The 56,753-nt window shown below is 68.4% G+C and carries 52 protein-coding genes and 3 pseudogenes (2 of these 55 cut by a window edge); 37 read left to right on the plus strand and 18 right to left on the minus strand.

All coding sequences use genetic code 11. The features are described 5' to 3' along the window. Together AC069I_RS39615 and AC069I_RS39620 are read right to left on the minus strand one after the other, a co-directional pair. Positions 1–305, minus strand: the 5' end (the start) of a protein-coding gene (locus tag AC069I_RS39615; protein WP_125676801.1) for a GntR family transcriptional regulator. The gene continues 367 nt to the left of window position 1, outside the view; only the first 305 of its 672 coding nucleotides appear in the window; it begins with the start codon at positions 303–305; the stop codon falls past the left edge of the window. Next, complete coding sequence (locus AC069I_RS39620) at positions 287–1,768, minus strand: fumarylacetoacetate hydrolase family protein (RefSeq protein WP_478233566.1); 1,482 nt, start codon at positions 1,766–1,768, stop codon at positions 287–289. Before AC069I_RS39620 ends, AC069I_RS39615 begins: the two co-directional genes overlap by 19 nt. 147 nt (positions 1,769–1,915) lie before the next feature. On the opposite strand from AC069I_RS39620, the gene AC069I_RS39625 reads away from it, so the two are divergent. Continuing rightward, complete coding sequence (locus tag AC069I_RS39625; RefSeq protein ID WP_478226080.1) at positions 1,916–3,289, plus strand: MFS transporter; 1,374 nt, start codon at positions 1,916–1,918, stop codon at positions 3,287–3,289. A 345-nt stretch (positions 3,290–3,634) separates the two neighbouring features. On the opposite strand, the gene AC069I_RS39630 is transcribed toward AC069I_RS39625, so the two are convergent. Continuing rightward, a complete protein-coding gene (locus AC069I_RS39630) occupies positions 3,635–4,324 on the minus strand; it encodes an IclR family transcriptional regulator (protein ID WP_478267666.1) in 690 nt (229 codons plus the stop codon). Between the two features lie 59 nt (positions 4,325–4,383). Between AC069I_RS39630 and AC069I_RS39635 the strand changes: the two genes are divergently transcribed. From AC069I_RS39635 to katG, 4 genes are all read left to right on the plus strand, one after another. Continuing rightward, complete coding sequence (locus AC069I_RS39635) at positions 4,384–4,917, plus strand: flavin reductase family protein (protein ID WP_478226082.1); 534 nt, start codon at positions 4,384–4,386, stop codon at positions 4,915–4,917. 31 nt (positions 4,918–4,948) lie between these two features. After that, positions 4,949–6,406, plus strand: a complete 1,458-nt coding sequence (gene hpaB, locus AC069I_RS39640) for a 4-hydroxyphenylacetate 3-monooxygenase, oxygenase component (protein ID WP_478267667.1) — start codon at positions 4,949–4,951, stop codon at positions 6,404–6,406. 70 nt (positions 6,407–6,476) lie between these two features. Continuing rightward, on the plus strand, positions 6,477–6,908 hold the full coding sequence (locus AC069I_RS39645) for a Fur family transcriptional regulator (RefSeq protein ID WP_340681636.1): 432 nt from the start codon (positions 6,477–6,479) through the stop codon (positions 6,906–6,908). Between the two features lie 32 nt (positions 6,909–6,940). Continuing rightward, on the plus strand, positions 6,941–9,175 hold the full coding sequence (katG, locus tag AC069I_RS39650; RefSeq protein ID WP_478226084.1) for a catalase/peroxidase HPI: 2,235 nt from the start codon (positions 6,941–6,943) through the stop codon (positions 9,173–9,175). Positions 9,176–9,229: 54 nt separating this feature from the next. Here katG and AC069I_RS39655 read toward each other — a convergent pair whose 3' ends face one another. The 4 genes from AC069I_RS39655 to AC069I_RS39670 all read right to left on the minus strand — a co-directional run bounded on the left by AC069I_RS39655 (position 9,230) and on the right by AC069I_RS39670 (position 12,115). Continuing rightward, positions 9,230–9,613: a DUF4383 domain-containing protein gene (locus tag AC069I_RS39655; RefSeq protein ID WP_478267668.1), complete on the minus strand. Its 384-nt coding sequence runs from the start codon at positions 9,611–9,613 to the stop codon at positions 9,230–9,232. A 50-nt stretch (positions 9,614–9,663) separates the two neighbouring features. Further along, positions 9,664–10,119, minus strand: a complete 456-nt coding sequence (locus AC069I_RS39660) for an ester cyclase (RefSeq protein ID WP_073843530.1) — start codon at positions 10,117–10,119, stop codon at positions 9,664–9,666. Next, the gene (locus AC069I_RS39665) at positions 10,116–11,012 is read right to left on the minus strand and encodes a hypothetical protein (protein WP_478267669.1); all 897 of its coding nucleotides are present in this window, start codon (positions 11,010–11,012) and stop codon (positions 10,116–10,118) included. The genes AC069I_RS39660 and AC069I_RS39665 overlap by 4 nt, the downstream gene beginning before the upstream one ends. A 92-nt stretch (positions 11,013–11,104) precedes the next feature. Continuing rightward, positions 11,105–12,115 (minus strand): SdiA-regulated/phytase-like domain-containing protein, encoded by a 1,011-nt coding sequence (locus AC069I_RS39670; protein ID WP_478233570.1) that lies wholly within the window; start codon positions 12,113–12,115, stop codon positions 11,105–11,107. 192 nt (positions 12,116–12,307) lie between these two features. On the opposite strand from AC069I_RS39670, the gene AC069I_RS39675 reads away from it, so the two are divergent. Genes AC069I_RS39675 through AC069I_RS39690 form a run of 4 tightly spaced genes read left to right on the plus strand, consistent with a single transcriptional unit; the run spans position 12,308 to position 15,738 of the window. After that, positions 12,308–13,708, plus strand: coding sequence for a fatty acid desaturase (locus AC069I_RS39675; protein WP_478226090.1), 1,401 nt, complete (start codon positions 12,308–12,310; stop codon positions 13,706–13,708). Continuing rightward, positions 13,705–13,899: a ferredoxin gene (locus AC069I_RS39680; protein WP_007029462.1), complete on the plus strand. Its 195-nt coding sequence runs from the start codon at positions 13,705–13,707 to the stop codon at positions 13,897–13,899. Before AC069I_RS39675 ends, AC069I_RS39680 begins: the two co-directional genes overlap by 4 nt. A gap of 2 nt (positions 13,900–13,901) precedes the next feature. Continuing rightward, positions 13,902–15,110 carry an NAD(P)/FAD-dependent oxidoreductase gene (locus AC069I_RS39685; RefSeq protein WP_478267670.1) on the plus strand — a complete coding sequence of 403 codons (1,209 nt, stop codon included), beginning with the start codon at positions 13,902–13,904 and terminating at the stop codon, positions 15,108–15,110. 1 nt (position 15,111) lies between these two features. After that, complete coding sequence (locus AC069I_RS39690; RefSeq protein ID WP_478267671.1) at positions 15,112–15,738, plus strand: TetR/AcrR family transcriptional regulator; 627 nt, start codon at positions 15,112–15,114, stop codon at positions 15,736–15,738. On the opposite strand, the gene AC069I_RS39695 is transcribed toward AC069I_RS39690, so the two are convergent. After that, positions 15,712–16,293 (minus strand): AAA family ATPase, encoded by a 582-nt coding sequence (locus tag AC069I_RS39695; RefSeq protein ID WP_478226093.1) that lies wholly within the window; start codon positions 16,291–16,293, stop codon positions 15,712–15,714. The two genes, AC069I_RS39690 and AC069I_RS39695, sit on opposite strands and share 27 nt — an antisense overlap. Positions 16,294–16,394: 101 nt before the next feature. Here AC069I_RS39695 and AC069I_RS39700 point away from each other — a divergent pair, with 101 nt between their 5' ends. Next, a complete protein-coding gene (locus AC069I_RS39700) occupies positions 16,395–16,697 on the plus strand; it encodes a DUF1905 domain-containing protein (RefSeq protein WP_478226095.1) in 303 nt (100 codons plus the stop codon). Between the two features lie 3 nt (positions 16,698–16,700). Here AC069I_RS39700 and AC069I_RS39705 read toward each other — a convergent pair whose 3' ends face one another. Beyond that, positions 16,701–17,681, minus strand: coding sequence for an ArsR/SmtB family transcription factor (locus AC069I_RS39705; RefSeq protein WP_478267672.1), 981 nt, complete (start codon positions 17,679–17,681; stop codon positions 16,701–16,703). A gap of 66 nt (positions 17,682–17,747) precedes the next feature. On the opposite strand from AC069I_RS39705, the gene AC069I_RS39710 reads away from it, so the two are divergent. After that, positions 17,748–18,932: an MFS transporter gene (locus tag AC069I_RS39710; RefSeq protein WP_478267673.1), complete on the plus strand. Its 1,185-nt coding sequence runs from the start codon at positions 17,748–17,750 to the stop codon at positions 18,930–18,932. Here the strand turns inward: AC069I_RS39710 and AC069I_RS39715 are convergent. After that, complete coding sequence (locus AC069I_RS39715; protein ID WP_478226098.1) at positions 18,919–19,140, minus strand: hypothetical protein; 222 nt, start codon at positions 19,138–19,140, stop codon at positions 18,919–18,921. The genes AC069I_RS39710 and AC069I_RS39715 overlap by 14 nt on opposite strands. A gap of 84 nt (positions 19,141–19,224) precedes the next feature. Here AC069I_RS39715 and AC069I_RS39720 point away from each other — a divergent pair. Beyond that, positions 19,225–19,981: pseudogene (locus AC069I_RS39720) on the plus strand (MFS transporter); the annotation flags it as partial. On the opposite strand, the gene AC069I_RS39725 reads toward AC069I_RS39720, so the two are convergent. Continuing rightward, positions 19,869–21,899 (minus strand): MMPL family transporter, encoded by a 2,031-nt coding sequence (locus AC069I_RS39725; protein WP_478267674.1) that lies wholly within the window; start codon positions 21,897–21,899, stop codon positions 19,869–19,871. The pseudogene AC069I_RS39720 and the gene AC069I_RS39725 sit on opposite strands and share 113 nt — an antisense overlap. A 106-nt stretch (positions 21,900–22,005) precedes the next feature. Here AC069I_RS39725 and AC069I_RS39730 point away from each other — a divergent pair, with 106 nt between their 5' ends. Both AC069I_RS39730 and AC069I_RS39735 read left to right on the plus strand, forming a co-directional pair. Beyond that, the gene (locus tag AC069I_RS39730) at positions 22,006–22,479 is read left to right on the plus strand and encodes a MarR family winged helix-turn-helix transcriptional regulator (RefSeq protein WP_478267675.1); all 474 of its coding nucleotides are present in this window, start codon (positions 22,006–22,008) and stop codon (positions 22,477–22,479) included. A 12-nt stretch (positions 22,480–22,491) separates the two neighbouring features. Continuing rightward, positions 22,492–23,964 (plus strand): SDR family oxidoreductase, encoded by a 1,473-nt coding sequence (locus tag AC069I_RS39735; protein WP_478267676.1) that lies wholly within the window; start codon positions 22,492–22,494, stop codon positions 23,962–23,964. 8 nt (positions 23,965–23,972) lie between these two features. Here the strand turns inward: AC069I_RS39735 and AC069I_RS39740 are convergent, their stop codons facing one another. Further along, on the minus strand, positions 23,973–24,992 hold the full coding sequence (locus AC069I_RS39740) for a LacI family DNA-binding transcriptional regulator (RefSeq protein ID WP_478226166.1): 1,020 nt from the start codon (positions 24,990–24,992) through the stop codon (positions 23,973–23,975). Positions 24,993–25,082: 90 nt separating this feature from the next. On the opposite strand from AC069I_RS39740, the gene AC069I_RS39745 reads away from it, so the two are divergent. From AC069I_RS39745 to AC069I_RS39765, 5 genes are read left to right on the plus strand one after another with little or no spacing between them, the layout of a single operon-like run. After that, on the plus strand, positions 25,083–26,012 hold the full coding sequence (locus AC069I_RS39745; protein WP_478226103.1) for a carbohydrate ABC transporter permease: 930 nt from the start codon (positions 25,083–25,085) through the stop codon (positions 26,010–26,012). Then, on the plus strand, positions 26,012–26,875 hold the full coding sequence (locus tag AC069I_RS39750; RefSeq protein ID WP_478226104.1) for a carbohydrate ABC transporter permease: 864 nt from the start codon (positions 26,012–26,014) through the stop codon (positions 26,873–26,875). The genes AC069I_RS39745 and AC069I_RS39750 overlap by 1 nt, the downstream gene beginning before the upstream one ends. Positions 26,876–26,898: 23 nt before the next feature. Continuing rightward, positions 26,899–28,227 carry an ABC transporter substrate-binding protein gene (locus tag AC069I_RS39755; protein ID WP_478267677.1) on the plus strand — a complete coding sequence of 443 codons (1,329 nt, stop codon included), beginning with the start codon at positions 26,899–26,901 and terminating at the stop codon, positions 28,225–28,227. 3 nt (positions 28,228–28,230) lie between these two features. Then, a complete protein-coding gene (locus tag AC069I_RS39760) occupies positions 28,231–29,775 on the plus strand; it encodes an alpha-N-arabinofuranosidase (protein WP_478267678.1) in 1,545 nt (514 codons plus the stop codon). Then, positions 29,768–31,531 (plus strand): glycoside hydrolase family 35 protein, encoded by a 1,764-nt coding sequence (locus tag AC069I_RS39765; RefSeq protein ID WP_478267679.1) that lies wholly within the window; start codon positions 29,768–29,770, stop codon positions 31,529–31,531. The genes AC069I_RS39760 and AC069I_RS39765 overlap by 8 nt, the downstream gene beginning before the upstream one ends. A gap of 172 nt (positions 31,532–31,703) precedes the next feature. Here the strand turns inward: AC069I_RS39765 and AC069I_RS39770 are convergent, their stop codons facing one another. Beyond that, on the minus strand, positions 31,704–33,419 hold the full coding sequence (locus tag AC069I_RS39770) for a glycoside hydrolase family 6 protein (RefSeq protein ID WP_478267680.1): 1,716 nt from the start codon (positions 33,417–33,419) through the stop codon (positions 31,704–31,706). A gap of 196 nt (positions 33,420–33,615) precedes the next feature. Between AC069I_RS39770 and AC069I_RS39775 the strand changes: the two genes are divergently transcribed. From AC069I_RS39775 to AC069I_RS39785, 3 genes and pseudogenes are all read left to right on the plus strand, one after another. Continuing rightward, complete coding sequence (locus tag AC069I_RS39775; RefSeq protein ID WP_478226109.1) at positions 33,616–34,293, plus strand: response regulator transcription factor; 678 nt, start codon at positions 33,616–33,618, stop codon at positions 34,291–34,293. Further along, positions 34,286–35,680, plus strand: coding sequence for an ATP-binding protein (locus tag AC069I_RS39780; RefSeq protein ID WP_478226110.1), 1,395 nt, complete (start codon positions 34,286–34,288; stop codon positions 35,678–35,680). The genes AC069I_RS39775 and AC069I_RS39780 overlap by 8 nt, the downstream gene beginning before the upstream one ends. Before the next feature lie 57 nt (positions 35,681–35,737). Then, positions 35,738–36,703: pseudogene (locus AC069I_RS39785) on the plus strand (acyltransferase family protein); the annotation flags it as partial. Between the two features lie 165 nt (positions 36,704–36,868). On the opposite strand, the gene AC069I_RS39790 reads toward AC069I_RS39785, so the two are convergent. Then, positions 36,869–38,317, minus strand: coding sequence for a DHA2 family efflux MFS transporter permease subunit (locus AC069I_RS39790; protein ID WP_478226111.1), 1,449 nt, complete (start codon positions 38,315–38,317; stop codon positions 36,869–36,871). A gap of 220 nt (positions 38,318–38,537) precedes the next feature. Between AC069I_RS39790 and AC069I_RS39795 the strand changes: the two genes are divergently transcribed. Further along, positions 38,538–39,389, plus strand: a complete 852-nt coding sequence (locus tag AC069I_RS39795) for a maleylpyruvate isomerase N-terminal domain-containing protein (RefSeq protein ID WP_478267681.1) — start codon at positions 38,538–38,540, stop codon at positions 39,387–39,389. A 171-nt stretch (positions 39,390–39,560) separates the two neighbouring features. Here the strand turns inward: AC069I_RS39795 and AC069I_RS39800 are convergent, their stop codons facing one another. Further along, entirely contained in the window at positions 39,561–39,950 is a 390-nt protein-coding gene (locus AC069I_RS39800) for a winged helix-turn-helix transcriptional regulator (RefSeq protein WP_478226113.1), read from the minus strand. A 98-nt stretch (positions 39,951–40,048) separates the two neighbouring features. Here AC069I_RS39800 and AC069I_RS39805 point away from each other — a divergent pair, with 98 nt between their 5' ends. Beyond that, positions 40,049–40,456: a RidA family protein gene (locus AC069I_RS39805; protein WP_478226114.1), complete on the plus strand. Its 408-nt coding sequence runs from the start codon at positions 40,049–40,051 to the stop codon at positions 40,454–40,456. Between the two features lie 4 nt (positions 40,457–40,460). Here the strand turns inward: AC069I_RS39805 and AC069I_RS39810 are convergent, their stop codons facing one another. Together AC069I_RS39810 and AC069I_RS39815 are read right to left on the minus strand one after the other, a co-directional pair. Further along, a complete protein-coding gene (locus tag AC069I_RS39810; RefSeq protein WP_478267682.1) occupies positions 40,461–41,033 on the minus strand; it encodes a cupin domain-containing protein in 573 nt (190 codons plus the stop codon). 243 nt (positions 41,034–41,276) lie between these two features. Next, complete coding sequence (locus AC069I_RS39815) at positions 41,277–41,708, minus strand: VOC family protein (protein ID WP_478226116.1); 432 nt, start codon at positions 41,706–41,708, stop codon at positions 41,277–41,279. Between the two features lie 103 nt (positions 41,709–41,811). On the opposite strand from AC069I_RS39815, the gene AC069I_RS39820 reads away from it, so the two are divergent. From AC069I_RS39820 to AC069I_RS39875, 12 genes are all read left to right on the plus strand, one after another. Then, the gene (locus AC069I_RS39820) at positions 41,812–42,468 is read left to right on the plus strand and encodes a GntR family transcriptional regulator (RefSeq protein ID WP_478267683.1); all 657 of its coding nucleotides are present in this window, start codon (positions 41,812–41,814) and stop codon (positions 42,466–42,468) included. Between the two features lie 152 nt (positions 42,469–42,620). Next, on the plus strand, positions 42,621–43,934 hold the full coding sequence (locus AC069I_RS39825) for an ABC transporter substrate-binding protein (RefSeq protein WP_478233588.1): 1,314 nt from the start codon (positions 42,621–42,623) through the stop codon (positions 43,932–43,934). Further along, a complete protein-coding gene (locus AC069I_RS39830; protein WP_478267684.1) occupies positions 43,934–44,890 on the plus strand; it encodes a carbohydrate ABC transporter permease in 957 nt (318 codons plus the stop codon). The genes AC069I_RS39825 and AC069I_RS39830 overlap by 1 nt, the downstream gene beginning before the upstream one ends. Beyond that, positions 44,883–45,722, plus strand: a complete 840-nt coding sequence (locus AC069I_RS39835; RefSeq protein WP_478267685.1) for a carbohydrate ABC transporter permease — start codon at positions 44,883–44,885, stop codon at positions 45,720–45,722. The genes AC069I_RS39830 and AC069I_RS39835 overlap by 8 nt, the downstream gene beginning before the upstream one ends. A gap of 32 nt (positions 45,723–45,754) precedes the next feature. Further along, a complete protein-coding gene (locus AC069I_RS39840; RefSeq protein ID WP_478226122.1) occupies positions 45,755–47,095 on the plus strand; it encodes a GH1 family beta-glucosidase in 1,341 nt (446 codons plus the stop codon). Positions 47,096–47,386: 291 nt separating this feature from the next. Further along, the gene (locus tag AC069I_RS39845) at positions 47,387–48,862 is read left to right on the plus strand and encodes an amidohydrolase family protein (RefSeq protein WP_478226123.1); all 1,476 of its coding nucleotides are present in this window, start codon (positions 47,387–47,389) and stop codon (positions 48,860–48,862) included. Continuing rightward, positions 48,859–50,001: a M20 family metallopeptidase gene (locus AC069I_RS39850; RefSeq protein WP_478267686.1), complete on the plus strand. Its 1,143-nt coding sequence runs from the start codon at positions 48,859–48,861 to the stop codon at positions 49,999–50,001. Before AC069I_RS39845 ends, AC069I_RS39850 begins: the two co-directional genes overlap by 4 nt. Before the next feature lie 31 nt (positions 50,002–50,032). Further along, complete coding sequence (locus tag AC069I_RS39855; RefSeq protein ID WP_478226125.1) at positions 50,033–50,917, plus strand: GNAT family N-acetyltransferase; 885 nt, start codon at positions 50,033–50,035, stop codon at positions 50,915–50,917. Further along, positions 50,914–52,020, plus strand: coding sequence for an o-succinylbenzoate synthase (menC, locus tag AC069I_RS39860; RefSeq protein ID WP_478267687.1), 1,107 nt, complete (start codon positions 50,914–50,916; stop codon positions 52,018–52,020). Before AC069I_RS39855 ends, menC begins: the two co-directional genes overlap by 4 nt. Positions 52,021–52,096: 76 nt before the next feature. Continuing rightward, entirely contained in the window at positions 52,097–53,767 is a 1,671-nt protein-coding gene (locus AC069I_RS39865) for a PucR family transcriptional regulator (protein WP_478267688.1), read from the plus strand. 141 nt (positions 53,768–53,908) lie between these two features. Next, complete coding sequence (locus AC069I_RS39870) at positions 53,909–55,177, plus strand: MFS transporter (RefSeq protein ID WP_478267689.1); 1,269 nt, start codon at positions 53,909–53,911, stop codon at positions 55,175–55,177. Positions 55,178–55,237: 60 nt separating this feature from the next. Next, entirely contained in the window at positions 55,238–56,152 is a 915-nt protein-coding gene (locus AC069I_RS39875) for a serine hydrolase (protein WP_478267690.1), read from the plus strand. Here the strand turns inward: AC069I_RS39875 and AC069I_RS39880 are convergent. Beyond that, positions 56,121–56,315 (minus strand): hypothetical protein, encoded by a 195-nt coding sequence (locus AC069I_RS39880; RefSeq protein ID WP_478226130.1) that lies wholly within the window; start codon positions 56,313–56,315, stop codon positions 56,121–56,123. The genes AC069I_RS39875 and AC069I_RS39880 overlap by 32 nt on opposite strands. 104 nt (positions 56,316–56,419) lie before the next feature. Between AC069I_RS39880 and AC069I_RS39885 the strand changes: the two are divergent. Continuing rightward, positions 56,420–56,753: pseudogene (locus tag AC069I_RS39885) on the plus strand (VOC family protein); it runs 63 nt beyond the window's last position.

A 56,753-nucleotide genomic window follows, 5' to 3' on the forward strand; every position in this document is an offset into this window, starting at 1 on the left:
TGAGGCGCGGACAGCGCGGTGGCGACGCCTTCGACGACGCCGAGGGTCTGCATGGCGTGGACGTACTCGTTCTGGTCCACCATCGCCACCCGCGCGCCGACGTTGCGCTCGAAGGTCACCAGCCGTTCGGCCTCCAGCCGCCGGATCGCCTCGCGCACCGGGACGACGCTCATGTCGAGCGCGCCGGCGATCTCGGCGAGCACCAGCCGGTAGCCGGGTCCGTACTCGTGCCGGGCGATCCGCTCACGCAGCCACTCGTAGGCGAGTTCGGATTTGCTGGTCGTCTTCACTGCTTCTTCTGCCATGCCTCATACCTTTCCCGCCACAACGGGTTCAGCGGGAAGAGCCCCTCGATCGGGCGGCCCTGTCCGACCTGCTCGGCGATCCAGGAGTCTTCGTCCTCCTGGGCGAGCGCCGCGTCGGCGATCTCTTCGGCCAGTGACGGCGGGATGACGACCACGCCGTCGTCGTCGCCGACGATGATGTCGCCGGGGAGTACGGTGGCACCGCCGCAGGCGACCGCGACGTCGGTGTCCCATGGCACGTGCTTGCGGCCGAGGACCGCTGGATGCGGGCCCTGCGAGAACACGGGAAGCCCTGTCGCGGCGACGGCCTCGAAGTCGCGGACTCCGCCGTCGGTGACCACCCCGGCCGCGCCGAGGTAACGCGCCCGCAGTGCCAGGATGTCCCCGAGGGTCCCGGAACCCTTGTCACCGCGGGCTTCGATGACGATCACCTCGCCGGCGCCGACCGAGTCGAAAAGGCGCTTCTGCGCGTTGTAGCCGCCGCCGTGGGACTTGAACAGATCCTCGCGGTTGGGCACGAAGCGCAACGTCCTCGCCGTGCCGACGATCTTCGAACCGGGCAGATTGGGACGCACGCCGTCGATCGCGACGTTGTTCAACCCGCGTTTGCGCAGCTGAGCGGACAAGCCCGCCACAGGTGCGCGCAGCAGCTTGGCGCGAAGTCCTTCGCTGAGCGCGGGAGTGTCCTCTTCGACCTGTTCGACGGGCGTGCCCCAAGCCTCGGCACGTTGCTTGTCGTCGGCCTCGGGCAGGCTGCCGATGTCCGAAAAGGACCGGATGCCCTGGGTCACGGTGGTGTGGAGCCGTCCGCTGCTGACGGACGTGCCGGGAACGTCCACTTCGACGACGACGACGTCGCCGGGGGAGACCACCGTCGACCCGGCCGGGGTCCCGGTGAGGATGACGTCGCCCGGTTCGAGGGTGAAGTGCTGGGAGAGGTCGGATATGAACTGCCGTAAGGGGAACAGCAGTCCGGCAGTGGTGTCCTCCTGCACCAGGTCGCCGTTCACCCACGTGCGGACGCGCAGCGACGAGGGATCGACGTCGCGCGCTTCGATGAGGCCCGGGCCGAGCGGGGTGTAGCCGTCGCCGCCCTTGGAGCGGACGTTGGACCCCTTGTCCGCGGCGCGCAGGTCGTAGAGGCCGAAGTCGTTCGCGGCGGTGACCGCGGCGACGTGCTCCCACGCCTGGTCCGCTTTGACCCACCGGGCCGCGGTGCCGATGACCAGCGCGATCTCGCCTTCGAAGGCCAGCAGTTCGGTCCCGGCCGGACGTTCGACCGTGCCACCGGACGTGCCGATCGAGCTCGACGGCTTGAAGAAGTACGACGGGTTCGCCGGACGCCGTCCGCGCTGCTCCGCGCGTGACGCGTAGCTGAGATGGACGGCGATGATCTTGCCCGGCCGGGTGCCCAGCGGACCGGACGTGCGGCCGGAAGGCGCTGATGCCTCGTAAGTGCCCATGTTCCCCTGAATCCTCGACCTTGCTTCGTATCTAATAACGTATATGATTCCGTGCCACAGTGGCAAGGCGGTCACCGAGTGGCCTTCGCCTCGCCCGGGATCCCTGCGGGCCGCCACTCGCGTCAGGCCTATGTCAAAGGAGTCAAGGTGTCGAATCCAGCGCAGGATGAACGCACGCCCGGCCGGACCGCCCCACCGTCTTCCGATCGGCGCCGGGTCGCGTTCGCGACCGTCGTCGGCACCACGGTCGAGTGGTACGACTTCTTCGTTTACGCGTCCGCAGCCGGTCTCGTCTTCGGCAAACTGTTCTTCTCCGGCCTCGGTGCCAACAGCACGCTCGTCTCCTTCGCCACGGTGGGCGTGAGCTTCCTGTTCCGCCCGCTCGGGGCGTTCCTCGCCGGGCACTTCGGTGACAAGTACGGCCGTCGTGTGGTCCTGGTGCTCACCCTGATCCTGATGGGCGCCGCGACCACGTTGATCGGCGTGCTCCCCACGTTCGACCAGATCGGTGTCCTCGCGCCGGTACTGCTGATCCTGCTGCGGATCCTGCAGGGCGTTTCGGCGGGCGGTGAATGGGGCGGCGCCGTGCTGATGGCCGTCGAGCACGCGCCGTCGAAGCGCAGGGGACTCTTCGGCGCCTCGCCGCAGATCGGCGTACCGCTCGGGCTGCTGCTGGCCTCCGGTGTCCTGGCGCTGACCAGCCTGCTCGTCCCCGGTCAGGCGTTCCTCGACTGGGGCTGGCGCATCCCGTTCCTGCTCAGTGTCGGGCTCATCCTGGTCGGCCACTACGTGCGGCGCCGCGTCGAGGAGAGCCCGGTCTTCCGCGAGATCGCCGAACGGCGTGAGCAGACCCGGACCCCGATCATCCAGCTGTTCCGCAAGCACGCCATGCTCGTCCTGGTGGCCGCGCTGGTATTCGCGGGCAACAACGCAGTCGGCTATATGACCACCGGCGGCTACATCCAGAACTACGCGACCAACCCGAAGGGGCCGATCGGCCTCGACCGCGGCCCGGTGCTGTGGGCGGTGACCGCGTCGGCGGCGACGTGGCTGCTCTCGACGTGGGCGGCGGGCGCGGTGTCCGACCGGTTCGGCAGGCGGCGCACCTACGTGGTCGGCTGGATCGCGCAACTCGCCGGCGTCGCGCTGCTCTTCCCCTTGGTGGACACCGGGAACATCGTGTTGCTGGCGCTGGGCTTGATCATTCTCAGCGTCGGGCTCGGGTTCACCTACGGCCAGCAGGCGGCGTTCTACGCGGAGCTGTTCCCCGCGTCGATCCGCTTCTCCGGCGTTTCGATCTCGTACGCGCTCGGTGCGATCCTCGGCGGCGCGTTCGCGCCGACGATCGCCACCGCGCTTGTCGACGCGACCGGCACGTCGGTGTCCGTGGCCGTCTATCTGGCCGGGATGACCGTCGTCGGTCTCATCGCCACCTTGCTGCTGCGTGACCGGTCGGGAATCCCGCTCGGACCGGACCACGAAGCCGAGCAGGCGGTGAGCCCGCTCCGGTTCGGCAAGTGACGAACGTGGCGTGATCGAGGCCCTGCGGCGCAGGCCGTCTTCGTCCCAGCGGCCCACGAGGTACATCGAGTCTGCTCCGTGTGCTGACAAGTGGGGTGAAGGCTCTCGGTCGTGGGTCGGGTTGGTCGTGAAATCGCCCATCTGGGCATCACTCGGACATTGAGTCAGCGAAAAGTGTCCTTGGTGGACAACCAGGGGCGCGGTCGGCTCCTGTCGGCCACGGCAACCGAGCGCATGACCTGCGGCAACCCTCACCGCTTACGATCAAGACCCCCATCCGTGGCATTGCGTTCTAAGCTTCTTTGCCACTCACGACAGAAGTGGACCCCCGGCCGTCCGTGACGCTCACCCGCCGAGAGCGTCACGGACGGCCTTCGCCGCCGCCTTGAGCCGCTCCGCGAGCTCGGCGGGAGTGCGCGTGCTGGACAAGTAGACGACCGCGAGCGCCGCGGGGGCGTGGCCGCGCAAGGGGAGCGGCACGGCCACCGAGCTGAGATTCTCGATCACTTCACCATGGCTGTCCGCGTAGCCGCGGGCAGCCACTTCCTGTACTTCCACGGGCCGGTCTTCCGGTGAAAGCTGGGAAAGGATCGCGCGGCCGGGAGCGCCCGCGGTGAACGGATGCCTGGACCCCGGGCGCTGCGCGACGGACGCGATGGCGTGCCGGGGTTCCACGCTGACCAGCGTCACGCATTCCTCGCGGTCCATCACCGCCACGAAGCAGGTCATGCCGAGTTCGTTCGCGACCGCGGTCAGTTCTGGCAGCGCCGCGGCCTGCAGATCGTGTTTGATCCCGGCCGCGAGCGCCGCCAGCCGCGCGCCGAGTTCGTACTTCCCGGCGGGTTCCCGTGTGAGGAGTCCGTGCTCTTCGAGGGTGCGGATGAGCCGGTACGCGATCGAGCGGTGCACCCCGAGCCGTTCGGCGATCCGGTCGACACTGAGCGGTTCTTGGGCGTCGGCAAGGACTTCGAGCACGCGGATGCCGCGGCTGAGCGTCTGGGACGTGCTCGCGGTCTTGCGGGACTCCGAAATCATCGTATACGATCCATTTCGATAGTTGAACTGGCTGTTCGATTATAGAACAGGAATCGACGATGATGTCACGCGAAACCAGTTTCTCGCCGGGTTCGAGCCTGTATCGGCCACCCGCGCAGTTCTTCCGAGGCTGTCTCGGCCGCTTCGCGACGGGAGTGGCCGTTGTGACCTTCGACGCCGCTGCGAAACGGCACGGCCTGACGGTGAACTCCTTCACTGCGGTCTCGATGGATCCACCGCTCGTCCTCGTTTCGATCCAGCGCAGCGTGAAGAGCCACGACCTGCTCGCCGGTCGCCCGTTCGCGGTCAACGTCCTCGGCGCGGAACAGGAGGCGCTGGCGATGAACTTCGCCGGCCGTCCGACCCCCGAAGGCGCGCCGACGTGGGTCGAAGGCGGGCACGCGCCGCGGCTCGGCGGCGTCCTCAGCTGGTTCGACTGCACGCCGTGGGCCGCCTACGACGGCGGCGATCACACCCTGTTCCTCGGCGAGGTGCGGGAGTTCGACTACCGCTCCGGTGACGCGCTCGGCTTCGTCAACGGGCAGTTCTCGACCATCCACGAATCCGCGCAAGGCCACGAATCCCTGTTCTGACAACGACGTCCACCCCGAAAAGGAGCACGACATGGGAGCCCGTACCGGACAGCAGTACCTCGACAAGCTCAACGCGATGACGCCGGAGTTGTACGTCGACGGAGAGAAGGTGACCTCGAAGGTCGCCGAGCACCCCGCTTTCCGCAACAACGCGCTGACCTACGCGAAGCTGTTCGACCTCCAGCACGACCCGGCGCACCGTGACGTCCTGACCTACGAATCGCCGACCACGGGGGAGCGGGTCGGAACCTCGTTCCTGGTGCCGCGCAGCGAGGAAGACCTCAAGCGCCGCCGCGCCGCCTTCTCCGTCTGGGCGAAGTATTCCAACGGCTTCCTCGGCCGCACCGGCGACTACATGAACTCGTCGCTCACCGCGCTCTCGACCGCGAAGAAGTTCTTCTCCCAGGCTGATCCCGTTTACGGCGAGCGCATCGCGAAGTACTACGAGATGGCGCGCGAGAACGACCTCCTCGCGACGCATACCCTGATCCCTCCGCAGGTCAACCGTTCGGTGTCAGGCAGCTGGCAGGGCGGTGGCAACCTGTCGGCGAAGGTGGTCGAGGAACGGGAAGACGGCATCGTCGTCCGCGGCGCGCGGATGCTCGCCACCATCGCGCCGATCGCCGACGAACTCCTGGTCTTCCCGTCGACAGTCCTGCGCGGTACTCCCGAGGACGCCCCGTACTCCTACGCTTTCGCCGTCCCGAACGACGCGCCCGGTCTCAAGTACTTCTGCCGGGCCGGAGTCGACCACGGCCGCTCGCACTTCGACGAACCGCTCGCCTCCCGGTTCGAGGAAATGGACGCGGTCGTGGTGTTCGACGACGTCTTCGTCTCGAGCGAGCGGGTCTTCCTGCTGGGGCACCCGGAGCTGTGCAACGCCTGGTACTCCGAGACCGGCGCCGGCGCGCTGATGACCCACCAGGTCGTCACGCGCACGCTGGCCAAGACGGAGTTCTACCTCGGCCTCGCCAGTGAGATCGCCGCCGCGATCGGCATCGGCGGTTTCCAGCACATCCAGCAGGACCTGTCGGAGCTGATCTCCTACGTCGAGATCGAGAAGGCCGTGCTGCGCGCTGCCGAGGTCGACGGAAAACTGAGCGAGGACGGCGTCTTCCTGCCCAAGTGGGAAGTCCTCAACGCCGCCCGGAACTGGTATCCCACGAAGGTCTCGCCGCGGCTGACCGAAATCATCCGCAAGTTCTCCGCCTCCGGGCTCATGGCCCTGCCGGGCGAAGCGGACTTCGAGGCCGAAGGGCGTCCTGACATCGACACGTACCTCCAGTCGGCCACGCTGCCGGCCAAGGACCGCGCGCGGCTGTTCAAGCTAGCGTTCGACGCGTCGGTCTCGAGCTTCGCCGGGCGGGAGTCGCTGTACGAGTACTTCTTCTTCGGCGACCCGGTGCGGATGGCGGGTGCCCAGGTGAACGCGTACCCGAGGGAGGCGCTGCAGGAACGGGTCCGGGAACTGCTGGCGCGGGAGGAGTGAGGGAACCGGGCCGGACACGCCCGGGATGCAAGAACTTGATTCATTCCAGAAAATGGGCCAGACTGCGGCCGTGCCCACGACCCCGGACTTCGAGCGGATGCTGCGCGGGGCCTCCCTGCGCGTGACGCGTCCCAGGGTGGCCGTGCTGACAGCGGTACGCGACCACCCGCACGCCGACACCGACTCGATCATCGGTGCCGTGCGTACGGAACTCGGAGAGGTCTCTCACCAGGCCATTTACGACGTGTTGCGGGCACTGACCGCCGCGGGTCTCGTTCGGCGGATCCAGCCGTCGGGGTCCGTGGCACGCTACGAGTCCCGGGTCGGGGACAACCACCACCACGTCGTGTGCCGAACCTGTGGTGCCATCGCCGACGTCGACTGCGCCGTCGGTCCCGCACCCTGTTTGACCGCGTCGAACGACCAAGGCTTCGTGATCGAAGAGGCCGAGGTCATCTACTGGGGCCTGTGTCCCGACTGTGCCGTTGAACCCCGTTCCTGAGCCCTGCAGTTCTGATTCCCGGAAGGATTCCCGTGTCTGACAGCCCGGACGCCGTCATCGGCGAAATGAACGAAGAGAGCGCGGGCGGCTGCCCCGTCTCGTCGGGCCGCCGCAACCACCCCACCGAAGGCGCGGGCAACCGTGACTGGTGGCCGAACCAGCTCAACCTGAAGATCCTCCGGAAGCACTCGGCGGCTTCCGACCCGATGGACGCCGGGTTCGATTACGCCGCCGAGTTCAAGACCCTCGACCTCGCCGAACTCGCCAAGGATGTCGACGCCGTCCTCACGACGTCGCAGGACTGGTGGCCCGCGGACTTCGGCCACTACGGCGGCTTCATGATCCGCATGGCGTGGCACAGCGCGGGCACCTACCGCATCGAGGACGGCCGCGGCGGCGCGGGCGCCGGCATGCAGCGTTTCGCCCCGCTCAACAGCTGGCCGGACAACGGCAACCTGGACAAGGCCCGCCGCCTGCTCTGGCCGGTCAAGAAGAAGTACGGCCGCAAGATCTCGTGGGCCGACCTGATGATCTTCACCGGCAACCGTGCCCTGGAGACCATGGGCTTCAAGACCTTCGGCTTCGCCGGTGGCCGCGCGGACGTCTGGGAGCCGGACGAGGACGTGTACTGGGGTCCCGAGCGCACGTGGCTCGGCGACGAGCGCTACACCGGCGACCGTGAGCTGGAGAACCCGCTGGCCGCCGTGCAGATGGGTCTCATCTACGTGAACCCGGAAGGCCCGAACGGCAACCCGGACCCGCTGGCCGCGGCCCGCGACATCCGCGAGACCTTCGGCCGGATGGCGATGAACGACGAGGAGACCGTCGCGCTGATCGCCGGCGGCCACAGTTTCGGCAAGACGCACGGCGCGGCCGACCCGGACAAGTACGTCGGCCCCGAGCCCGAAGGCGCTTCGATCGAGGAGCAGGGCCTGGGCTGGAAGAACACCTTCGGCAGCGGCAAGGGCCGCGACGCGATCACCAGTGGCCTCGAGGTCACCTGGACGCCGACCCCGACCCAGTGGAGCAACTGGTTCTTCCACAACCTCTTCGAGTACGAGTGGGAGCTGACCAAGAGCCCGGCGGGTGCCCACCAGTGGGTCCCGAAGGACGGCAAGGCGAAGAACACCGTGCCGGACCCCGAGGACGGCAAGCTCAACCGCGCGCCCGGCATGCTCACCACCGACCTGGCGCTGCGTTTCGACCCGGTCTACGAGCAGATCTCGCGCCGGTTCTACGAGAACCCGGACCAGTTCGCGGACGCCTTCGCCCGTGCCTGGTTCAAGCTGACCCACCGTGACATGGGCCCGATCCAGCGTTACCTCGGCCCGCTGGTGCCGCAGGAGACGCTGATCTGGCAGGACCCGGTGCCCGCCGTCGACCACGAGCTGATCGACGACGCGGACATCGCCTCCCTCAAGGAGAAGCTGCTCGCTTCGGGCCTGTCGGTCTCGCAGCTGGTCTCCACCGCTTGGGCGTCGGCCTCGACGTTCCGGGGCAGCGACAAGCGCGGTGGCGCGAACGGTGCCCGCATCCGCCTCGAGCCGCAGCGAGACTGGGAGGTCAACGACCCGCAGACGCTGTCCCAGGTGTTGCGGACCCTCGAGGGTGTCCAGGAGGCGTTCAACAGCGCCCAGACCGGCGGCAAGAAGGTCTCGCTCGCCGACCTGATCGTGCTGGGCGGCGTCGCCGCCGTCGAGCGGGCCGCGAAGGACGGCGGCCACGAGATCACCGTGCCGTTCACCCCGGGCCGCACCGACGCGACGGAGGAGCAGACCGACGCCGAGTCGTTCGCCCCGCTGGAGCCGACCGTCGACGGGTTCCGCAACTACCGCGGCAAGGGCCACCGTCTCCCGACGGAGTACCTGCTCCTCGACCGCGCGAACCTGCTGAACCTGAGCGCGCCCGAGATGACCGTCCTCGTCGGCGGTCTGCGTGTCCTCGGCGCCAACGCCCAGCAGTCCAAGCACGGCGTGTTCACCGAGAAGCCGGGGTCGCTGACCAACGACTTCTTCGTGAACCTGCTCGACATGGGGGTCCAGTGGACCGCCACGTCGGAGGACGCGGAGACCTTCGAAGGCCGCGACTCCGCGACCGGCGAGGTCAAGTGGACCGGTACCCGTGCCGACCTCGTGTTCGGGTCCAACTCCGAGCTGCGCGCGGTGGCGGAGGTCTACGCCAGCGACGACGCGAAGGAGAAGTTCGTCCGTGACTTCGTGTCCGCGTGGGACAAGGTCATGAACCTCGACCGGTACGACCTGGTCTGAAGCCAGCCGACCGAGCGTCCGGGCCCGTCGCTTCCGCGGCGGGCCCGGACGTTTTCACTGGCGCTGCAGATCCGGTTCCGGGTAGTCGCCGGCCTTGCGTTCGAGCGCGGTGGTGAGGACACCCAGCGCGATCATGCCGAGGCCGAGATGCAGCCAGTTGTCGGCGACGTTGAACGGCAGGAAGTTCCCCGGGCTGCTCTGCGGGATCGCCAGGCCGATGATCCACAGCAGCAGATAGATCCCGCCGCCGACCATCAGGAAGACCCGGGAAGCGGCGCGGTTGCGAGCGGCGAGCACGCCCACCACGCCGAACAGCAGATGCACCAGGTTGTGCAGGATCGACACGGCGAAGACGCCGAACAAGCGGGCGCCGGAATGATGCCCGGCGAATTCGCGCTCCATGAGGCGGGCGTCGCGCACCGCCTCTGCTTCGTCCATGCTGGCCGGGTACCCCGGGTGCTTCGGGATAATCCTCGGCCGGCGTCGGCTCAGACGTCGCCGGACGCCAGGAGGGTCAGGAGTTCGGCGTGCCCGGCCTGGGTGATCAGGCTGGCGGCGTCGAAGTAGATGCGCTCGTTGGTGATCCTGTCCTCGTCGAAGAAGAACACCGCGATGATGGGCACCCGGAACGCCTTGCCGGTCGGCGGACGGCCGTAGAACTCGCCGAGGTTGGTGCCGAGCAGGTCGAATTCGACGATGACCGACTCGTCGGCGAAGTGGTACCGGACGTTGTCGTGCCGCTGGTCCGGGAAGGCCGTGCGGGTCATGCGGTAGTACGCCATGACCTCTTCGTCGCCGTCGAAGATCTGCCCGGTCGCCATGATCTCGTAGTGTGGATGGCCGTTGAAGGTGCCCAGCGTGCGGTCGAACTCGTGGGCCACCTCGGTGTCCATGTGCTCTTCGATGATCTTGTGGCGGCGCTCGCGCAGGTCTTCGCTGATCACTGATCCTCCGGGTCGTTCCTGGGCGCGATCCGGAGCCTACCGCCCGCGGCCTCGTCGTCGGTCCCGTAGAGCAGGCTGCCGCACGAGCGTGAAAGACAGGTCATGGCCTCGATCTTGTGGCCGGGGAAGTCGCCGATCCTCACCGGAACGGGGGAGAGGGCGATCGAACCGTCGGAGCGAAGCACCCCCGCCGCGTACACGGCCGAGTCGAACGGGCCTTCGTCACCGGGGTCCGAGGCGGCCGAGACCAGGACGCGGTCGTCCGCGGTGATCTCGACGTCCGAGGTGTGCCGGACGTCCGTGGCCGGGTACGGGACCCGGAACGGGATCGACTTCGGCTTCTTGAAGGACAGCTTCGAGACCGAGAACTCCGCGGTGTAGAGCGTGGCCGGGCGGGCGTCCTGGCCGCGGTCCGCCCAGACCGCGAACAATCGATCATTCACCTTTTTCAGCGCGAAACCCTCGTAATTGTCTTCCGGGTCACCTTTCGGCACCTGGAAAGTACCGAGCACTTTCAGGTTCCGGTCCTTCAGCTTGAAGTGAAAGCCCTTGCCGCCGCTGGCCAGCGCGATGAATTCGCCGGTCTTTCCCGGCACCGCTTCGGCCGCTTCCAGATCGACCGGGAGTTCGCCGGGCCAGTCGATCGAGTCCACCTTGGACACCTTGCCGTGATCGAGCCGGACCCGGACCGCCCGGTTCTCGCCGGGCTTCTTGTTGTCCCGTAGGACAAGCGCGTCGATCCGGTCGTCGTCCCGGTCGAGGACGGCGATGCCGCTGGCGCCAGAGGTCATCCCGGCGCCGATGGATTCCCAGCCGTCACCGGCGAGCGCCGCGGACGGCAGAAGCAGGGGAACGGCCAGTGCGGGAAGAATCGCGAGAGAGGCGAATTTCATGCCGACAAACTAGTTCACGAGCGGGATGCAAGAAAGGCCGGAATCGGTGCATTCCATTCCGGCGCGGATTCGCGCCGGAATGGAATACCGGTTCAGCCGCAGGAGAGGGTGCCGGCGCGGAGCGCGTGGCCGCCGTCGTTCCCGTCGTCGGCCCAGACCACCTGCTTGGTCCCGGAGGCGCACGTGGCCGAGATCGCGAAGCCTTCGTTGTTGTAGTCCGGCATCCCGCTCGGCCGGTCGTGCGTGGCCGTGACGGCGAACGCGCCCCGCGCGTCGACCGCGAGCGTCGCCGAGTCACCGCCGCAGGTGTCGTCGCAGACCGCCCACAGCTTGCCGGTGGAAGCCTCGTACTCGAGTTCCATGATCGAGTCGAGCCCGCTCGCGAAACTCGCGACCCTGGTGTATTTCCCGCCCGCTTGGTCGAGCGCGTAGGCGTAGATCATCCCGTTGCTCTCGAGGCCGACGAGGTAGAGACCGGTCCCGTGGCCGGGGTAGCTGCTCGGGTTGTAGGCCGCCTTCGTGCGTTGGTCCACGAACCCCTTGGCGGTGAGGGCGCTGTCCGGGATCCACGAGACGGCTTCGAGGCCGTCGTTGGCCGATACCTTCGGCAGGTCCGCTGTCAGATCCCATTCGGCCTTGGCGGTGAGGGTCTTGGCCGTGCCGGAGACGTCGTACCGGAGCACCTTGAGCGCACTCGTCTTGCTGTTGTCGCCGTCGCGTTCGGTGGCCGCGACCACGCCGTCCGGGGTGGCCACGACGGCTTCGGCGTCGGGGTCGCCCTCGCCGCTGCGATAGCGCAGCTGCTTGCCCGACGACCAGCCGTTGGCCGTGTCCGGCTGCCACTTCGAGCCATTGCGCACGAGGCGGTACAGCGTGCCGGGGCCGTTCTTGACCGCCCAGAGGACGTCCGGGCCGCCGAACGACAGGCCGCTCATGTTGCCGCCGAGGACATTCGAACCGTCGGCGTTCGTGACGGCCGAGCCGCCCGGCCACGGGCTGTTCGCCGTCGTGGTCGCGGTGGCGGTGGTGGCCGGCAGGACCAGCAGGGCCGCGGCGACGGTGGCCACGGCGGCGGGTCGGATCCGGCGAGGTGATCGGGGCATTCGCGCTCCTTCGGGGCGGACGAAGTGGGTCGCGGCGTGTCGTCACAAGTTAAGTAAGTTTCCTTACGAATACAAGATATCGCCAGGTTCTCACCGAATGAAGCAACGCTGGGTTTACAAAAGGTGGCCTCTTGTCAAACTGGGTGTACATCACTTACAGTTTTGTAAACCCAGCCAATGGAGGAGGGTGCGATGAGCGAGATGACGGGCACGATCCCGGCGGGCTCGACCGAACGCTGGACCGACGGCAAGCGATATCTGTGGTTGATCGGCCTGGTGGTGCCTTCGCTCGCGTTCCTGGCCATCGGGCTGCACGCGGCCACCGGCTGGGGAGTGTGGTTCTGGATCGGGCCGATCGTGATCTTGGCGATCGTGCCGCTGATCGACCTGGTGGCCGGGCTGGACCGCAGCAATCCACCCGACGACGTGATCGAACGGCTGGAGCGGGATCGCTACTACCGGTGGATCACCTTCGCGTTCCTGCCCATCCAGTACGCGGGTTTCGTGGTCGCGTTCTGGCTGATCGCCCGCGGTGACCTGTCCGTCTTGGACAAGGTCGGCCTGGCGATCTCGATCGGCTGCATCGGTGGGATCGGCATCAACACCGCGCACGAACTCGGGCACAAGAAGGAGAGCCACGAGCGCTGGCTGTCGAAGATCGCGCTGGCGCAGAGCTTCTACGGCCACTTCTACATCGAGCACAACCGCGGCCACCACGTCCGGGTGGCCACTCCCGAGGACCCGGCCAGCAGCCGGGTGGGGGAGAGCTTCTACCGGTTCTGGCCGCGCACCGTGTTCGGCTCGCTGAAATCCGCGTGGGGTCTGGAGCGCAAGCGCTACGCCCGGCGTGACCGGCATCCGTTCCGGATCGGCAACGACGTGCTCAACGCCTGGCTGATGTCGGCGGTGCTGTGGGCGGCGATGACCGTGTGGCTGGGGCCGGGGATCCTGCCGTACCTGGTGATCCAGGCGGTGATCGGGTTCTCGTTGCTGGAGGTCGTGAACTACATGGAGCACTACGGCATGCGGCGGCAGATGGTCGGCCCGCCGAACCGCCGCCGGTACGAACGCGTGGACCCCAGCCACAGCTGGAACTCCAACAACATCGCCACCAACGTGCTGCTCTACCACCTGCAGAGGCACAGCGATCACCACGCCAACCCGACCCGCCGCTACCAGACGCTGCGTGATTTCGCGGAATCGCCGGTGCTCCCGACGGGCTACGCCGGGATGATCGTGCTGGCGCTGATCCCGCCGGTGTGGCGGCGCGTGATGGATCCGCGGGTGCTCGCGCATTTCGACGGCGACATCTCCCGCGCCAACATCCAGCCGTCGAAGCGGGCCAAGGTGCTGGCGCGCTACGGAACGCGTGTCACCGCGCCGTCGCGGCACGTCGCCGACACGCACGGCGACGCGACCGAGGGCGGGATGTGCCCCGGCTGCGGTTATGTGTACGACGAGAAACTCGGCGACCCGCGGGAGGGCTTCCCCGCCGGGACCCCGTGGTCGGCGATCCCGGATTCGTGGTGCTGCCCGGACTGCGGGGTGCGGGAGAAGGTCGATTTCGTGGCACCGGGAAGGGTCGGAGCATGATGAAGATCGAGGCGGATCGCGCGAAATGCGACGGGCTGGGCATGTGCGAGGCGATGGCGCCCGACTTCTTCGAGGTGGGTGACGACGGCACGGTCGTGGTGCTCGACGAGCGACCCGGTGAAGAACACCGCCAGGACCTGTCGGCCGCTGTCGACGCCTGCCCGGTCCTCGCGCTGAAGCTGCGGGACTGATCATGACACTGGTTGTCGTGGGAGCGTCGCTGGCCGGGTTGCGCGCGGTGGAGGCGGCTCGCCGGGACGGATATCGAGGGCGGATCGTGCTGATCGGCGCGGAGGACCACCCGCCGTACGATCGGCTCCCGCTGTCGAAGTCGTTCCTCGACGCGGAAGGACCCGGCAAGGTCGAGCCGTTCCACGGCGAGGACACATTGCGCGACGAGTTCGGCGTCGAGCTGATGCTCGGCGCCCCCGCGGACGGGCTCGACACCACCGCCCGCGAGGTGTCGGTGGCGGGGACGACGGTTCCCTACGAGGCGCTGGTGATCGCGACCGGCGCCACCGCGCGGCGGCTGCCCGGAAGCGAGGGGCTCGCCGGGGTCCACACGTTGAGGACCGCCGAGGACGCGCTGGCGGTCCGTGCGGCGCTCGACGACGGGGCGCGCACGGTCGTGATCGGCGCGGGTTTCATCGGCTCGGAGGTCGCCGCCGCGGCACGGAAGCGCGGGCTGCCGTCGACGATCGTCGAGACGCTCGACGTCCCGCTCACCCGGTCCGTCGGCGCCGAGGCCGGTGCGGTGTGCGCCTCGCTGCACCGGGAGGCGGGCACTGAACTGCGGTTGTCCACCACGGTCACCGGCCTGGAGTCCGACGGCGGTGTGGTGACCGGTGTCCGGCTTTCGACCGGCGAGGTGCTGCCCGCGGATCTGGTGGTCGCCGGCATCGGCGTCATCCCGGCCACCGGTTGGCTGGCCGGAAGCGGGGTGCCTTTGCACGAGCGAGACGGCGGCGTGGTGTGCGACGCCACGCTCGCGACCGGGGTGCCCGGCGTGTACGCCGCCGGCGATGTCGCACATGCCGCGAACCCGTTGTTCGACGGTGAGCTGATGCGGCTGGAGCACTGGACGAACGCCGCGGAGCAAGGTGCCGCGGCCGCTCGTCACGCGCTCGCGCCGGAAGCGGCGAAGGCGCTGTCGCCGGTGCCGTACTTCTGGTCGGACTGGTACGACCACCGGATCCAGTTCGTCGGCACCCCGCGGGCGGACGAGGTGGTGACCGCCGTCCCGGAGTCCGGTGGTTTCACCGCGCTGTACCGGCGCGGGGACCGGATCGTCGGGGCGCTGACCGTCGACCGGCCGCGCGAGATCATGAAGTACCGTCGCCATATCGCCGGGCGGGCGCCGTGGCCGGAGGCGCTGGCGTTCGCGGCGGGAACGGCGGCCTAGAATGACGATCATGAGTGAGGCGCCGGTCACGGGGGGTCCGTACCGTCAACCGATCGTCGCGTCGGCGATCGAGCTGACCGTACGCTCCGGCTGGTCCTCGGTGACGATGAGCAAGCTCGCGGAGATCGTCGGTGTCAGCCGCCAGACCGTCTACAACGAACTCGGCTCGAAGACCCAGCTCGCCGAAGCGATGATCTCGCACGAACTCGCCCGGTTCCTCGCGGTGGTCCGGGACGCCTTCGAACGGCATCCCGAAGACCTCGTCGAGGCGATCCACGACGCCGTCCGCGGTGTCCTCGAACTCGCCGACGACAACCTCCTGCTGCGCGCCATCGTCTCGGCCACACACGGCGCCGACACCGAGTTGCTGCCGCTGTTGACAGTGCGGGCCGGGAGCCTGCTGAGCGAAGCGACCGTCATGCTGCGCGGCCGTGTCCGCGCCTACGGCCCGCCGCTGGACGCCGTGCAGCTGGACGTGGCGATCGACGTCGTGGTCCGGACCGTGCTGAGTCACATCATGCAACCGTCGGACACCCCGGCGCGCACGGCCGACGCCCTGGCATGGATGGCTTCGCGTGTGCTCGGCGCGACGACGACCCGGTCACTGCGGCATCCTTCGGAGAATTAGGGCCGCGGTCTCCGCCGGGGTCAAGCGGGTGTTGTCGATGCGCACGTGATCGTGCCGCTCGATCAAGTCCTGGGCGTAGGTGCGCCGCGATCCGTCCGTGTTCATCACGTAATCGCGGTCGAATTCGAGCAGATTGGCGCGGGAGAAGTCGAGGTCGCGCTTGCTGGGCTTGCGGTCGAGGCGGAGCTCGGTGGTGTTCCGCTCGAGTCGTTCGTCGAGATCCGCATACAGCTCGACGAACCGCGTCTGGCCGCCCCGCGACCGGACGATGTCGACGTATGAGCCGATGAGTTCGGTGTCCTCGGGGAGTTCGAGACCCCACACGTAGGTGTAGACGAGGCCGGGTAGCGCGGCGTCGGCCGCCTCCTCGATGACGCGGCGGCGGAACTCGTTGACGAGCTTGCCGAACGGCGGCGAGCCGAACGGGAAGATGCCCAGCACCGGCTCGATGGCCATGTGGTTGTGGAACAGCTTGAACCCGGTGAGCTTGCACAACTCCTCGCCGACGGTCATCTTGCCGACGGCGGGCGGTCCGAAGATCACGACGAAGTCCACTCGGCCACGGTAGCGGCTCCACCGCGGCATCGAGGCGAGGTCAGGGCCGGCAGGGAATCGGGCCGCGCGGAACTGTCGGTCCCGTGTGCGACGCTCCACCGATGATCGTCGTGTTCGATGCCGAGCTCTGGGTCTGGGACGCCCGCCGCGGGGAGACCTGGACCTTCGTCAGCCTGCCCCAGGACATCTCCGAGGAGATCCGCGAGATCACCGACGGACCGCGCCGCGGGTTCGGTGCGGTCCGTGTCGAGGTCGGTATCGGCGGCAGCAAATGGAAGACGTCGATCTTCCCGGACTCCAAACAGGGTGCCTATGTGTTGCCGCTCAAGAAAGCGGTCCGTAAGGCCGAAGGGATCGAGGAGGGTGATGTGGCGAAAGTGACCGTCAAAGTGATCGACCTCTGACCGTCAGAGCAAGCGTTCGCCGAGCGGCGTCGTCAGATAGAGGACGCTACGGCCGGAGCGTTCGCGAGCGACGAGTCCGCTGTCCCGCAGGACCTTGAGGTGCTGGGAGACGGCACTCGGCGTCACACCCAAGGCGCGCGCGAGGTCGGTCGTGGTCGCGGGGGAGGACAGCGCCGTCAGGAGAGTGGCTCGCATCCGGCCAAGGAGCCGCACCGTGCCGGGCCCGGGTGATCGAGTCCCGGTCGCCCACAGCGCGCCGGTTCCTCGCGCCGGGTAGCGGATCGTGGTCTGGGTCGAGGTGTTCTTCTTGATCAGGACATACGGCGACCCGAGGACGACCGGCATCAGCACGAGACCGCCAGGTCCTCGTGTGACGACACTGTGCCGATTCCGCCAGCGCTCGCCGGCGAGCGTCACCCGGTCGGCGCACCAGCGCAGATCCGGATGCAGATCCGCGAACAACCGCTCGGCACCGCCCGCGGCCAGTTGCCGCGCGCGGAACCCGACGTCGGCGTCCAGCACCGCCCGCATCCGCGGCCAGTGCGGCGCGACGAGGCGGTCGTGGGCTTCGCGCAGTTCGTCGGCGATCTCCCGCAGACCGGATCCGGGGTCGTCGGCCAGTGCCGTGGCGGTGCCGGGAAGTCTCGCGCCGAAGACCCGGTCGAGACTGGCCCTCACCCGGGCTTCGGGGGTTCGCCGCACCGCGTCGAGGTCGCTTTCGAGGGAAGCTCCCGAGCCCTGCGGAGCAGGGACGAGGAACTCCGGCCAGCTGAGCTTGCCGTTGACGAGCAGCGGCCAGGTCCAGGAAAGATCGAGCGGTTCGCGATCGAGTTCCTCCCGTGCCCACCGCAGCCAGGGCAGATTGACCGGATTCCGGTCGAGGCCGGCGATCTGCAGCAGGCACGCCACGGTCTCGGACAGCGGCGAGATCGCGAGCCGGGTCGCGGCCAGTTCGGCGACGCCCAGCTCGATGGTCATCGGCATCGCCCGAGTATGTAGGCCCGAGCTAAATGGTGTCTCCGGAACACCGGACCTCGCCACGATCCGACCATGCCCGACCTGCCCCGCGCCTACAGACGGCTGTGGTGGGCCACCGGGATCGACAGCCTTGGCAACGGCGTCTTCACGGCGGCGCTGCCTCTGCTGGCGGTGACGGTGAGCCATGACGCCAGAGACGTCGCCCTGGTCTCCGCCGCGACGTATCTGCCGTGGCTTCTGCTATCGCTTACCGCCGGCTCCGTCGTCGACAGGGTCGACCGAACAACCCTCATGTGGCGAACGCAGGCGCTCCAAGCCCTGACCGTCGGCGTCCTCACGGCGCTCGTCGCGGCAGGAGCCATCACCGTGCCCGTGCTCGTCCTACTCGCGTTCGCCCTGGGGGCGTGCGACGTCTTCTACGACAACGCGGCGCAAACGGCGGTTCCGGATCTCGTCCCGAAAGGCTTGCTGCATCAGGCGAACGGCAGACAGCAGGTTGCGACGGTCGTTGGCAGGCAGTTCCTGGGCCCGCCTCTCGGGGGCCTGTTCTTCGCACTCGCCTGGACGTTGCCGTTCGCCGTCGACGCCGCGTCGCTCGTCCTCGCCACGGTACTCCTGGCGAAGCTGCCCAGACGAGTTGGCCAGACGGAAAGCGTGAAGGTCTTCGATGGAGTCCGGTGGCTGATGAGGCACCGCCTGCTTCGTGCTCTTGCGTTGCTGTTGGGCATCAACACCTTCTGCGGTCAGCTCGGGAACGCGACTCTCGTCCTGTTCGTGACCGACGTACTGCATCTCGACGCGGGAGTGTTCGGTCTGCTGCTCGCCGGGGCAGCACTCGGAGGCGTCGTGGGCGGACTCGTGATCACGCGGCTGACCGCCCGGCTCGGCGAACTCCGTGCACTCCTTGTCTCGCTCGCCGTGAACGCCGTCGTTTTCATCGGCATGGGGTTCAGCCCTCACGTCGCCGTGCTCGGTGGTCTCTTGGCGGTCAGCGGATTCGTGACGACGATCTGGAACGTCGTCACCGTCACCGTCCGCCAGCGGGAGGTGCCGTCGCACTTGCTCGGCCGTGTCAACAGCGTCTACCGGCTGCTCGGCTGGGGACTGATGCCGCTCGGCGCGTTGACCGGCGGGCTGCTCGCGCACAGGTTCGGGCTTCGCGTTCCCTATGCCGTCGCGGGTTTCACGCGCGGCCTCGCGCTCTTGGCCGCGCTTCCGGTGCTGATCACGGCGATGCGGGACGCTACTCCTCGGTGAGCTCGGCCAGCTGATCCGCGGCGTCCCGGTTCCCCCGTTCGGCCAGCCGCCGCAGTTCGTCCAGCGCGCCCAGTTCGGTGGCCGTTTCGATCAGCTGGTCCGCCGCGTCGCTGCTGCCGCCGTCGGCCAATCGCCGGAGTTCGTCCAGATCGCCGCGCTCCCCGGCGTCCTGGATCCGTTCGTCGATGGCGTCCTGGTCTTCGCTCATGGTCACCAGGTTACGGGCAGTTCGTACGCCCCATAGACGGAACCGTCGTGCTTGAAGTCGATCTCCGACAGGTCGGTTGCCAGCCGCAGCGGCGGACGGTTCGATCTCGTCGGCGCGGTGGGACTTTCGGCCGCGCTGGTCTGTCTCCTGCCGGCGATTTCCCAAGGTGCGCGGTGGGGCTGGGCGAGCGGGCGGACGCTGGGTCTGTTCGCGGCCGCCGCGCTCGTCCTGCTGCTGTGGGGCGGTTGGGATCTGCGGACGACCGTCCGGCGTCAGGTCCTGCTGACGAACCTGACGTCGATCGTGTTCGCGTTCGCCATGTTCGCGCAGTCGCTGGTGCTGCCGCAGATCCTCCAGCTCCCCGCGGCCGTCCGGCGTGGTGTGATGCTGACCGCTCCACTGTCCGCGCGGATCACGAAAGCCCGCGGCCCCAAGGTGCGCTGATGCTCGGCGCGCTCGTCGTCGCCGCTGGTTACGGCCTCGGCACCGTCCTGATGGCGAGCGTGTGGCATCTCGTGCTGGTGTCCGCCACGATCGGCGCCGGCATCGGGCTCGCCTACGGTGCGATGCGCACGATCGGGACTTCGATCTCCAGCGCCGTCGCGGGCGTCATCTTGGCACTGCTGACCGTCCCTTCGGACCGCTGCAGGTCCCGTCCCAGGGTGGTTTCCGGCTGATCATGGGACTCGGCTCGGCGACCGTGCTCGTCGCGTTGGCGATCGCGGCGTTCATTCCCGGCCGGTCCTCGCCAGTTTCGACGGCCACCAGATCTTCCGTCCGACGTCCACCGCCAGAGCCGGTACCAGCAGCGACCGCACCAGGAGCGTATCGAGCAGGACGCCGAACGCGACGATGAAAGCCAGCTGTGCCAGGAAGAGGATGGGCAGGACAGCGAGAGCGGCGAAGGTCGCGGCGAGTACGACACCCGCGGACGTGATCACGCCGCCGGTGACGCGCAGGCCGCGCAGTGTCCCGTCCCGCGTGCCGATCCTGCCCGCCTCTTCGCGGACCCTGGTCATCAGGAAGATGTTGTAGTCGATCCCCAGCGCGACAAGGAAGACGAAGCCGAACAGCGGGACGACCGGGTCGGCACCGGGGAAGTCGAAGACGTGGTTGAACACCAGTGCCGAGATTCCCATCGTCGCGGCGAAGGACAGCACCACCGTGCCGATCAGCAACAGCGGCGCCAGCAGTGACCGCAGCAGCAGCGCGAGCACGAGGAAGATCACGACCAGGACGATCGGGATGATCACCAACCGGTCGTGCTCGGAGGTCTCCCTGGTGTCGAGCAGGGTGGCCGTGGGTCCGCCGACCTTGGTGCCGTCGACGGTGTGCACGGCGTCGCGGATCCGTTGCACCGTCGCGACGGCCGCGTCGGAGTCCGGGGGATCGGCGAGTACGGCGTCGATCTTCGTGAGCCCGCCGGATTCGGCGCTTTGGCGGACGTCCGAGACGCCAGGGACACGGGCCAGCGCGGTGACAGTCTGAGCCTGCCCGGCGGGGGTGATGATCACCGTGGGAGAGCCGGAACCGCCGGGGAAGTAGCGCGAGAGGACTTCCTGCCCCGCGACGGAATCGACCGGCGTGAGGAAGACGTCGGACTGCGCGGTGCCGGAAGCCTTGAGCTGGGGGAGGAACGCGCCGCCCGCGAGCAGGACGACGGTCGTGACGATCCAGATCGTGCGCGGTGCGCGGGCGACCCAGACCGACACGCGGCCCCAGAGACCGCCGGTCTCGTCGCGCGGCGGGACCACCGCCGGGCGGAAGGGCCAGAAGGCGTTGCGCCCGCACAAGGCCAGGACGGCGGGCAGGAACGTGATGGTCGTGAGGAAGGCGGCGCCGATGCCGATGGCGGCGACCGGGCCGAGTCCCTTGTTGGAGTTCAGGTCACTGAACAGCAGGCACAGCACGCCGAGGATCACGGTCCCGGCGGAGGCGGCGATCGGCTCGATGGTCGAGCGCCATGCCGTGCGGAGCGCGGTGCGGGCGTCGTCGGCCGCCCGGAGTTCTTCGCGATAGCGCGAGATCATCAGGAGCGCGTAGTCGGTGGCGGCGCCGAAGACGAGGATGAACAGGATTCCCTGGCTCTGCCCGTTCAGCGCCAGCACGTCGTGATCCGCGAGCAGGTACACCGCGAGACTCGCCGTTCCCAGCGCGAACACCGCCGACAGCAGGACGAGCAGGGGGAGCAGCGGGCTCCGGTAGACGATGATCAGGATGACCGCGACCACCGCGCCCGCGACCAGGAGCAGCAGCCTGTCGATCCCGCCGAACGCCTCCTTGAGATCGGCGACCTGCGCGGCGGGCCCGGTCACGAGCACTTTCAATCCGTCCGGGGTGTCACGGGCGAGCGCGTCTCGCAGTGCCTCGACGCCTTCGCCAGGATCACTCGTGGCGTCCAGGAGCACGACCACCTGCGCGCCCGCGTCGCTCTGCGGAGCCGGGACGAGTCGCGCGTTCGACGTCCTGTCGGCGAGGAACCGCTTGTCGTTCGCGGTCAGGCCCGACGGGCGCTCGGCGACGACGATCGCCGGGATGACGGCGGAGCTGGAGAACTGCTTCTGGAGCTCGCCCACTTCGGTCGCTTCGGCCGACGCCGGCAGAAAACTGCTGCTGTCGTTCTCCGTGACCAGGCTGAGCTTGCCCGCGTACGGGCCGCTGAAGCCGCCGAAGATCAGCCAGGCGACCGCGACCAGGGCTGGGAGCAGCCACCGCAGACGTGACCGCGTGCGGGCTGGGCGTTCGACTTCCGAGATCATGGACCGATGGCTCCCGTGACAGTGCTACTTCGACGAGTGAATAGTTCGACCATCGAAATAGTAGAGTGGTCACCCGGACGAGGCAACGCGAGGGGGGCTTCCCGACATGGCTGAGGACGCCGAACAGGTCACGGACGCCCTGCTCGTTCTCCTGCTGCGGCAGTTGACCGTCGAGTCGGACCGGTTCGCGGAGATGTTCGGTGAGGCACACGGCCTGCACCGGACCGACCTCAACGCGCTCGCGGTGATCATGGACGCCGCCAGGATGGGGGCCCCGATGAGTCCGAGCACGCTCGCGAGCGCCTTGCACCTGAGCGCGTCGGCGACGACGTCGGTGCTCGACCGGCTGGAGCGGGCCGGGCATCTCTACCGGGATCGGAGCGCGACCGACCGGCGCAAGGTCGAGTTGCGGATGCACGAGAAGGCGCGGGAGATCGGCGGCGAGTTCTTCCTGCCCCTGGGTGAGCGCTACGCCGAAGCGTGGCGGGAGATGGGGGAGGACGAGCGGCGGACGGTCGCCCGGTTCCTCCGGAACAGCATCGCCGCGACCGTCGAAGTGCGCGGCAGACTGGCACGGTGAACACTCGGGAGCATGCGATGTGTGGTGCTCGGAGCGACGGGCTATGTCGGCGGACGGTTGGTGCCGCAACTGCTCGAAGCGGGTCACGAGGTCCGCGTGGTAGCCCGCTCGCCGGAGAAGGTCGCCGAGGAGCCGTGGCGTGACCGTGTCGAGGTCGAACGCGGAGACGTCACGGATCCGTCCTCGATCGAGACGGCGCTGACCGGCTGCGAGGTCGTCTACTATCTCGTGCATTCGTTGGCGCGCAAGGACTTCGTCGACGTCGACCGGGAAGGAGCGAAGACGGTCGCCGAGGCGGCGAAGGCTGCGGGTGCGCGGCGGTTGGTGTACCTGGGTGGCATCGTGCCGGACGACGAGGAGTTGTCGCCGCACCTGGCGTCGCGCGCCGAAGTGGGCCGGGTCCTGCTGGACTCCGGGGTGCCCGCGATCGTCCTGCAGGCCGCGGTGATCATCGGCTCCGGCTCGGCGAGTTTCGAGATGCTGCGCTACCTGACGGAGCGGCTCCCGGCGATGATCACGCCGCGCTGGGTGCGCAACCGCATCCAGCCGATCGCGATCCGGGACGTGCTGCACTACCTCGTGCACGCCGCGGAACTGCCGTCCGAGGTGAACGGTGCGTTCGACATCGGCGGGCCCGACGTGCTGACCTATTTGGACATGATGCGGCGTTACGCCGTCGTGGCGGGCTTGCCGAGGCGTGCCGTCGTACCCGTGCCGGTGCTGACCCCGTGGCTGTCCGCGCAATGGGTCAATCTGGTCACGCCCGTGCCGAAAGCGATCGCGGTGCCGCTGATCGAGTCGCTGGTGCACGAAGTCGTCTGTCACGACCACGCGATCGCCGAGCACATCCCCGACCCGGCGGCGGGGCTGACCCACTACGAGCACGCCGTCGAACTGGCGCTGTCCCGGATCCGCAACGCCGACGTGCCGACCCGCTGGTCGGACGCGTCGGGCGACGCGGCGCCCTCGGATCCGCTGCCGAGCGATCCGGACTGGGCGGGCGGGACAGTCTACGAGGACAAGCGCGAGCAGCGGACGGACGCCTCGCCGGGGGCGCTGTGGGACGTCATCGAGTCCATCGGAGGGGAACACGGGTGGTATTCGTTCCCGCTGGCCTGGTCGGTCCGCGGCTGGGCCGACCGGCTCGTCGGCGGCGTCGGGTTGCGGCGCGGACGGCGGGATCCGCGACGGCTGCATCTCGGCGAGGCGCTGGACTGGTGGCGTGTCGAATACCTCGACCGGCCGCGGCTGCTGCGGTTGCGGGCGGAGATGAAACTGCCGGGACGCGCCTGGCTCGAACTCGGCGTCGAGTCCGATGAGGACGGTGGGACGATCTACCGGCAGCGCGCGGTGTTCGAGCCGCACGGGCTGGCCGGACACGCGTACTGGAAGGGGATCGCGCCGTTCCACGGTGTCGTCTTCGGCGGCATGGTCCGCAACATCACCGGTGCGGCGCAGAAGGCGGCCGGTGTGCCTGGAAGTTGACGGGGACTTCAGCTCCGTCCGCGTGCCGGTGGGGCGGTGCTGGAGCGGACGACGAGTTCGGTCGGGACGCTGATCGCCTCCGCCGCCCCCTCGTCGGACATCCCGGCCAGAAGCGCCGCGACGGCTCGCTTCCCGACCTCGTCGAACGACTGCCGGACCGTGGTGAGCGGTGGCCAGAAGTGGGCGGCCTCGTCCATGTCGTCGAAGCCGACGACGCTCACCTCGCCCGGAACGGACCGGCCCTTCTCGTGGAGCGCTCGCAGCAGCCCGAGCGCCATCTGGTCGTTGGCGACGAAGACGGCGGTGACCGCGGGATCGCCCGCCAGCCGGACGCCGTGGTCGTACCCGGACCGCGACGACCAGTCGCCGGTGAGCGGCGGCGGTACCTTCCGTCCCGCGTCTTCGAGCGTCTCCTGCCACGATTTCCGGCGGCGTTCGGCCGCGTAGGACTCAGGCGGTCCGGCCACGTGCCAGACGGTCTCGTGGCCGAGGTCGAGGAGATGCCTGGTCGCGGCGGTGGCACCGGAGGCCTGGTCGAAGTCGACCACCGGATGGTCGCGCCGCCCGCCCGCGTCGATGACGACGACCGGGAGCCCGTGGGGCAGTTCGATCTCGCTCTGGTCCAGTTCGTGTTGCTCGATCAGGATGATGACGCCGTCGACGGCCTGTTCGTCCAACCTGCTGAAGGCCCCCGACACCTCGCCTTGGGACGGTCTGGTCACCGGCATGAGGATGATCGAGAACCCTTCGCGGGCGGCCGCGGACGCGACGGCGTCGAGGGTCCGGCTGTTGCCGAACGTCGAGAGCGCGGAGATGATCACACCGATGCTGCGGAAGCGGCCGTTGCGCAGCGCGCGGGCGGCGCTGTTCGGCCGGTAGCCCACTCGGCGCATGGCGGCGAGCACGCGTTCGCGCGTCGCCCCGTCGACGTTCGACCTGCCGTTCGCGACCCGGGAGACGGTCTGGCCGGACACGCCGGCTTCCCTGGCGACGTCGGCCATCGACGGCCCGCGGCCGCTCCTGGACATGTTCACGTCAACACGATAGCCTCCGCCGGTCTGATGTTGACGTAAACATCTCGCGAGCCGCGCCTTTCGCTCGGAGAATCCGGAGGGACGATGACGTCCACAGCGGTCGCGCCCACGCCGGCGCCACCCGGCCGTGCGGCCAGCGCGCGCCGCGCCCGCCGCGACTGGCGAGGCTGGCTCTTCGTCGCCCCGTTCATGCTGGTGTTCGCGCTGACGTTCCTGGCCCCGATCGGCTACGCGTTCGTCCTGAGTCTGTTCCGTGAACAGGCTTTCTTCGGGGGCACGACGTTCGTCGGGGTGGACAACTACGCGCAGGTGCTCGCCGACCCGAAGTTCTGGGACGCCTTCCAGCGGGTGCTGGTGTTCCTCGCCGTGCAGGTGCCGATCATGCTGGTGCTCGCGCTGATCGCGGCGCTGGCGATCGACAGTGCCCGGCTGCACGCCGCCGGTTTCTTCCGGGTCGTGATCTTCCTGCCCTACGCCGTGCCCGCCGTGGTCGCCGCGCTGATGTGGGGATTCCTCTACGGCGACCACTTCGGGCTGGCCGCCGACCTGAACCACCTGCTCGGCCGCGATGTGGTGAAACCGTTGTCGGACAACTGGATGCTCGCTTCCATCGGCAACGTCGTCACCTGGGAGTTCGCCGGGTACAACATGCTCATCTTCTACTCCGCGCTGAAGGTGATCCCCAAGGAGCAGTTCGAGGCCGCGGCGATCGACGGCGCCGGCGCGTTCCGCACCATCCTGAGTGTGAAACTACCCGCGTTGCGCGGGGCGATCGTCATCGCCACGATCTTCTCGATCATCGGCAGTTTCCAGCTGTTCAACGAGCCGAACATCATGCGCACCCTGGCGCCCAACGTGATCGGCACCTTCTACACGCCGAACATGTACGCCTACAACCTTTCTTTCGGCGCGCAGCAGTACAACTACTCCGCCACCGTGGCGATCGTGATGGGCGTGATCACCGCGGTCATCGCCTACGTCGTGCAGTTGCGCGGCTCCCGGAAGGGGATGTGATGGCGACGTTCTCGGTGACGAGGCCCCGGAAGTCGCGCGTCCTCACCGCCGTCATGGCGCTGTACCTGATCTACACGCTCGTGCCGCTGGTGTGGCTGGTGATCAACGCGACCAAGACGCAGCCCGCCCTGTTCACCACGTCGGGCCTGGCGTTCGGCGGGCCGTTCGCGTTGTTCGAGAACATCGGCGAGACCTTCACCTACGACAACGGGATCTTCCTGCGCTGGCTGGGGAACACGCTGCTCTACGTCGTGGCGGGCGCCGGGGGAGCGACCGTCCTCGCCACCGCGGCGGGATACGGCCTGGCGAAGTACCGCTTTCCCGGCCGTCGTGCGGTGTTCGCGGTCGTGCTCGGCGCGGTCGCCGTCCCCGGCACGGCGCTCGCGGTGCCGACCTTCCTGATGTTCAGCGAACTCGGCCTCACCAACACGCCGCTGGCGATCATCGTCCCGTCGCTCATCAGCCCGTTCGGCCTGTACCTGATCTGGGTGTACGCCTCCGACGCGATCCCCGACGAGCTGCTGGAGGCCGCGCGGATCGACGGCGCCGGGGAGATCCGGATCTTCCTCACCGTGACGCTGCGCCAGCTGGCACCGGGGATCGTCACGGTGGCCTTGTTCACCGTGGTGTCCACTTGGAACAACTACTTCCTGCCGCTGATCATGCTCAGTGAACCGAAGTGGTATCCGCTCACCGTCGGGCTCAACCAGTGGAGCGCGCAGGCCTCCGGGGCAGGCGCCCAGCCGGTGTACCACCTGGTGCTGACCGGTTCGCTGCTCACCATCGTCCCGCTCGTCATCGCCTTCCTGCTCATGCAGCGCTACTGGCAGTCCGGCCTGAGCGCGGGCAGCGTCAAGCAATGATCACCGTCCCGAAAGGACATTCGATGTCGCGAATCCACAGACGCGTCAAGGCCGCCGTCGCCGTCACGCTGGCCGCGGCACTGGCCGTCGGCTGCTCGTCCGGCGCGGACGGCCCGGCCGCCGGGTCACAGGACTCGGTCGACGCCGCGCTCAAAGCGGGCGGCACGATCACGTACTGGAGCTGGACGCCGTCCGCGAAGGACCAGGTCGCCGCGTTCGAGAAGGAGTTCCCGAACGTCAAGGTCAACTACGTCAACGCCGGTACCAACAAGGAGCAGTACACCAAGCTGCAGAACGCCATCAAGGCAGGCTCCGGGGCGCCGGACGTCGCGCAGATCGAGTACTACGCGTTGCCGCAGTTCGCGCTCACCGAGTCGCTGGCCAATCTCGATCAGTACGGCTTCGGGGCCTTCGAAAAGGACTACGCGCCCTCGACCTGGTCCAGTGTCCGGGTGAATAACGGCCTATACGGCCTCCCGCAGGACTCCGGCCCCATGGCGCTGTTCTACAACAAAGAAGTCCTCGACGCCCACGGCATCGCCGTGCCGAAGACCTGGGACGAGTACATCGCCGCGGCCAAGAAGCTGCACACGGCCGATCCCGGCAAGTACCTCACCTCCGACACCGGCGACCCCGGCTTCGCCACCAGCATGATCTGGCAGGCGGGCGGAAAGCCGTTCACCTCCGACGGGCGGAACGTCAAGATCGACCTGGCCGACGCCGGTACCAAGAAGTGGACCGCCACCTGGAACCAGCTGGTCGAGGGCAAGCTCCTCGCCCCGATCAAGGAGTGGTCCGACGACTGGTTCCGCGCACTCGGTGACGGCACCATCGCCTCGCTGGTCACCGGCGCCTGGATGCCGGGCAACTTCAAATCCTCGGTCCCCGGCGGCGCGGGCAAATGGGCGGTGGCACCGATGCCGACCTACGACGGGCAGCCGGTCACCGCGGAGAACGGCGGCAGCACGCAGTCGGTGCTGAAGCAGAGCGGCAACCCGGCGCTGGCGGCGGCGTTCGTCCGCTGGCTCAACCACGGCAACGGCGTCAAGCCGTTCATCGCCAGCGGTGGTTTCCCGGCGACGACGGCCGACCTGAACTCGCCCGCCTTCCTCGACCAGGCCGATCCCTACTTCGGCGGCCAGAAGATCAACCAGGTACTCAACGACGCGTCGAAGAACGTCGCGAAGGGCTGGAGCTACCTGCCGTACCAGACCTACGCCAACAGCGTGTTCAGCGACACCGTCGGCAAGGCCTACCTCGGCGGCACCTCGCTCGACGCCGGACTGAACGCCTGGCAACAGGCGATCGTGGACTACGGCAACCAGCAGGGCTTCACCGTCAGCGCGGGGTGAGGCGTGGGCATCGAGATCGAAGCCGACGTTTCCGACGTGATCGGACCGGTGCCGCGGCGGCTGTTCGGCTCGTTCGTCGAGCATATGGGCCGGTCCGTCCACACCGGGATCTTCGAACCGGGACACTCCACTTCGGACGGTCAGGGCTTCCGTGGCGACGTCCTCGGGCTGGTCCGCGAGCTGGGTCCGTCCGTCGTCCGCTATCCCGGTGGGAACTTCGTTTCCGCGTACCGCTGGGAGGACGGCGTCGGGCCGGTGGAAGGGCGCCCCGTCCGGCTGGATCCCGCGTGGCACAGCGTCGAGTCGAACCGTTTCGGACTGCACGAGTTCGCGGCGTGGGCGGAGGCCGCGGACGTCGAGGTGATGTACGCGGTCAACCTCGGCACCCGTGGCGTCCAGGAGGCCGCCGACGTCCTCGAGTACTGCAACCACCCTGGCGGAACGGAACTGAGCGAGCGGCGGCGCGCGAACGGTGCCGACCGCCCGTTCGGCTTCCGCCTGTGGTGCCTCGGCAACGAGATGGACGGACCGTGGCAGGTCGGCCACAAGACCGCGGACGAGTACGGCCGCCTGGCCGCCGAGACCGCGCGTCTCATGCGGATGATCGACCCCGGCGTCGAGCTCGTGGTCGCGGGGAGCTCGAACAGTGAGATGCCGACGTTCGGCGAATGGGAGCGCACCGTCCTGGAGCACACCGCGGGGCTTGTCGACCACCTCTCACTGCACGCCTACTACCAGGAACACGATGGCGACCTCGCGAGTTACCTCGCCAGCGCCGCCGCCCTGGACGGCTACATCCGGACCACCGGCGGGATCATCGACGACGTCCTCGCGAAGGCCGGGCTGGACAAGAAGATCGGCATCAGCGTCGACGAGTGGAACGTCTGGGATCAGCGACACTGGAACGAAGTCGAGCAGCGAGAACTGATCGACGCAGGCTGGCGTGAACATCCCAGGATCATCGAAGACGACTACACGGTCACCGACGCGGTCGTCGTCGGTTCCCTGCTCGGTTCCCTGCTGCGCAACGTCGATCGCGTCACGATGGCCAACCAGGCGCAGCTGGTGAATGTCATCGCGCCGATCCGGACCGAACCCGGTGGCCGGGCGTGGCGGCAGTCGACGTTCCACCCGTTCAGCCTCACCTCGGCGCTCGCCGGGGGGAACAGCCTCTGGCTCACCGTCACGGGTGACACCGTCCACACAGGACTTTGTGGCCGCGTGGACGTCGTCGACGCGGCGGCGACCTTCGACGACGACGGCCGCTGTGCCGTGTTCCTGACCAATCGCGCCACCGCGTCCGCGACCGGCGCGCGGTTGCGTATCCGCGGTGCCCGGCTGACGCTCGCGGAGACCTGGACCGTCGCGGTCCCGGACGGGCACGACCGTCATCTCACGAATTCCGCCGACGCGGAGCCGATCCGGCCCGTCCCGTTGCCCGGCGCGACCGCCGGGCACGATCCGGAAGGAACCACCATCACCGTCACCCTCCCACCCCTTTCCTGGACCGCGTTCCGGCTGACCGCGGAGGTGGTCCGGGATGCCTGAGTTCGCCATCGGGGAGACCGACTTCCTGCTCGACGGGAAACCGTTCCGGATCATTTCCGGGGCGCTGCACTACTTCCGTGTGCACCCCGATCTCTGGGCCGATCGCATCGACAAAGCCCGCCGAATGGGTCTCAACACCATCGAGACCTACGTCGCCTGGAACGCGCACTCGCCGGAGCAGGGAGAGTTCGATGTCACCGGCGGCCTCGACCTCGACCGGTTCCTCAGGCTCATCGCCGAGGCGGGGATGTACGCGATCGTCCGGCCAGGGCCGTACATCTGCGCGGAGTGGGACAACGGCGGCCTGCCGACCTGGCTGCTACGGGACACCGAACTTCGCGTCCGTGAGTTCGAACCGCGTTACCTCGCCGCCGTCCGCGGCTATCTGGACGACGTGTACCGCGTGGTGGCGCCGCACCAGATCGACCGGGGCGGACCGGTGCTGCTCGTGCAGGTGGAGAACGAATACGGCGCTTTCGGTTCCGACAAGCGGTACCTGTCCGCGCTGACCGACCACACCCGCGCCGCCGGGATCACCGTCCCGCTGACCACGGTGGACCAGCCGATCCACGAGATGCTGGCGAACGGCGGGCTCGACGGCGTGCTTCACCGGACGGCGTCGTTCGGCTCGCAGAGCACGGCACGGCTGAAGACCCTGCGGGAACATCAGCCGACGGGTCCCTTGATGTGCAGCGAGTTCTGGAACGGCTGGTTCGACCATTGGGGTGCGCACCACCACACCACTTCGGTCGACGGCTCGGCGGCGGATCTCGACGCGCTGCTCGCGGCCGGTGCCTCGGTCAACCTCTACATGTTCCACGGCGGCACCAACTTCGGACTCACCAACGGGGCCAACGACAAGGGCGTCTACCAGCCATTGGTCACCTCCTACGACTACGACGCCCCGCTCGACGAGGCGGGCGACCCGACGCCGAAGTACCACGCCTTCCGCGAGGTGATCGCGCGCTACCACAAGGTTCCCGACAGCGTTCCGCCCGAGGCCCGGCCGGCGCCGACGCCGGTCGCGGCACTGAGCGACCCCGCGTGGCTGCTCGACTCGCCACACCGCTGGGGGACCGCGCAGGAGCACCAGAGCCTGCCCACCTTCGACGAACTGACCCCGGCTCCGCGTCTGGCGTTCCTGCGGACGACCGTCGACGCCGGGAAGCCGGGCGTGCTCACCTTCCACGAGGTGCGGGACCGGGCGACGGTGTTCTTCGACGGCGATCGCCTCGGCACCCTCCTCCGCGAGCACCACGATCGCGCGATCCGGTTGCCCCGGGCCCGCGGTGAGCTCCTGGTCCTGGTGGAAGACCTGGGAAGGGTGAACTACGGGGAGCGGATCGGTGAGGCCAAGGGGATCATCGGCGGCGTGCGCCTGCACGGTGAACCCCTGACGGGCTGGGAGGTCATCCCCATCGACGTGCCCGCGCTGCCGGATCTCCTGCCCGGGGTCTCCGCGGGCGAGCGCCCGGCGGGGCCGTTGTCCGGCCCGGTGGCCGTGCGGGGCGGATTCGATCTCGACGAGCCAGCCGACCTCTTCCTGGATACCGGGCACTGGGGCAAGGGAATGGTCTGGATCAACGGGTTCCTGCTCGGCCGCTACTGGCGGCGCGGTCCACAAAGGACGCTGTACGTGCCGCGGCCGGTGGTCCGGGCCGGGCGCAACGACCTCGTCGTGCTGGAGCTGGACACGATGCTCGAACCCGAGGCGAGTTTCGTGCCCCGGCCGCTGTTGGGACATACGGAGGCTTGAGCCTCGCCTGAGGTACGTGAAGGCCTCCTTGCCTACCTTCAGGGTAGGCAAGGAGGCCTTCACCACCACCTGGGCCGGCCACTTCAGCTGACGTTGCGAAAGTGGCTTTCGCAACACGCCACCTTTGCCTTACCCCTCAATAACCGTCCTTACCACTCACGAGACCGGCCACCTATAGAGCCGGGTACGCGTTCTTCAGCAGCTCCTGGAACTGGGCGGAGAACCAATGCCCGGAAAGCGGCGCGTCGGGCAGGGCGCCGGACATGTTGTTCTGGTTCCGCGGGTTACCGGTGTACGTCGGATCGCACATCCGGTCGAAACCCTTGCCCTCGGTATTCGGGATCTCCTTGCTGGCGCCGTCGGATTCACCCGGCGGCTTGATCCAGACGTAGGCGTCGATCCCGGCTTCCGGCGCGGCCTTGGGGCGTTCGCCGAGCCCGGCGCCCGCCTGGTTGCACCAGTTGCCGAGGTGGATCCGGCGGTCGGTCCTGCCGCCGTTCACATAGGCGTCGACCGTGGTGGACGGTCCAGGACCGGACGGCCGCGCGGTGCCGCCCCAGCCGTTGCGCGAGGTGTCGATGAGCATGCCGACGTCCGCCGGGAAGCCCGCCCGGATCGCCTCCTGCCGGAACGCCTGGGCGTAGGACAGTTCGTCGACGTAGCGGTTCCAGTCCACCCACTTCGACGTCCGCACCGAAGTGCCGCCGACACTGTCGTTCACGGTGAAGTACGGCTCCCTGAGCGCCCCGTAGTTCGCGGTGTTCGCGATGAAGCCGTGCACGTTGGCCACTGTGCTGCCGGAACTCTTCGCGGCCTGTGCGAAGAGCGCGGCGGACGGGCCGAGGTTGTCGTCCCAACCGAGCCAGCCGTGGTGCCCGGCGTCGATGTAGTTGTAGACGTTGGGGATCGCGCCGAACTTCGCCAGGGCGTAGCCGACACCGGCGACGTAGTTCCCGTTGGCCTTCATGACGTCGCATTGGGGCGTGGCGGTCGGCCGTGGTGTCACGTTGGTGACGAGGTTCGGCAGGGAGTCGATCTCGATCACGGTCACCACCCGCAACGTCGCGTACTTCGGATCGGCGAGGATCGTGGCGATCGGGTCGATGTACTCGGCCTGATAGCGCGGGAGTTCGTCCGCCTTGAGCTCGCCGTTCGACGCGAGCGCGGCGCAGTCACGGCCGGGCAGGTTGTAGATCACCAGCTGGACGACCAGCGGTTTCCCGGCGGCCTGCTGAAGCGCTCCGTCGAGATGGGCGCGCAGCCCGCGGCTCGTGCTCGTGCCCTCGATGGCGGCGATCCGGTCGAGCCAGACTCCGGTCGGCTGGTTCGCGATTCTCGCGCCGCCAGGTTCGGCGGCGGCCTTCGCCGACCATTCCGGGTTCACGTACACCCCGGCGCCCGCGTAGGGGTTGTCCGCCTTGGGGCCGCCAGGACCGGGAGTCGTCGTGGTCGTGGTGGTGGGCGTGGTGGAACCGGTGCAGGTGGTGCCGTTCAAGGTGAAGACGGCGGGTTTCCCGTTGGTGCCGGAGTAGCTGCCGTTGAAGCCGGGTGAGACGGCGGCGCCGGTGCCGAGCGAACCGTTCCATCCCACGTCCCGGACCGTCACTCGCGTGCCCTGCTGGCCGAAGCTGCCGTTCCAGCCCTGCTGCACCTGCTGGTTTCCGGGGAAGTCCCAGCTCAGCGTCCAGCCGCCGCTGATCGGGTCACCGAGGTTGGTGACGGTGACGGTGGCCCCGAAACCGGTGTCCCATTGGTTGGTGATCGTGTAGTCGACCTTGCAGCCCGGTGCCGCTTCGGCGCTCGAGCCCAGCACCACCGGCACCGCCACCATCGCGAGTACCGCGCCGACGGCCGATGGTGCCGAAACACCCTTTCTGCGGAATCTCATGCGTCGCCTCCTTGCGACCGGAATCCGATTTATGGGAGCGCTCCCATTGGGACCGTAAAGGGGTGGCCGGGCCGTGACAAGGCCGGGCGAGCCAAAATGTGGGATCGCTCCCGGAATACGTCCTGACGGCGGCGAGCCTTCACCCGGACAGCGGGCGGTGACCGGAGATGGCGGGGCCGTGTGGGATCGTGAGCGGATGAGGATCTTGCTCGTGGAGGACGAGCGACGGCTGGCCGAATCGCTGCGCGCGGGGTTGAGCGCCGAGGGCTACGCCGTGGACGTCGCGCACAACGGCCGCGACGCGCTTTGGTACGCCGCCGAACATCCGTACGCCGCGATGGTCCTCGACATCATGCTGCCCGGACTGAACGGGTACCGCGTGTGCCGGAGGTTGCGCGAACGAGGCGACACCACCCCGATCCTCATGCTGACCGCGAAGGACGGCGAGGACGACGAGATCGAGGCGCTGGACACCGGCGCCGACGACTTCCTCCCGAAGCCGTTCTCCTACGGCGTCCTGCTCTCCCGGCTCCGGGCGCTGATCCGGCGCGGGGGAGCGACCCGGCCGGGCACGCTCCGGCTCGGCGACCTCGAACTCGACCAGGCGAGCCGTGTCTGCCGTCGTGGCACTGCCGAGATCCCGTTGACCACCAAGGAGTTCGCTCTCCTGGCGTATCTGATGAAACGACAGGGCGAGGTGGTCACCAAGGCCGAACTGCTGGAGAACCTCTGGGATTTCGCCGCGTCGGCGACCGCGAACCTCGTCGAGGTCCACGTGAGCGCGCTGCGGCGAAAGATCGATCTGCCGTTCGGGGCGGAGACCATCCGCACCGTGCGCGGCGCCGGCTATCACGTGGTGGGCTCCAGTGCCTAGGTTCTCGCGGTCGACCCGGTTCCGGGTCGCGATGACCGCTTTCCTGGCGTCGATCATCGCTCTGGCGGTCGTTTCTGCGTGGCTGGTGCTCGATGCCCAGAACCGGCTGGGCAACGGCGCCGCGCAGGTGGCGAGGGAGCGCGCGGCCGCGGTCGTCCAGGTATTGAACTCCGGCGCCGCCCCGGCCGATCTGCGGCTCCTCGTGCGGGCTTCGATCTACGAGGTGACCACCCAGAACGGCGAGCGGGTCGCGTCCTGCCCCGGCCTGCGTTCCGGGGCGATCGTCCCGGACGGAGGCTTCGAGTACGGCGACAGTGTCCAGAACCTCAAGCCTGGCGACGTCGACCTCGCCAGCCGGGAATCCGTCGGCTGCGCGAGTGCGCTCGGGGAAGATCCAGAAAGAAACGGACTCCGGCTGCACGTGGCGGCCACCGTGAGCGGCGACAGCAAGTACCGGATCTACGGCGCCGCCGTGGTCGACGAGTCCGGACAGGCGGCGCTCGACGCGGTGCGCGTGACGTTGCTGGCGGGTGTCCCGGTGATCGCGCTGCTGATCGGGGCGGTCGCGTGGCTCGCGGTACGCCGTTCGCTGCGGCCGGTGGAGGCGATCCGCTCGGAGGTCGCGGAGATCGGCGCGCACGACCTCTCCCGGCGGGTCCCGGCCCCGGACAGTGCCGATGAGATCGCGAAGCTCGCCGAAACAATGAACACGATGCTCGCCCGTCTGGACACGGCGGTCACCCGGCAGAGCCGTTTCACCTCGGACGCGTCGCACGAACTGCGCACTCCGCTGGCCTCCCTGCGGACCCAGCTCGAGGTGTTGCTCGCCCATCCGGACCGGCTGGACTGGCGCGACGCCTGCCGCAACGCGCTCCTCGACATCACCCGGCTGCAGGATCTCGTCGGTGACCTCGTGCTGCTCGGCAAGCTGGACAACGCGGGGCCGGAGCGGACCACGCCGGTGCGACTGTCCGAAGTGGTCGATTCCTGTCTCTCCGGGCGCCAGGGTGTCCGGGCGGAGATCGACGGGGATCCGGTGGTCCTCGGCGACCGCGGCAGGCTGGAGCGGTTGCTGCGCAATCTGGTGGACAACGCGCAACGTCATACCCGTACGGGCGTCGAGATTCGGGTGTCCACTGTGGACGAATTCGCCGTGGTCGCGGTCACCGACGACGGGCCGGGCATTCCCGCCGCGGACCGTGAGCGGGTGTTCGATCGCTTCGTGCGTCTCGACGACGGACGTGCGCGTGACGACGGTGGCGCGGGCCTCGGGCTGGCGATCGTCGCCGAGATCGCCGAGGCGCACGGTGGAACCGTCGAAGTCGCCGACCACGACGGCGGCGCCCGGCTCGTCGTCCGCCTGCCGTTGGCGAAAGCGCGAAGCTGAAGACGCCTTCAGCTTCCTTAAGCTTCGGTTCAGCGTCCGCGAACGAACCTTCGGGGCATGTTCGCTCTTGCACGCCGCTCCTGGTGGCGGCCCCTCGGCCACGCCGACTACCTGGCCTCGTCGTGGTTCCCCGGCCTCACCGGCGTACGCGCGCTCGCCGCCGTGGCCGTCGTCTTCTTCCACTACGGGGGCCCGGTCGTCGACCGCCTCCAAGGCTGGATCGCCGTGCAATTGTTCTTCGTGTTGTCCGGCTTCCTCATCACGACGCTGGCCCTGCGCGAGGAAGACCGTGACGGCCGGATCTCGTTGCGCGGGTTCTACCTTCGCCGGGTCTTCCGGATCATGCCGGTGTACTTCCTGTTGCTGGCGCTGACCACGGTCGCGGTCCTGCTCGGCGGGACCTACCAGAGCAGCAGGCTCGCCGACGCCATGCCGTACTACCTCGTCTTCGGCAACGAACTCGTCGACTTCAACACGCCCTATCCGACGTCGTGGTCGCTGGGCGTGGAGGAGAAGTTCTACCTGGTCTGGCCCGCGCTGCTGGTGCTGACTTCGTTCGCGCGAAGCGGGAGGGCGGTGCTGCGTCTGCTGCTGGGCGCGTCGGCCGTCCTGGGTGTCGTGCTATTCGCGTTGCCCCTGGCGCCCTCGCATACCTGGGCGAGTCTTTCGGTGCACTATTGCTCGCTGGTCATCGGCTGCCTGCTGGCGATGACGCTCCACCATCCGCGCGGGTTCGCCCTCGTCCGGCCGCTGACCAGCCCGGTCGTCGCGACGGTCATCGGCTGCGGGTTCGTCGTGCTGCAGTTCTCCGTCGGCCCGCTGGCGAAGGCACTGGGCGGGCATTGGCAGTTCGTGGTGCCGGTCTACGCGGCGGGCTCGGCACTGCTGCTCGTGGCCGTCGTGTCGCCGGGGCCGGTCCGGACGTTGCTCTCGAGCAGGCCGATGAGCTTCGTCGGAGACCGTTCGTACGCGCTCTACCTCGCCCAGACCGGCGCGGCCGGGGTCGCGGGCTGGCTACTGCCCAGCGGGCCGGCCAAGGCCGCCGCGACCACCGGCGTCGCGTTGCTGTTCGCCTGCGCACTGCGCCGCTGGGTCGAACAGCCCGCCATCGCCTACGGCCGGAAGGTGATCGGACGACACGCGCCCGCCGTGCCTCCGGTTGAGGCGACGGCGGGCGCGAGGCCGACGTCAGTGGTGCGCGGCGACCGCACCGGTGCCGGCGCTCTTCTTGACGAAGAGCGATCCGACGAACGCGGCCAGGCCTATGCAACCGGCGACGATGAACGTCGTGCGGATTCCGCCCGCGTCGGGACTGACCGCCCCGGCCGTGGTCGTGCTGGCCGTGGCCACCGCGATGAACATGGCGGTGCCGAGCGCGCCGGCGAGCTGCTGAAGGGTGGCGAGGATCGCGCTGCCGTGTGAATAGAGGTGCTCGGGCAGCGAACCGAGGGATTCGGTCATCAGTGGCGTCATCATGAGGCCGAGCCCGCCCATCAGCAGGACGTGGATGGCGATGACCGCGATCAGTGGTGATCCCGCGCCGAGCAGGGCGAACAGCCACAGCGAGATCGCCATCGCGGCCGCGCCGGGGATGACCAGCGGCCGGGGGCCGAAGCGGTCGTAGAGCGCGCCGACCGGGCGGCCGAGCAGCCCGAGGACCAGGCCGCCGGGAAGCACCGCGAGCCCGCTGACGAACGTGCTGGTGTGCAGGACGGTCTGCAGGTACAGCGGGAGCAGGATCGCCGCGGCGCCGAGCAGGCACATGAACAGCAGGGCCGTCAGCACCAGGGAGACGACGAAACTGCGGTGGGTGAACGGACGCAGGTCCAGCAGCGCGCGGTCTTCCTTCTGGAGACGCAACTGGCGCCAGGTGAACACCACGAGTGCCACGGCACCGACGGCGATCGGCGCCCACGGCGGCACGGGCTGATGCCCGCCGGCGGATTCGCCGGACACCGACAGGCCGTACAGCACGCCGCCGAAACCGAGCGCGGACAGGACCACCGACAGGACGTCCAGCGGCACCTTGCGGGTGTCGCTGTCCAGCCGCAGCCGCACCATGCCGACCACCAGGGCGGCGAGCGAGAGCGGCAGCACGATCCAGAACATCCAGCGCCAGCCGAGCGACGACAGCACGGCGCCGCCGATGGTCGGGCCGATCGCCGGAGCGACCGCGATGACGATGGTGATCGTGCCCATCGTGGCACCGCGTTTCTCGACCGGGACGAGGCGCATCACCGTGGTCATCAGCAGCGGCAGCATCACCGCCGTCCCGCAGGCCTGGATGACGCGGCCGGTCAGCAGGAGGGCGAAGCCCGGGGCGAGCGCGCTGACCAAGGTGCCGGTGCTGAACAGGGTGAGCGAGGCCAGGAACACCTGGCGCGGGGTGAACCGCTCGAGCAGGAACCCGGTGGTCGGGATGACGACCGCCATGGTGAGCAGGAAGCCGCTGGTCAGCCACTGGACGGTGGTGGTCGGAACCTGGAGGTCGACGGTCAGGTCACGCAGCGCGACGCTCAGGATGGTCTCGTTGAGGATCATCACGAACGCGGAAAGGACCAGGACCCCGATCAGGAGCCCGGCTTTCGCCGGTGCCCTTTCCTGGTCGTGGGCGGTTTCGGGCAGGGTCTCGGTCATCAGTGAAGGGCTCCTGGAAGGGCGCGGGTCCGCGTGGCCACCTTCGGCGCCGGCGACGGTGACAGCGAAGGCGAGGCTGAGTCTTTCCGTTCAGTCTGCCCGTGTCGGTCGGTGTGTGTCACGTGAATTTCCGTAGTGAGTACGGTCACTGCGCTTTCGGGCAGTACGGAACCGCACGTGAGCGGAACGGTTTTCGGTGGCAGCACGATAAAATCGGCAGGTGACCAGAGCGATCACGGCGGATCGATGGCGTTCGGTGCGGCGAGTCTATCGGGTGACGGGCGCGCGATTCGCGGAACTGGTCGCCCGCGTTCCGGATCCGGACGCGATGGTCACCGCGGAGTGGACGGTGGCCGAAACGGTCGCCCATGTCGCGATGATCGCGAAGATGTACACCTCCCTGGTGCGGGCGGACGGCGCGTCGATTTTGGACGCCCGCGGGCAGAGCCAGGTCGAGAAGACCACTGTGGACACCGTTTCCGTGCTGAACACCTTGGTGTTGCGAGATTTTCGCGAACGCGACATCCAGGTGCTCGTGACCGGATTGCTCGCGGACATCGGAGAAGTACTGCGGGTGACCGAGGACGCGGACCCGGGTGCCCCGCTGGACTGGCTCGGGGGTTCGAAGGTGCCGCTGGCCGGCGTCCTCGCGCACCTCGTCAACGAACTGCAGATCCACGGCTGGGACATCGCCAAGGCGCTGAAACTGCCGTGGACGATCCAGCCGGCTGACGCGGCGTTGTTCTTCGATCTGTTCTTGGTGGGTGTGCTGAGCCACGACATTGGGCACCTTCTCGACACCGACGAGCCGCCGCGGGATCGACGCATCGCCGTGGCGTTCCGGTCCGCGTACACGTCCCCGGTCGTGCTGGTGCTGCATCGGGGGCGGGTGACGCTCGAGGAGCCCGGCGGACCGGTCGACGTGCGGATCTCCTTCGACCCGCCGACGCTGAACCTGATGCTGTTCCACCGGGTCGGCAAGCCGCGTTCCGCGCTGACGCGCAAGATCGTCGTCAGCGGTCCGCGACCGTGGCTGTTACCCGCCTTCCTGCGGGTGGTCCGGCTGCCGTAGGGCTTCGGGTGGCATGAGTGTCAGGTGCCTACCGCCGTTGCCGAACCTCGTGAGTGTCGCCGCCGTGATCGAGACCCGTTGCGGAGCCGGGGATCCGCTCCGCCGGACGTCACGCGACGTGCATGGATCCGTACCGCGGCGAAGTGCACGGTGCGAGACCCCGCCAGGCCGTCAACCGTTGACAGGCGTGTCGAACCGGCGTCGCGAGTCTTCGATGTGGCCGAGGAACCGGTGGGTCCAGTCGCACATCCCGTCGACCGTGGCGCGCAGGCCGTGCCCCGCCTCGGTGAGGGTGTAGTCGACGCGCGGTGGCACCGTCGGGTGCACCGTCCGTTCGATCAGGCCGTTGCGCTCCAGCATGCGCAGGTTCTGGGTGAGCATCTTGTGACTGATGCCCTCGATGTCGTCGCGCAGTTCGGTGAACCGCCGGGTGCGGTCGCCGATCGTCTCGATGATCAGGAGCGCCCATTTGTTGGCGACGTCGGAGAAGATCTCCCGCGCCAGTGAATCCGCCCGCATCAGATCGGCGTCGTCCGAACCTTTGAGCTGCTTGGTCACCATGAGGTTCCCCAGTCACGAAAAAGTGCGTTCTTCCAGGTCGTCGCACACTCTCCTACAGTTCCTGGGTAACCACAAGTGACCATGAACGAGGAGTACGGATGAGCATCACCCTGGTGAACCCCGCTGGACTGCCGGAGATCCCCGCCTACCGGCAGGTGTCGATCGCGACCGGGTCGAAGCTGGTCTTCATCGCGGGGCAGGTGTCCTGGGACGCCGACGGTGTCCTCGTCGGCGAGGGTGACCTCGCCGCACAGGTCGAACAGTGCTACCTGAACATCGGCACCGCGCTCGCCGAGGCCGGCGCCACCTTCGACGACGTCGCGAAGATGACCGTCTACGTCGTCGACTGGACGCCGGACAAACTCGCGCTGTTCCTCGAAGGCGTGGACCGGGCGGCCGCGAAGCTGGGCGGCACCCCGGTCCCGCCGGGGACACTGATCGGCGTCGCGGCCCTCGACGTGCCCGAGCACCTCGTCGAGGTCGAGGCGACCGCGGTCGTCGACTGAGCAGTCACTGACCGCGCGCGGCGCGCCAGATCGGGCTGTCGACGTAGTGGTTGTCGTACTGCTTCGAGGACGCGGCGATCTCCGAGGGGTCGGCTTCACCGCGCGCGACCCGGTCGAGGAGCCGGTAGTAGTCGAAGCGGGCCATGCCCGGGGTGAAGGTGACCAGGACGTCGGCGTCCGAGCCGGCGGCGGGGCCGAACGCGTGCGGCACCTTGGGCGGCACGGCGAGGAAGTCGCCCTTCTTCAGCGTGTGCAGGGTTTCCTCGACGAGAACCTGGAGTTTCCCTTCGAGCACGAAGAAGAACTCGGTCGCCCGGACGTGGAAATGGGCCGGGGTGCCGAAGACGCCGTTCTTCAGGGTCGCGCGGTTCGCGGTGAAGCCCCCGTCGGTGGTGTCCGAGTCGGCCAGCAGCGTGATTTCGCTGCCCGGCGCGTCGCTGACGATCTCGGCGTCGGCGGCCCGGAGAAGGATGGGGTCGAACATGGTGGAGTCTCCCTGGTTTTCCGTGGTCAGCAGGCTCGCTGACAGGACCAGCTTCTCGCCGCGCCAGTCCTTGATCAACGCGGAAAGCGGCACCGAACGATAATGCCCAGGTTATCGATCGCTGGTGTGTCGTGAGTGCCCGCCCGCCGCGTCCGCGGCCGCTGCGGCTCCTGGTGCACCTCGGGTGAGAGCGGCGATCCTGAGGGTAGTGAAGGCCTCCTTCGCTACCCTCAGGGTAGGCAAGGAGGCCTTCACGGACCCGCGATCAGCCGCAGTCAGAATCCGGTAGGTGTCTAGGACGCCTTGGTTCGGACCTGAATCGACACTTCCGGCCGGTCAGGCGGCGAAGACCTGCGAGTCGTCGGCGAACGCCTTGAACTCCAGAGCGTTGCCCGCTGGGTCCAGCAGGAACATCGTCCACTGTTCACCGGTCTGACCCTCGAAGCGGACGTAAGGCTCGATGACGAACGAGGTGTCCGCCGCGCGCAGCCGGTCCGCGAGCTTCCGGAACTCCGGCACGGTGAGGATCAAGCCGAAGTGGGGCACGGGAACGTCGTGCCCGTCGACGGGGTTGTGGATCTGGCGCGGCCGCTCGGGCGCGAGGTGCGTGACGAACTGGTGGCCGTGGAGGTTCCAGTCGATCCACGTGTCGGAGCTGCGGCCCTGTTCGAGGCCGAGGACTTCGCCGTAGAAGGTGCGTGCGGCGGCGAGGTCGTCGACGGGCATGGCGAGGTGGAAGCGCGGGATGGGGGAGTCGAGGACTGTCATACCCAAGGGATCCTTTCCAGCGGTAGGTGCACGTGTCGTAATGTTAACATTAGGACAAAGTGCGTGGTCGCTACTATCGGGCGTTCCGGCGGGAGGGATGAGCATGAGCGAACCCGGCAGGGTGGTGCCGGCACGTCGTCGCGGGCTGGCGGACGAGGTCGCCGACAGGGTCAGGGACGCCATCTTCGGTGGCTCCTATCCGCCTGGCGCGCAGCTGCGCGAGGTCGAGCTTTCGGCGGCGCTCGGCGTCAGTCGTGGCCCCGTGCGTGAAGCACTGCTGAGACTGGAGTGTGAGGGTCTGGTCCGCAGCGAATGGCATCGCGGCGCGATCGTCACGACCCTGTCCGATGTGGACGTCGCGGAACTCGACAGCCTGCGGTCGGCGCTGGAGCAGCTGGCCGTCCGGCTCGTGGTCGCGAACGCGCCGGACGCGGACCTTGCCGCGCTCGACGAGGTCGTCGACCGGATGGACCGGGCACGCGACGAGCACGAGATGGTCCGCTGTGACATCGACTTCCACGACGCGGTCTACGCGGCGTCCGGTCACCGGCGGCTCGTCGAAGCGTGGCAGGCGATCCGGTCGCAGGTGTACCTGTTCCTGCTGACCCGGATCGGTGTGAGCTCCGACGGCTACCTCGCGAGCATCCCGGCCGAGCATCGTCGGCTGGCGGCCGCTCTTCGTGCCCGTGACGGCGAGAAGGCGCTCGAACTGTTCGCCGTCCACCGCGGCGAGGCCTTCGCTGTGCTGACCGGGAAGTGATCGTGCCCGGCATCCTCTGGCGCGAACGGGACGAAATGGTGCGCGGGTCTTGACGGCAAGGTTGGCCAAGGCTTAACTCAAGCCCTGAAATAAGACGTGTCCCGGGTCACAGGCTCCGGACGCGGCTTGGCCACTCACCCCGAGGACCATCGATGCGAATCGGAAAGATCGCTCCCGCGCTCGTCCTGGCGCTGGCGGCCGCCGCCACGACGGCGTGCGGCGGCGGCGACACGTCGTCCAGTGCTCCCAAGGAGCTCGTGTACTGGGCGTCCAATCAGGGCACCAGTCTCGACAACGACAAAGCCGTACTACAGCCAGAACTCGACAAGTTCGAGAAGGCCTCCGGGATCAAGGTCAAGCTCGAGGTCGTCCCGTGGACGGATCTGCTCAACCGGATCCTCGCGGCCACCACCTCCGGCAAGGGGCCGGACGTGCTCAACATCGGCAACACCTGGTCGGCCTCGTTGCAGGCGACGGGGGCGTTCCTGCCGTTCGACGACGCCGCGCTGGAGAAGGTCGGCGGCAAGTCCCGCTTCCTCGGCCCATCGCTGGCGGCCACCGGGGCGAGCGGGCAGCCGCCGGTCGGCGTACCGCTCTACGGCCAGGCGTACGGCCTGTACTACAACAAAAAACTCTTCTCGGAGGCCGGTATCACCAAGCCGCCCGCCACCTGGGAGGAACTCGTCGAAGACGGCAAGAAGCTCACCAAACCCGACAAGGGCCAATGGGGGCTCTCGCTCCAGGCGGGTCAGGTCACCGAGAACAGCCACCACGCGGCGATCCTCGGCGCCCAGCACGGTGCGCAGTTCTTCACTCCCGAGGGCAAACCGCAGCTGGCCTCGGATCCGTCGGTCGCGGCCGTGCAGCAGTTCGTCGACCTGATGCAGAAGGACAAGATCGTCAACCCGGCCAACGCCGAGTACGCCGACACCGCCAAATCCCTCAAAGATCTGTCGGACGGCAAAGCCGCGATGTTCATGAACCAGGCCTCCGCGGGGTCGTTCAAGAACATCGGGATGGACATGGCGAACCTCGGTGTCGCGCCGATCCCGCTGCCCGCCACCGCGCCGCCGAACGGCCGCAAGGTGACCAGCTTCGTCGCCGGCATCAACATGGCGGTCTTCAAGAACACCAAGAACCCCGACGCCGCACTGGACTTCGTGAAGTTCATGGTCTCGGCGCCGGAGCAGGCGCTGCTCAACAAGACCTACGGTTCGCTGCCGACCGTCCAGGACGCCTACAGCGACACGGCGTTCCAGACCGAAGACGTCAAGGTCTTCCAGAACGTGCTCGCGAATTCGGCGGAGCCGATGCCCCAGGTCCCGCAGGAATCGCAGTTCGAGACCCTGATCGGCACCGCGATGAAGGCGATGTTCGCCGACGTCGCCGCGGGCAAGCCGGTCGACGGAACCAAGATCCGCGACCAGCTGAACCAGGCGGACCAGCAGATCGCGGCCGGTAGTTGATGCCGATCGCTCTCGACGACGCCCCGGCCGTGAAGGCGGCCGGGGCGCCCAGGCCGCGGCGTGCCCGGCGTAACCGGCGCCGGGTCGCGCTGCCGTATCTGCTCTTGCTGCCGGCGATCCTGCTCGAACTGCTCGTCCACCTGATCCCGATGGTCGCCGGGCTCGTGATGAGCTTCTTCAAGCTGACGCAGTTCTACATCCGTGACTTCTCGTCCGCTCCGGCGGCCGGGCTGGACAACTACAAGTTCGTCCTCGACTTCGACGCCGCGGCGGGGAAGGCGCTGCTCGGCTCGTTCTGGATCACCGTCCTCTACACGGTTCTCTCCGTCGGGTTCTGCTGGCTGTTCGGAACGTCGGCCGCCGTGCTGATGCAGAAGAACTTCCGCGGACGCGGCCTGCTCCGGACGCTGTTCCTCGTGCCGTACGCGCTGCCGATGTACGCCGCGGTGATCACTTGGTCGTTCATGTTCCAGAAGGACACCGGCCTGGTGAACGACCTGCTGGGCACCGACTCCTTCTGGCTCATCGGGGACAACAGCTTCTGGTCGCTCGTGGTGGTCTCGGTCTGGCGGAACTGGCCGTTCGCGTTCCTGATCGTGATGGCCGGGCTGCAGAACATCCCCGGCGAACTGTACGAAGCGGCGGCCATCGACGGCGCGGGCTGGTGGCGGCAGTTCCGGGCCATCACCCAGCCGATGCTGCGGCCGGTCAACCAGGTGCTGCTGCTGGTGCTGTTCCTGTGGACCTTCAACGACTTCAACACGCCTTATGTCCTTTTCGGAGCGTCCGCGCCGAAGGAGGCGTCACTGATCTCGATCCACATCTACCAGAGCTCCTTCGTGACCTGGAACTTCGGCCTCGGCTCGGCGATGTCGGTGCTGTTGCTGCTGTTCCTGCTCCTCGTCAGCACCGTCTACTTGGGACTGGCCGCGCGAAGGAGGAACGCCGTTGTCTGAGCCTCGCTGGGTCCCGTGGGCACGCCGATTCGTCCTCGGCTTCCTCGCCTTGTTCACGCTGGTGCCGCTGTACGCGATGGTTTCGTCGTCGCTGAAGCCGCTCGGGGACGTGCAGGGCACCTGGGAATGGGTGCCGACGACGCTGACCATCCAGCCGTTCTTCGACATCTGGGAGACCATCCCGCTCGCCGAATACTTCGTGAACAGCCTGGTCATCTCAGGCTCGGCCGCGATCCTCTCGGTGGTGATCGCGATCTTCGCGGCGTACGCCCTGAGCCGCTTCCGCTTCCGTGGCAAGAACTTCTTCAAGATGACCGTGCTGTCCACGCAGATGTTCCCCGGGATCCTGTTCCTGCTGCCGCTGTTCCTCATCTTCGTCAACATCGGCAACACCACCGGCATCGTCCTGTACGGTTCCCGGCTCGGGCTGATCATCACCTACCTCACCTTCTCGCTGCCGTTCGCCATCTGGATGCTCGCCGGCTACATCGACTCGATCCCCAAGGAGCTCGACGAGGCCGCGATGGTCGACGGCACCGGGCCGTTCGGCGCCCTGATCCGGGTGGTCGTCCCGGCGGCGATGCCGGGCATCGTCGCGGTGGGGATCTACTCGTTCATGACGGCCTGGGGCGAGGTCCTGTTCGCGTCGGTGCTGACCGATTCGGGCACGCGGACCCTCGCGGTCGGTCTCCAGGAGTACTCGACCCAGGTCCAGGTGTACTGGAACCAGGTCATGGCCGCGTCCCTGATCGTCTCCGTCCCGGTAGTCGCCGGATTCCTGCTGCTCCAGCGTTATCTCGTCGCCGGGCTCACCGCCGGTGCCGTGAAATGACCAGCCCGTCGCTCCGTACAGAGAGGCCAGCCTTGAATCTGCACCTGCCCGCCGACTTCCTGTGGGGTGCGGCCACCGCCGCGTACCAGGTCGAAGGTGCCGTCGAAGCCGACGGCCGCCTCCCGTCCATCTGGGACGACTTCGTCCGGGTCCCGGGTGCCGTCCTGAACGGCGACACCGCCGACGTCGCGTGCGATCACTACCGGCGCTGGCCGGAGGATCTCGCCATCATGAAGCGACTGGGCTTGGACGCCTACCGCTTCTCGGTCGCGTGGCCGCGGGTGATCCCGACCGGCCGCGGCGCGGTCAACCCGGCCGGACTCGACTTCTACGACCGGCTGGTCGACGCGTTGCTCGACGCCGGGATCCGGCCGTTCGCCACGTTGTTCCATTGGGATCTGCCGTCCGCCCTGCAAGCGAAGGGCGGCTGGCCCGAACGCGACACGGCCTATGCCTACGCCGACTACGCCGCCGCCGTGGCGGCTCGGCTGGGTGACCGGGTGAAGGACTGGAACACGGTCAACGAACCGCTGTGCTCGGCCTGGCTCGGCTACCTCGAAGGGCGTTTCGCCCCCGGGATCAAGGATCTTAAGCAAGCGATCCACGCCTCGCACCATCTCCTGCTCGCGCACGGCCTCGGGGTCCAGGCGATCACCGCGAACGCCGCACAGCCCGCGAACATCGGCCTGGTGGTCAATCTCAGCGGGATCGAGCCGGCGTCGGATTCCGCCGCGGACGTCGAGGCGGCGGCGCGGATGGACGGACACGTCAACCGCTGGTGGCTCGACCCGTCGAACGGCCGCGGCTATCCCGCGGACATGATCGAGGTCTACGGCGTCGAACCACCCGTGGCGGGGAACGATCTCGAGGTGATCTCGGCCCCGGTCGGCTACCACGGGCTGAACTACTACTTCCGGCAGATCGTCGAGGACGATCCGGACGGTCCCGCCCCGCGCGCCCGGCAGGTTCCGGTCGAGGGCGCGGCCACCACCGCGATGGGCTGGGAGATCCACGGGCAGGGGCTGGCGGACCTGATCCACCGGCTCACCGACGAGTACGGCGCCCGTGCCATCTACGTCACCGAGAGCGGGGCGGCCTTCGACGACAAGGTCGCCGAGGACGGATCGGTCCATGACGCCGACCGCATCGCCTACCTGGAAGAACATCTGGGCGCGGTGGCGGGCGCCGCCGAAGCGGGCGCACCGGTGAAGGGCTACTTCGCGTGGTCGCTGCTCGACAACTTCGAATGGGACAGCGGGCTGAGCAAGCGGTTCGGGCTCGTGCGGGTCGATTACGACACTCAGGTCCGCACGGTCAAGGCGAGCGGGCACCGGTACGCGGAGATCATCGCCGGGCACCGGCACCGCTCGTGAGTGGTAAGGACGGCTAGGGCCAAGGGTGTCTTGGCTACCTGCTGCCGATGCGCGTGATTGGATGGACGACTCGCGACGGAGCCCTGGCCGCGGTCGTGTCGTCCGGTCCGTCGCGTGAGAAGCCGGTCGGGTCTCGTGAGTGGTAAGGACGGTTCTAACCGTCCTTACCACTCACGAGCGGTTCGTGCGGGCGGATGGACCGAGGGGTCCGGATTCGTCGCGCGGTACGAACGGACGCCCGCCGAAACCTCCTAGGGTCGCCATGAACGAGGCGATCCTAGGAGGCGAAGCATGCGGACACTCTTGCGTGGCGGTCGTGTCATCGATCCGGCGACGGGGTTCGACGGCACGGCCGACGTGCTGGTATCCGACGGCGTGGTCACCGCCGTCGGGGAGGGATTGACCGCGGAGCCGGGCGACGTGGAGATCGACGTCTCCGGGCTCGTCGTCGGACCGGGCTTCATCGACTTGCACAGCCACGTGCACACCATCGCGGGCCAGCGGCTCCAGGCGATGGACGGCGTGACGACCGCGCTCGACCTCGAGGCCGGGTTGATGCCGATCGAGCGGGCCTACGCCGAGGCGGCCTCCACGGGCCGTCCGCTGCACTACGGTTTTTCCGCCTCCTGGGGTGCCGCGCGAGCGCAGGTGCTCGCCGGGATCGAGCCGGACGCGAATATCGACAGCGGGCTGGCGGTGCTCGGGAACCCGGCCTGGCAACGGTCTTCGTCACCGAAGGAACTGGCGGCCTGGCTGTCCCTTGTGGACGGTGAGCTGGCCGCGGGCGCGCTCGGTGTCGGCGTGCTGCTCGGCTACGCGCCCGACACCGACCCCGGCGAGTTCCTCGCGCTGGCCCGGCTGGCGAAGGAGGCCGGGGCGCCGACGTACACCCATGTCCGTGAACTGGTCGAGGTGAACCCGGAGACGCCGATCGACGGTTCGGCCGAGATCGCGATCGTCGCGGCCGAGACCGGTGCCGCGATGCACCACTGTCACGTGAACAGCACGTCCGGCCACCAGATCGAGCGGGTGCTCGCGGCGCTCGAAGCGGGACGGGCGGCCGGGTCGCGGGTGACCGTCGAGGCCTATCCGTACGGGGCGGGCAGCACGGGGATCGGCGCCGCCTTCCTTTCGCCCGAGCGCCTGAAGATGAAGGGGCTGTCCCCGTCCAGCGTGATCATGCTGGAGTCGGGTGAGCGCATCGCCGACGAAGGCCGCCTGCTCCAGGTGCGCGCGGAGGATCCCGGCGCGCCGTGCATCCTGGAGTTCCTCGACGAAAGCAGCCCGCACGACCTCGGTCTGCTGCGCCAGGCGCTCGCGTTCCCGGACGCCATCGTCGCCAGCGACGCGCTGCCCGTGTACTGGAAGAACGGCACCAGCGAGAGCACCGAATGGCCGCTGCCTCCTGGCGGCGCGACCCATCCGCGCACGGCCGGGACCTACGCCAAGACGTTGCGCTTGATGGTGCGTGAGAGCAAGGCCTGGACCTGGCTGGAGGCGTTCCGGCGCTGCTCCTACCTGCCGGCCCGGGTGCTCGACGAGGTCGCCCCAGGGGCCCTGGCGAAGGGGCGGCTGAACGCCGGTGCCGACGCGGACATCGTCGTGATCGACCCGCACGCGATCACCGACGCGGCGACCTATTTCGACTCGACTCGGCCCTCCGTCGGGGTCCGGCACCTGTTCGTCTCGGGAGTCCCGGTCGTCACCGACGGGAATCTGCGCACGGACGCGTTCCCCGGCAAGCCGCTGCGGGGTGAGCCGCGATGAGCGACCTGCTCGCCGACATCGAAACGCTGGTGCGCTGCGAGTCGCCGTCGTCGGATCACGAAGCGGTGGCCCGCAGCGCCGAAGTGGTGGCCGGAGTCGGCCGGAGACTGCTCGGCGTGGAACCGGAGAAGATCGTCGTCGACGGCGTCACCCATCTCCGCTGGAGCTTCGGCGCCGGACCGCCTCGTGTCCTGCTGCTCGGTCACCACGACACGGTATGGCCGCACGGTTCACTGGAGACCCATCCGTTCTCCGTGCGGGACGGAGTGTTGCGCGGACCCGGTTGCTTCGACATGAAGGCGGGGGTCGTGATGGCGTTGCACGCCGCCGCGACCGTGCCCGACCGCGACGGACTGTCCATTCTGGTCACCGGCGACGAGGAGATCGGCTCGCCGTCCTCCCGCGCGCTGATCGAGGAGACCGCGGCGCAGTGCGACGCCGCGTTCGTGCTGGAGGCTTCGGCCGACGGCGGCGCGCTGAAATGCCGCCGCAAAGGCGTTTCCCACTACCGGGTGGACGTGACCGGTCGCGCCTCCCACGCCGGGCTCGAACCGGAGAAGGGTGTCAACGCGGGAATCGAGATCTCCCAGCAGATCCTCGCGGTGGCCGCGCTCGCCGATGCACAGGCGGGCACGAGCGTGACGCCCACCGTCGTCTCGGCGGGAACGACGGTCAACACCGTACCGGCCGCCGCGCGGGTGGCCGTGGACGTCCGTGTCTGGAACGAGGCCGAACAACTCCGTGTCGACCGGGCGATCCGGGAGCTCCGTCCGGTCCTGGACGGTGCCGAGGTCCGCGTGACCGGCGGGATCAACCGGCCGCCGCTCGAAGCGGGTTCGTCGGCGGGATTGTTCGCGCTGGCTCAGGATCTGGCAGGGGAACTCGGGCTCGGAGAACTGATCTCCGCGTCGGTCGGCGGTGCTTCGGACGGCAACTACACCGCTGGGATGGGCGTTCCGACGCTGGACGGCCTTGGCGCCGTCGGTGGCGGGGCGCACGCGGATCACGAACACGTCCTCGTCGCGGAACTGCCGCGCCGTACCGCTCTGCTGGCCGCGCTCGTGGAAAACGTACTCGCGAAGCGGGGTCCGTCCGGTGCGACGAATCCCGCGAGCGAATCTGGTACGGCACGACGGTGACTCGGCCGAGGTGCCGGGAAAGGATTGCCCCGTGACAAATCTTGCTGCGAACGCGGAAAGCCCGGCGTCGGTGGCGGTACGCGACGAGGCTGTCGCCGCCGCGCGGGCCGCGGCCGTGGCTTCGGGCGTCGAAATCCGCGAACTGACCGAAATCGCCGAGCTGGCCGCCGTGGTCGGCCTGTTCGAGTCGATCTGGCGGTCCGGGCCGAGCGGCAGACCGGTGAGCACGGAACTGCTCCGCGCGATGTCCACGGCCGGCAACTACGTCGCGGGCGCTTTCGAGAACGGTGAACTGCTGGGTGCCTGTTTCGGCTTCTTCGGGAGTCCGGGAAAGGCGAGCCTGCACAGTCACATCGCCGGTGTCGCCAAGGCGGGCGCCGGCCGCGGGATCGGGCACGCGCTCAAACTGCACCAGCGCGGGTGGGCACTGCTCCAGGACGTCTCGGTGATCACCTGGACGTTCGACCCCTTGGTGCGGCGCAACGCCTATTTCAACCTGTGCAAGCTCGGCGCGCGCCCGATCGGTTACCTGCCCGACTTCTACGGTCCGATGGAGGACGACATCAACGGTTCGGGCGACACCGACCGGCTGATGGTCGGCTGGGATCTCCGGAGCCCGGAGGTCCGCGCCGCCGCCTTCGGCGAACCGGTCCTCATCGACGCGGAAGCGCTGGGCGCGGCGAGGGCGCTCTCGGTCGGTCCCGACGGCGGTCCGAGCATCGGATCCGCGGACACGCCGACCGTGCTCGTCGCGGTCCCGCCCGACATCGAACGGTTGCGCCGCACCGATCCCGGTCGCGGCAGCGCGTGGCGCGTCGCCCTGCGCGAAGTCCTCGGCGGACTGATGGCGGACAACGCCCATGTCGCCGGTTTCGATCGTGCCGGCTGGTACGTGATCTCCAAGGAGCAGTCATGAAACTCAGCGGTGTGGAACTGCGCCGGGTCCGGATGCCGCTCGTGGCCCCGTTCCGGACGTCGTTCGGGACGCAGTCCGAGCGGGAACTGCTGCTCGTCCGCGCGGTGACCCCGGCTGGCGAGGGCTGGGGCGAGTGCGTCGCGATGGAGGCGCCGCTCTACTCGTCGGAGTACAACGACGCCGCCGAGCACGTGCTGCGGAACCATCTGATCCCCGCCCTGCTGGCGGCCGAGGACGTGACCGCGCACAAGGTGACGCCGTTGCTGGCGAAGTTCAAGGGGCACCGGATGGCGAAGGGCGCGCTCGAAATGGCGGTCCTCGACGCCGAACTCCGCGCGCATGACCGGTCCTTCGCGGCCGAGCTGGGGTCCACTCGCGACTCCGTGGCCTGCGGGGTCTCGGTCGGGATCATGGACTCGATCCCGCACCTGCTCGACGTCGTCGGCGGATACCTCGACGAGGGCTACGTCCGGATCAAGCTGAAGATCGAACCCGGCTGGGACGTCGAGCCGGTCCGCCGAGTCCGTGAGCGCTTCGGTGACGACGTGCTGCTGCAGGTCGACGCGAACACCGCGTACACGCTGGGCGACGCGCCCCTGCTGTCTCGGCTCGACCCGTTCGACCTGCTGCTGATCGAGCAGCCGCTCGAAGAAGAGGACGTGCTGGGCCACGCCGAACTGGCCAAGCTGATCCGGACGCCGATCTGCCTCGACGAGTCGATCGTCTCGGCCAAGGCCGCCGCGGACGCGATCAAGCTCGGCGCCTGCCAGATCGTCAACATCAAACCGGGCCGGGTCGGCGGCTACCTCGAAGCCCGCCGGGTGCACGACGTCTGCGCGGCGCACGGGGTCGCGGTGTGGTGCGGCGGGATGATCGAGACCGGGCTGGGCCGTGCGGCCAACGTCGCCCTGGCCTCGCTGCCCGGCTTCACGCTGCCGGGCGACACCTCGGCGTCCGGCCGGTTCTACCGCACCGACATCACCGAGCCGTTCGTGCTGGACGGCGGGCACCTGCCGGTACCGACCGGACCGGGGCTCGGCGTGACTCCGATTCCCGGCCTGCTGGACGAGGTCACCACTGAGAAAGCGTGGATCGGTTCGTAGCGTTCTACGAATTCCGGGGTTAGATTTGGTCGGATCGAACCGGTCGGTTCGACGACGCCGGGTTTAACTTCGGGGGGTGCTGACACCGGTGCCCAGCAAGCCGCATACGAGCTTGGGACGCGTCCTCGAAGACCTCGGGGACGTGCTCCTGGAGCCGGTCGCGGTCGGCCGGACCACCCGCAAGCAGCTCGGCGGGGTGGTCATCCACGATCCGCACGACGAATCCGACATCCCTGGCGGTGCCGTCGTGCTCGGCGTCGGGGTGCGGGACCAGGACGAGGTCGTCCGCCTCTTGCACGACGTGGGTGCGAGAGGCGCGGCGGCGCTCGTCGTCCGGTCTCCCGTCACCCCGGCGCCGGAACTCCGGCGAGCCGCGGAGTCTTCCGGGGTCGCCCTGCTGGGGCTCGTGCGAGGCGCGTCCTGGGCGCAGCTCGCCGCCATGCTCAGGACGTTGCTCGCCGAAGAGGACGTCGGCGAGGTCTCGCCGCAAACCCTCGGTGGAATGCCTTCGGGTGATCTGTTCGCGCTGGCCAACGCGATCGCCGCGCTCATCGACGCGCCGGTGACCATCGAGGATCGCAACAACCGGATCCTCGCGTTCTCCGGACGCCAGGACGAAGCGGACCCGTCCCGGGTGGAAACGATCCTCGGCAGGCAGGTTCCGGAGCGGTTCGCCCGCGGCCTCGAACAGGACGGCGTCTTCGAGAAGCTGTACCGAGACCAGGCGCCCGTGTACGTCGATCCGCAGCGGTACGACGACAGTGCCATCGCGCTGCCTCGCGTGGCGCTCGCCGTCCGCGCCGGCGACGAGGTGCTCGGATCGATCTGGGCCGCGGTCCGGGAACCGCTCAGCGGGGAGCGCACGCAGGCGTTGATCGACGCCGCCAAACTCGTCGCGTTGCACCTGCTCCGGCTACGCGCGGGCGCCGACGTCGAGCGGCGGCTGCGCGCGGATCTGGTGAGCACGGCACTCGAAGGAGGGTCCAGTGCGCCGGAGGCCATCGCCCGGCTCGGGTTGCTCGGCCAGCCGTCGATCGTGCTCGCCATGGGACTGCTCGGCGCACCCGACCCCGAGGACGACCTCCGGCTGGTCGCGGACCGCCAGCGGGTGGCCGACGCGCTGGCCATGCACCTGAGCGCCGTCCAGCCTCGTTCGGCCGTCGCGCTGGTCGGCGACGTCGCGTACGGCATCCTCCCGATGCCCGGCGGTCAGGCCGACTGCCAGGAGCGTTCGGTTCGGGTCGCGTCGACCTTTCTGGAGCGCACGGGACGCCGGGCGGCGGCCGCGATCGGCATCGGGCCGCTCGCGCTCGACGCGTCCGGTCTCCACGCCTCCCGCGACGGTGCGGACCGGGCGTTGCGCGTGCTGCTCACCAACGGCGGCGCCAAACGCGTCGCGACCGCCGAAGACGTTCACGTCGACGCGCTCATGCTGGAGCTGGCCGACCTCGCCGCGGCCAGGGGAGACGTCGCGACGGGGCCGGTCGCGCGGTTGCTCGCCTACGACGCTCAGCACCAATCACAACTGGTGCACACCCTTCGGTGCTGGCTCGACGCTTTCGGTGACATCGGAGCCGCGTCCGCGTCGGCCTACGTCCATCCGAACACCTTCCGCTACCGGCTGCGGCGCCTCGCCGAAGTCGGCGAGATCGACCTCGACGACGCGGGGGAGCGGTTCGCCGCGATGCTGCAATTGCGGCTGCTGCCCCGCGACGCGCGGACCGGGCCGCCCGGCACTGAAGACTGACCTTCGGTCTTCCGGCCCGAAACGACGGCCGATGTTCGTGTGATCGCACGAACTCCGCTCGGCTACCGCGTTTCAGAATGAGTGACCGGCGCCACGCTCGCGCCGTTCTCCCTTCTCTTCCGAAGATCCCGCGGAGGCGCCATGACGGCAGTGGTCAATGAGGACACCTGGACAGCACGGCGGATCAACCGGACCGCGCTCATCACGATGGTGGTGATGGTGTTCGCGTGGGCGGTCGACTACATCGACCGGTTCTCGATCGGGATGGCGCTGCCGATGATCGGCGCCGAGTTCGAGCTCAGCAAGACCGAACAGGGCTGGCTCGTCACCGTGTTCGCGCTGGTGTACATGGTCTGCCAGATTCCGGCGGGCTTCCTCGCCGACCGGTACGGCTCGCGGGGGCCGATGCTGGTCACGCTGCTGCTCTGGTCGGCGTTCACCGCGATGACCGGGATGGCGGGCACCTTCGGCATGCTGCTCGTCGTCCGCGGCCTTTTCGGTGTGTGCCAAGGACTTTTCCCGGCGGCCTCGTTCAAGGCGATCGCCGAACGGACCACCCCCGGCAATCGCGCGACGGTGACCGGCGTGATGCTGTCCGCGGGCGGCATCGGCGCCGGCCTGGCGCCGCTGATCGTCGGCCCGCTGCTGATGGCGGTCGGCTGGCGGCACACGTTCTTCTGGATGGCCGGGATCGGCGCGCTCATCGGGGTGGCCGTCTGGACGATCCTGCCCAAGGCACTGCCCGAAAGGCTGAGCAGCCTTCCGCGCGACGTGGTGAAAACCCCTGAGGTATCCCGCAAACAGGTGCTGAAATCCCCGGTGATCTGGAAGTTCACCCTGCTGTTCTGCGTCACCAACATGCTCAACTACGGGATGATCACCTGGGTGCCCAGCTATCTGCTGGAGTCCAGGGGGCTGTCGTTGAGCCAGACCGGGATTCTGGCCGCGATCCCGATGCTGGTCAGCATCGGCACGACCATTCTCGGCGGCTGGCTGTTCGACCGGTACTTCCACGATCACGGCCGCTGGTACCTCGGCTCGATCGCGCTGGTGACCGTGGTGCTGCTGACGTTGATGGTGAACGCGGACAGCACGGCGGAGTTCACGCTCTACGAGACGCTCGCCCTCGCTGTCTTCGGCATGGCGACGATGGCGGTCTTCGGCCTTCCGCTGCGGGTACTCCCCACCGCGGTCACCGGGATCGGTATGGGAGTGATGAACTTCGGCGGCCAGGTGGCGGGTGCCGTCGCCCCGGTGGCGATGGGGTGGCTCGCCGACACCTTCTCTTACACCGCCGCGTTCGGTTTCCTGATCGGCACCACCTTCCTCACCGCCGTGATGGCGTTCTGGGTGCCGCAGAACCCGGCGCAGTTCTCTTTCGCACCGGCGGAATCCGGCACCTGCTCGTGAGTGGTAAGGACGGTTCTAACCGTCCTTACCACTCACGAGCCTCAAGCAGACAGGAGTCCCATGCGCACAGCGTCCGAAGTCATCGAAACGATCACCGAACGAGCGAAGGAGGCCGGCGTCCGGGTCCGGTTGCACGCGGCCGAAATCGACGGCACCCGGCGGATCGGCGTCGACGAGCACGCTCCCGTCGTCACGGCGTCGGTCTTCAAGGTCCCGATCGCGCTGGAACTGGCGAAGCAGGGCGCCGAGGGCGACCTCGACCTCGCCGAGCGGGTCACCGTCCCACCTGGACACCCGACGCCCAGCCCGTACGGCCTCGCCACCTTCCGGCACGAGATCTCGATGTCCTGGTACGACCTCGCGATCCTGATGATCGGGATCAGCGACAACGTCGCCACTGACCTGATCCTCGACCGCGTCGGGCAGGAATCGACGGAGAAAACCTTGCGTGGCCTCGGTTTCGAGCACACCACCGTGTCACAGGACTGCGGGGAGGTGCTCTGCAGTATCGGCGAGGACCTCGGGATCTCCTACGAGGACGACGAAAGGCTGCTGACCGAACTCCCGATGGAGCGGATCGCCGCGTTGCGCGCGCTCCAGCCCGAGCACACTTGTGCCACGACGGCCGAAGAGATCACCCGGTTGCTCGGGATGATCTGGCGTGACGAGGCCGCGTCGCCGTCCGCGTGCGCGGACGTCCGGCGCTGGATGGACCTCCAGGTGTGGCCGCACCGGCTGCGGTCCGGGTTCCCGGACGACGGAATCCGCGTCAGCGGGAAGACCGGGACACTTCCGTCGGTGCGCAACGAGGTCGGCGTCGTCGAATATCCGGATGGCGGCCGTTACGCGGTGGGGGTTTTCACCGACGCCGTCGACGCGCGGTCACGCGTGCCGGAGCGGGACGCGTTCATCGGGTTCGCCGCGGCGCGGGCCGTCGAATGGCTCAGGCTCTGCGCCGCGCGAGATGGCGAATGATCAGCAGCACGATGCATACGACCGCGACGGCGCCGGCGATCATGCGGAGGGTCCAGTCCACTCCTGCGAACTGGCCGATCGCGTTGGTGGCCGCGCTGACGAGGAGGACGAGCCAGAGGGAAGCGGTGACCAGTGCGCCGCTGGACTTTTCGGTGTCGTTCATGAGAAAGACGCTACGGTCGGGGAGCGCGGGCGACCAGGGGAGTGGCCCCCGTCGCGAGGTGGTGCTGGCGCTACCTCCGCGACCGCACCGAGCGCAACGTCCTCATCGTCGTCGAAGATCTCGACGCGGTCATCGCCTTCTTCGTCGAACTCGGAATGGAGCTGGAGGGCAAGGGACCACTCGATTATCGGGCTCGAAGACGTCCGCCAGGATGTCGCCATGCTGCGGATCCCGGACGGTCCCGGACGGATCGAGCCGGCGAAGTTCCACCGGCCGAAGGCCATCAGCCCCGAACCGAAGGAAGCGCCGTCGAACACGCTGGGCATCCGCCGTGTCATGTTCGCGGTCGACGACATCGAAGACGTCATCGCCCGTTTGCGTGCCCACGGCGCGGAACTCGTGGGTGGGCTGGAGCGGTACGAGAACAGCTATCTGCTC

Source organism: Amycolatopsis sp. NPDC043885, assembly GCF_056435685.1.

Coding starts and splice junctions, on each gene's coding strand:
- AC069I_RS39665 (WP_478267669.1), bottom strand. CDS start 11,012: ATGAAATTCGCCTCTCTCGCGATTCTTCCCGCACTGGCCGTTCCCCTG.
- AC069I_RS39710 (WP_478267673.1), top strand. CDS start 17,748: ATGCCCGACCTGCCCCGCGCCTACAGACGGCTGTGGTGGGCCACCGGG.
- AC069I_RS39725 (WP_478267674.1), bottom strand. CDS start 21,899: ATGATCTCGGAAGTCGAACGCCCAGCCCGCACGCGGTCACGTCTGCGG.
- AC069I_RS39800 (WP_478226113.1), bottom strand. CDS start 39,950: ATGGTGACCAAGCAGCTCAAAGGTTCGGACGACGCCGATCTGATGCGG.
- AC069I_RS39750 (WP_478226104.1), top strand. CDS start 26,012: ATGGCGACGTTCTCGGTGACGAGGCCCCGGAAGTCGCGCGTCCTCACC.
- AC069I_RS39690 (WP_478267671.1), top strand. CDS start 15,112: ATGACGATCATGAGTGAGGCGCCGGTCACGGGGGGTCCGTACCGTCAA.
- AC069I_RS39655 (WP_478267668.1), bottom strand. CDS start 9,613: ATGGACGAAGCAGAGGCGGTGCGCGACGCCCGCCTCATGGAGCGCGAA.
- AC069I_RS39790 (WP_478226111.1), bottom strand. CDS start 38,317: ATGACCGAGACCCTGCCCGAAACCGCCCACGACCAGGAAAGGGCACCG.
- AC069I_RS39620 (WP_478233566.1), bottom strand. CDS start 1,768: ATGGGCACTTACGAGGCATCAGCGCCTTCCGGCCGCACGTCCGGTCCG.
- AC069I_RS39880 (WP_478226130.1), bottom strand. CDS start 56,315: ATGAACGACACCGAAAAGTCCAGCGGCGCACTGGTCACCGCTTCCCTC.
- AC069I_RS39870 (WP_478267689.1), top strand. CDS start 53,909: ATGACGGCAGTGGTCAATGAGGACACCTGGACAGCACGGCGGATCAAC.
- AC069I_RS39685 (WP_478267670.1), top strand. CDS start 13,902: ATGACACTGGTTGTCGTGGGAGCGTCGCTGGCCGGGTTGCGCGCGGTG.
- AC069I_RS39820 (WP_478267683.1), top strand. CDS start 41,812: ATGAGCGAACCCGGCAGGGTGGTGCCGGCACGTCGTCGCGGGCTGGCG.
- AC069I_RS39700 (WP_478226095.1), top strand. CDS start 16,395: ATGATCGTCGTGTTCGATGCCGAGCTCTGGGTCTGGGACGCCCGCCGC.
- AC069I_RS39775 (WP_478226109.1), top strand. CDS start 33,616: ATGAGGATCTTGCTCGTGGAGGACGAGCGACGGCTGGCCGAATCGCTG.
- AC069I_RS39705 (WP_478267672.1), bottom strand. CDS start 17,681: ATGCCGATGACCATCGAGCTGGGCGTCGCCGAACTGGCCGCGACCCGG.
- AC069I_RS39875 (WP_478267690.1), top strand. CDS start 55,238: ATGCGCACAGCGTCCGAAGTCATCGAAACGATCACCGAACGAGCGAAG.
- AC069I_RS39635 (WP_478226082.1), top strand. CDS start 4,384: ATGATGTCACGCGAAACCAGTTTCTCGCCGGGTTCGAGCCTGTATCGG.
- AC069I_RS39730 (WP_478267675.1), top strand. CDS start 22,006: ATGGCTGAGGACGCCGAACAGGTCACGGACGCCCTGCTCGTTCTCCTG.
- AC069I_RS39815 (WP_478226116.1), bottom strand. CDS start 41,708: ATGACAGTCCTCGACTCCCCCATCCCGCGCTTCCACCTCGCCATGCCC.
- AC069I_RS39675 (WP_478226090.1), top strand. CDS start 12,308: ATGAGCGAGATGACGGGCACGATCCCGGCGGGCTCGACCGAACGCTGG.
- AC069I_RS39745 (WP_478226103.1), top strand. CDS start 25,083: ATGACGTCCACAGCGGTCGCGCCCACGCCGGCGCCACCCGGCCGTGCG.
- AC069I_RS39765 (WP_478267679.1), top strand. CDS start 29,768: ATGCCTGAGTTCGCCATCGGGGAGACCGACTTCCTGCTCGACGGGAAA.
- AC069I_RS39755 (WP_478267677.1), top strand. CDS start 26,899: ATGTCGCGAATCCACAGACGCGTCAAGGCCGCCGTCGCCGTCACGCTG.
- AC069I_RS39825 (WP_478233588.1), top strand. CDS start 42,621: ATGCGAATCGGAAAGATCGCTCCCGCGCTCGTCCTGGCGCTGGCGGCC.
- hpaB (WP_478267667.1), top strand. CDS start 4,949: ATGGGAGCCCGTACCGGACAGCAGTACCTCGACAAGCTCAACGCGATG.
- AC069I_RS39830 (WP_478267684.1), top strand. CDS start 43,934: ATGCCGATCGCTCTCGACGACGCCCCGGCCGTGAAGGCGGCCGGGGCG.
- AC069I_RS39735 (WP_478267676.1), top strand. CDS start 22,492: ATGCGATGTGTGGTGCTCGGAGCGACGGGCTATGTCGGCGGACGGTTG.
- AC069I_RS39845 (WP_478226123.1), top strand. CDS start 47,387: ATGCGGACACTCTTGCGTGGCGGTCGTGTCATCGATCCGGCGACGGGG.
- AC069I_RS39850 (WP_478267686.1), top strand. CDS start 48,859: ATGAGCGACCTGCTCGCCGACATCGAAACGCTGGTGCGCTGCGAGTCG.
- AC069I_RS39770 (WP_478267680.1), bottom strand. CDS start 33,419: ATGAGATTCCGCAGAAAGGGTGTTTCGGCACCATCGGCCGTCGGCGCG.
- AC069I_RS39680 (WP_007029462.1), top strand. CDS start 13,705: ATGATGAAGATCGAGGCGGATCGCGCGAAATGCGACGGGCTGGGCATG.
- menC (WP_478267687.1), top strand. CDS start 50,914: ATGAAACTCAGCGGTGTGGAACTGCGCCGGGTCCGGATGCCGCTCGTG.
- AC069I_RS39670 (WP_478233570.1), bottom strand. CDS start 12,115: ATGCCCCGATCACCTCGCCGGATCCGACCCGCCGCCGTGGCCACCGTC.
- AC069I_RS39630 (WP_478267666.1), bottom strand. CDS start 4,324: ATGATTTCGGAGTCCCGCAAGACCGCGAGCACGTCCCAGACGCTCAGC.
- AC069I_RS39740 (WP_478226166.1), bottom strand. CDS start 24,992: ATGTCCAGGAGCGGCCGCGGGCCGTCGATGGCCGACGTCGCCAGGGAA.
- AC069I_RS39715 (WP_478226098.1), bottom strand. CDS start 19,140: ATGAGCGAAGACCAGGACGCCATCGACGAACGGATCCAGGACGCCGGG.
- AC069I_RS39805 (WP_478226114.1), top strand. CDS start 40,049: ATGAGCATCACCCTGGTGAACCCCGCTGGACTGCCGGAGATCCCCGCC.